The organism is Streptomyces sp. NPDC002276 (assembly GCF_053891435.1).
In genome coordinates, this window is sequence record NZ_JBSFCQ010000004.1 from 399,708 (window position 1) to 457,378 (window position 57,671).

The window sequence follows — 57,671 nt, forward strand, 5'->3', positions numbered from 1 at the left end:
CCGCGTAGGTGTCGGTCTTCGACTGCGGGTCGATGCCGTCCTCCTGGAGGTAGCCGACGACCTTCTCGCCGCCCTGCCAGCCCTCCGCGTACTGCCCGAACACCGTGTGCTCGCCCAACTCCCGTGGCAGCCGCACCGACTTGAGCACCTTGAGCTTCTCGGTGAGCAGCGCCTCCTCGTCGAAGGCGATCGGCTCCTCCATGGCGGTCAGCGCCATGAGCTGGAGGAGGTGGTTCTGGATGACGTCACGCGCCGAACCGATGCCGTCGTAGTACCCGGCACGCCCGCCGATGCCGATGTCCTCTGCCATCGTGATCTGGATGTGGTCGACGTAGGACCGGTTCCAGATCGGCTCGTACATCTGGTTGGCGAAGCGCAGCGCCAGGATGTTCTGGACGGTCTCCTTGCCGAGGTAGTGGTCGATCCGGAACACCTGGTCCGGGTCGAACACCTCGTGCACGATCTTGTTCAGCTCCCGCGCGCTCTTCAGATCGCGCCCGAACGGCTTCTCGATGACCGCCCGCCGCCACGCCCCCTCCGGAGCGTCCGCCAGCCCGTGCTTCTTCAGCTGCTTGACGACCTTCGGGAAGAACTTCGGCGGTACGGAGAGATAGAACGCGTAGTTGCCGCTCGTACCCCGGGACGTGTCCAACTCGTCTACGGCCGCCCGCAGTTGCTTGAACGCGGTGTCGTCGTCGAAGTCGCCCGGGATGAACCGCATGCCCTCGGCGAGCTGCTGCCAGACCTCCTCGCGGAACTCGGTCCGGGAGTGCTCGCGCACCGAGTCGTGCACGACCTGTGCGAAGTCCTGGTCCTCCCAGTCCCGCCGGGCGAACCCGACGAGGGAGAAGCCCGGCGGCAGCATGCCCCGGTTGGCCAGGTCGTAGACGGCCGGCATCAGCTTCTTGCGGGACAGGTCACCGGTGACACCGAAGATCACCAGACCGGACGGCCCCGCGATGCGCGGCAGCCGACGGTCACGGGCGTCCCGCAGCGGGTTGTCCCAGCCGACGGCCAGGGCATCCGCCAACTGCTCGACGGCCAGAGCCTGTTCACTCATTCCCCGTCGCCCCCCTTCCCGCTCAGCGACTTCGCGACGGCACCCAGCAGATCGGTCCAGGCCGCCTCGAACTTGGCGACGCCCTCGTCCTCCAACTGCTTGACGACGGTGTCGTACGAGATCCCCAGCCGCTCTACGGCGTCCAGGTCGGCGCGGGCCTGCGCGTAGCCGCCGGTCACCGTGTCGCCGTGGATGTCACCGTGGTCGGCGGTCGCGTTCAGCGTGGCCTCCGGCATGGTGTTGACCGTGCCGGGTGCGACCAGCTCGTCGACGTAGAGCGTGTCCTTGTAGGACGGGTCCTTCACGCCGGTCGAGGCCCACAGGGGGCGCTGCTTGTTGGCCTTGGCGCCCGCGAGAACGGTCCAACGGTCCGAGGAGAAGACGTCCTCGTACGCCTCGTAGGCGAGCCGCGCGTTGGCGAGCGCCGCCTTGCCCTTGAGGGCGAGGGCCTCGTCCGTGGCCAGCGCGGTGAGGCGCTTGTCGATCTCGGAGTCGACACGGGAGACGAAGAAGGAGGCCACGGAGTGGATGGTCGACAGATCGATACCGGCGGCCCGCGCCTTCTCCAGACCGGCCAGGTAGGCGTCCATGACCTCGCGGTAGCGCTCCAGGGAGAAGATCAGCGTGACGTTGACGCTGATGCCCTCGCCGATGACCTCGGTGATCGCCGGGAGACCGGCCTTCGTCGCCGGGATCTTGATCATCACGTTGGAGCGGTCCACCAGCCAGGACAGCTGCTTGGCCTCGGCGATCGTCGCCGCGGTGTGGTGCGCGAGGCGCGGGTCGACCTCGATGGAGACCCGGCCGTCCCGGCCGCCGGTCGCCTCGTACACGGGGCGCAGGATGTCGGCGGCGGCGCGGACGTCGGCCGTGGTCATCATCCGTACGGCCTCTTCGACCGTGACCTTGCGTACGGCGAGGTCGGCGAGCTGCTCCTCGTAACCCTCTCCCGAGCCGATGGCGGCCTGGAAGATCGACGGGTTGGTGGTGACGCCGACGACGTTCTTGGTGTCGATGAGCTCGGCGAGGTTGCCGGACTCGATCCGCTTGCGCGACAGGTCGTCCAGCCAGATGGAGACGCCCTCGTCGGAGAGGCGCTTGAGTGTTCCCGCGGTGGCGGTCACTTCGGTCACTGTGATCATCTTCTTTCTGGCGATCGGATCAACCGCGCGCGGCGGCAAGGGATTCCCGGGCCGTAGCGGCGACGTTCTCGGCCGTGAAACCGAACTCGGCGAACAGGGTCTTGGCATCGGCGGAGGCGCCGAAGTGTTCGAGGGAGACGATGCGTCCTGCGTCACCCACGAACCGGTACCACGTGAGACCGATCCCGGCCTCGACCGCAACGCGGGCCTTCACGGACGGCGGAAGGACGCTGTCGCGGTACTCGCGCGACTGCTCCTCGAACCACTCCACGGACGGCATCGACACCACCCGAGTGCCCACGCCCTCCGCCTCCAACTGCTCGCGCGCCTCGACGGCGAGGTGGACCTCGGAACCGGTCGCGATGAGCACGACGTCGGGGGTCCCGTTGGAGGAGTCCTTGAGGACGTAACCGCCGCGCGCCGCATCGGAGTTGGGCGCGTACGTCGGCACACCCTGACGGGTCAGCGCGAGGCCGTGCGGGGCGGGCTTGGTGGCGTGCCGCTTGAGGATCTCGGCCCAGGCGATCGCCGTCTCGTTGGCGTCGGCCGGGCGGACGATGTTCAGGCCCGGGATCGCGCGCAGCGAGGCCAGGTGCTCGACCGGCTGGTGCGTGGGACCGTCCTCGCCGAGACCGATCGAGTCGTGGGTCCAGACGTACGTCACCGGGAGCTGCATCAGCGCGGAGAGGCGGACGGCGTTGCGCATGTAGTCGGAGAACACCAGGAAGGTGCCGCCGTAGACACGCGTGTTGCCGTGCAGGGCGATGCCGTTCATCTCGGCCGCCATGGAGTGCTCGCGAATACCGAAGTGGATCGTACGGCCGTACGGGTCGGCCTCCGGCAGCGGGTTGCCCTTCGGGAGGAAGGACGAGGTCTTGTCGATGGTGGTGTTGTTCGAGCCGGCGAGGTCTGCGGAACCGCCCCACAGCTCGGGCAGGACCGTTCCAAGTGCCTGGAGGACCTTGCCGGAGGCGGCGCGGGTGGCGACCGAGGAGCCCTCCTCGAAGACGGGCAGGGACCGCTCCCAGCCCTCGGGGAGCTGACCGGCCACGATCCGGTCGAAGAGCTTCGCGCGCTCGGGCTGGGCGCCGCGCCACTTGTCGAGCTGCTTGTCCCACGCGGAGTGCGCCTCGGCGCCCCGGTCCAGGGCCCGGCGGCTGTGCGCGAGGACCTCGTCCGCGACCTCGAAGGACTTCTCCGGGTCGAAGCCGAGGACGCGCTTGGTGGCGGCGATCTCTTCGGCGCCGAGCGCGGAGCCGTGCGCGGCCTCGGTGTTCTGGGCGTTTGGAGCGGGCCAGGCGATGATCGTGCGCATGGCGATGATCGAGGGGTGCGCGGTCTCGGCCTGCGCTGCCCTGAGCGCCGTGTACAGCGCGTGCGGGTCGATGTCGCCGTCGGCGGCGGGCTCGATGCGCTGGGTGTGCCAGCCGTAGGCCTCGTACCGCTTCAGCACGTCCTCGGAGAAGGCGGTCGCGGTGTCGCCCTCGATGGAGATGTGGTTGTCGTCGTAGACGAAGACGAGGTTGCCGAGCCGCTGGTGACCGGCCAGGGAGGAGGCCTCGGCGGAGATGCCCTCCTCCAGGTCGCCGTCGGAGACGATCGCCCAGATCGTGTGGTCGAAGGGCGACTCGCCCTCGGGGGCCTCGGGGTCGAAGAGGCCGCGCTCGTAGCGGGCGGCCATCGCCATCCCGACGGCGTTGGCGACACCCTGTCCGAGCGGGCCCGTCGTGGTCTCCACACCCGCCGTGTGCCCGTACTCGGGGTGACCAGGCGTCTTCGAACCGTGCGTCCGGAACGCCTTCAGGTCGTCCAGCTCCAGCTCGTACCCGGCGAGATACAGCTGTGTGTACAGCGTCAGCGAGGTGTGGCCGGGGGAGAGGACGAAGCGGTCGCGACCGGTCCACTCGGGATCCGCGGGGTCGTGACGCATCACCTTCTGAAAGATCGTGTACGCGGCGGGGGCCAGGCTCATCGCCGTGCCCGGGTGCCCATTGCCGACCTTCTGCACCGCGTCAGCGGCCAGAACACGGGCGGTGTCGACGGCACGACGGTCGAGATCGGTCCACTCGAAGCTGTCGGGTGTGTGCGCGTTCATCTTCAAGAAGTCCTCGGTAAGAGCGGCAGAACTGCTCGGACGTCTTCAAATCTAAAAGTCTGACTTTTACGAGGGAAGGTGCCGGTGTGCCAGCCTGTGGTGAAAGTGGGACACCGGAACCCGTACTGAGGCGGCACGAGAAGGACATGGCGGACAGAACCATCCAAGGCGCAGCCGGTGACGGCGACGTGATCAGAACGTTTCCCTTCCCTGTCGATCTGAGCGTCTGCGGCGTCGGCATGCAGGTCGGCCCGATGGGCACCGGACGCACCTGGCACGCCGACGCACCGCTGCACCGGGTCCACCGCATCGACTTCCATGTGGTGATGCTCTTCGACGAGGGCCCGGTCCGCCACATGATCGACTTCGCCGAGTACGAGGCGAACGCCGGCGACGTCCTGTGGATCCGCCCCGGCCAGGTCCACCGCTTCTCGCGGATGGACGAGTACCGCGGCACGGTCCTGACCATGCAGCCCGGCTTCCTGCCCCGCGCCACGGTCGAGGCCACCGGCCTCTACCGCTACGACCTCCCGCCCCTCCTGCACCCCGACGATCCCCGCCTCGCCGCCCTCCGTTCCTCCCTCGGCCAGTTGCAACGCGAGTACGAGGACTCGACCACCCTCCCGCTGAGCCTCCACACCTCGGTCCTACGGCACTCCCTGACGGCCTTCCTGCTACGGCTGGCGCATCTCGCGGCCAGCTCGGCGGAGGCGGCCCGGCAGCGGGCCGACACGACGTTCATGCTCTTCCGCGAGGCCGTCGAGAAGGGCTTCGCCACCAACCACAGCGTCAGCGCCTACGCCGACGCCCTCGGCTACTCCCGCCGCACCCTCGTCCGAGCGGTCCGCGCCGCCACCGGGGAGACCCCCAAGGGCTTCATCGACAAGCGGGTCGTCCTGGAGGCGAAACGGCTGTTGGCCCACACGGACCTGCCGATCGGCCGTGTGGGGGCGGCAGTTGGCTTCCCCGACGCGGCCAACTTCTCCAAGTTCTTCCACCAGCACACGGATGTGACGCCGGCGGGGTTCCGGGCGGAGTTGCGGTGAGGGAGCACGGAAGGGCGGCGGCAGGGAAGCGGTAGGGCGGTCGGGGCGCACGGGTGGCCGCGACCGAGTGGCGCGTGAGGGACGAGCACTGACGATGGGGCCCGGCACGTCGATCCGTGCCGGGCCCCGGGGACTCGGGCCCGAAGTGGGCCCCGTTGTCGGACAGTTGACAGTTGGCAGGTCGTGAACGGTGGGCCTCAGCGCGCCCGGTGCAGGAAGTCGACGACCAGATCTGTCGTCGCCTGCGGCTGCTCCTCCGTGATCCAGTGCCCGCAGTCGGGGATGACCGCGTGCTCGACGTCGTCGGCGACACACCGCAGGACCTCGCCGATCCCGGGGCCGAAGGTGGCCTCGCCGCCGAAGGCCAGTACCGGCATCCGAAGCCTGCCCCGCGCGAGGAACTTCTCGTTGTCGACTGCGTCCTGACCGAACGTCAGGAACTGGGCGAAGCTCGCCCGCATCGCGCCGGGCTGGGCGTAGAGCGCCGCGTAGTGCTCGCGCTTCGCCTCGTCGAACCGCTCCGGGACCACGGAGAGTTCGTTCCAGAAGCGGTCGAGGTAGATGCGCTCCCGGCCGTCGACCAGGCGCTCCATGTCGTGGCCGCCGAAGCCGAAGTGCCACATCATCGGGTCCTGGGTGATCCGGTCCCAGGGGCCGATGCCGGGCAGCGGCGCGTCGATGGCCACCCATCGGCTCACCCGCTCGGGGTGGGTGGCGGCGACGGCGTAGCCGACCATGATGCCGATGTCGTGCGTCACCAGTTCGATCGAGTCCACGCCCAGAGCGTCCAGAACGCCCCACACGTCGGCCGCCTGGGTCTTCTTGTCGTAGCCGCCCTCGGGCTTCGAGGAGAGGCCCAGTCCGCGCAGGTCGGGGGCGACGACCATGCGGTCCTCGACGAGTGCGTTCGTCAGGTGGCCCCACATGTCGCCCGTGGTGCCGAAGCCGTGCAGCAGGACGACCGCCGGTCCCTGTCCGCCGACGCGTACATGGATCGTGGCGCCGTCGGTCTCGACCTCACGCGACTCCGTGCCGGCCGGGAAGGGGTGGATGCCGTCCTGACGTCCGTTGTCGTTCATGGCTGTGCTCCGGGTTCAGAGGGAGAAGGGCTCCGACGCCCGATCCGCGTCGCACCATCGAACCTAGCCGACCGGTCTACTACGTTCCATCGCGCGCCGCTGGCCGGGGCCGCGGGAGCGGAGCGCCGACCTGCGATGGAAGGCGGGGGCTCGCAGCAGGGAGGAAGCCGGTCGTGATCCCGCCCATCCCGCCCCGACCCGGAGCGCACAGGAGCAGGGGCCCCACGCGCGCACGCGTGAAGCCCCTTGTCCCCGTGGGGGGCCGCCGTCAGTGGCCGAAGTCGAACCAGTTCACGTTCACGAAGTCCGCCGACTGGCCGCTGCTGAAGGTGAGGTAGACGTCGTGGGTGCCGGTGACCGAGCTGATGTTCGCCGGGACCGTCCTCCATGACTGCCAGCCCCCGGTGTTGGCCAGCGCGAAACTGCCGATCGGGGTCGCGGTCGGACTGTCCAGGCGTACCTGCACCAGACCGCTCACCCCGCTCGCCGCACCGCTCGCGACCCGGCCGTAGAACTGGGTGGCCGCCGTGGAGCCGAAGTTGACGCCCTTGTAGAGCGCCCAGTCGCCGTTGGCTATCGAGCCGAGGTCCTGGCCGCCGCCGGTGTCCGTGGTGGTCTCGGCGACGGTGCCGGACTGGCTGTCGTAGGACTCGGCCTGGATGGCGCTGTAGGCGTCCCGGTTGCCGGCCGGCGGGGTCGTGGTACCGCTCCCACTGCCCGTGGACTGGAGGACCTGGACGTAGTCCACCGTCATCGGGTGGTTCGGGTCCGTCGCGCTGGTGGGGCCGCCGCCGTACGCCGCCGGGAAGCCGCCGCCCATCGCCACGTTCAGGATGATGAAGAAGCCGTGGTTCGTCGCGTTGGCCCAGGTCGTCGCGTCTACCTGACTGGCGTTCACCGTGTGGAAGTTGACGCCGTCGAGGTAGAAGCGGATCTGCTCGGGGCTGGTGGAACGGTCCCACTCCATGGCGTAGGTGTGGAAGCCGGCCTGACAAGTGGTGCCGGTGCAGGCGGTGTTGCCGCCGATGCCGGTCGTCTCGTTGCAGGGGCCGCCCGGGCTGGTGCCGCAATGCATGGTCGCCCAGTCGGTGTTGAGACCCTGGACGTTCTCCATGATGTCCAACTCGCCCACACTGGGCCAGTTCTGGTAGTTGCCCCGGTAGGGCGCGCCCAGCATCCAGAACGCGGGCCAGTAGCCGAGCGCCGACGAGCCCGTGACGTTCGGCATCTGGATACGGGCCTCGACCCGCAGCTTCCCGCCGGCCGGCGGCTGGAAGTCGGTGCGGTTGGTCTCGATACGGCCCGAGGTCCAGTTGCCGGAGGCGTCCCGGCGCGGGGTGATCAGGAGGTTGCCGTTGCCGTCGAGTGCCACGTTGTTGGTGGAGGACGTCATCGTCTCGACCTCGCCGGTGCCCCAGTTGGCGGCGCCGCCCGGGTACGAAGTCCCGGTGTCGTACTGCCAGTTGGTGGTGGAGACGCCGGAGCCCGCGGTGCCGTTGAAGTCGTCGAGGAAGACCTGCGTCCAGCCTGTGGGGGGCGTGGGCGCGGAGGCGTCCGCGGGCAGGGTGAAGGCCGTGGCGGTGGCGATCGCCAGGCCGAGGGTGCTGAGGGCGGCGATCAGGACGCGCCGGAGGGGACGGGGTCTGCGCTGCGTGCCGGAGGTTTCACTCATGGGTGCCTCTCGGATACGGAGGGGGGATGCGGGTGCCGCGCCTGCTGCCTGAGAGCGCTCTCACGCAGCGGGTGCGCGGTCAATGTGCTCGTCGCAACTCCGGTCGTCAAGAGGTGAAGCCGTGAAAGTCCTTTCGCTGTGCGGGAGTTCAGGTGATGAAGGCGATGAATACGGTGAAAGAGGCGGTTTCCGAGCGGCCCCCGGAACGGTCTCCCGGACGCGGCAGCCCTCGGACCGGTCCACCGGCCTCCCGGTCTACCGGCCGCCTGGACCGGTCCACCGGCCTCTCCCGGGCGCGCCGGGCCCTAGACCGCGCTGCCCGCCTTCCAGTCCGCCCAGGACAGGTTCCAGCCGTTGAGGCCGTTGTCCGCCGCGACCGTCTTGTCGCCGGAGTTCTTCACGATGACGACGTCGCCGAGCATCGAGCTGTCGTAGAACTTGTAGCCCGCCACCGACGTGTTGTTCGCGCCCTTGGCGTCGTGCAGGCCGACGCAGCCGTGGCTGGTGTTCTCGCTGCCGAACACCGAGGTGGACGCCCAGTAGTTGCCGTGCACGAAGGTGCCGGACGTGGTCAGGCGCTGGGCGTGCGGGACGTCGGAGATGTCGTACTCGTCGCCGAGCCCGACCGTCGAGGACTCCATGCGGGTCTGCTTGAAGCGCTCGCTGATCACCATGATCCCGGACCAGGTGGTGTGCTGGGCGTTGCCGCCGCTGACCGGGTAGGTGGCCAGCGTCTTGCCGTCGCGCTTGACGACCATTTCCTTGCTGGACAGGTCCACCGTGCTGATCTGCTCGCGGCCGATGTCGAAGGTGACGTCCTTGGACTGGACGCCGTAGATCCCGTCCTGGCCCTCGACGTCCTTCAGGCGCAGGCTGAGCGTGATCTTCGTGCCGGCCGCCCAGTACGTCTCGGGGCGGAAGTCCAGCCGCGTGTCGCTGAACCAGTGGCCGACGATCTCGACGGCGGGCTCGGCGGTGACGGTGATCGCCTTCTGGACATTGGACCGGTCCTTGACCGCGTGCGTGAAGTTGATCGACACGGGCATGCCGACGCCGGAGGTGGAGTTCGCCTCGGGGGTGAAGTAGCCGACGAAGGTCTCGCCGGGCGACTTGGTGGTGAAGGTCGCGGTCTTCGCGGCACCGCCCCGCGCCTGCGCGGCGACCGTGTACTTCGTGCCCGAGTACGGGTTCTTCGTGGACGTCCACTTCGTCTTGTCGTCGTTGAAGGTCCCGGCCAGCGTGGAGCCGTCGTTGCCGGTCACCTTGACCGTGGCGAACGTGCCGTCGGCCACTGTGACGGTGACCGGGGCCGAGAAGTCGGCCTTCTTCGTGCCGTCGGCGGGCGAGACCGTCACGGTCGGCGTCTTCGCGGCCTTCACCGACGCCGTCGCCGACGCACCGCCGGACGAGGCGCTCTCCGCGGCGCCCGCCGAGCCGCTGCAACCGGTCAGCACAGCCGCCGGCACCACCCCGAGCACGGTGAGGACCCCACGCCGGGACCACCTCTCCGACGACTTCTCGGACCGGTTGGATATGTGCGACACGCCCACGGCAGGCCTTCCTCCATATGCCGCGCACACCCCCTGGCCGTACGCGACGAGATCACCAGTGCCGTTGCATCCTGCGCCACTTCCATGGGTTGAGTCTTTGAATCCCAGGGCCCCAACCTGAGATTCCTGTGAAGAGAGCCTGAAAGAAGGCCTGAAACCGCAGTTGCCGGAGGCTCCACGAGTGTGAACAGAGTATGAAGCGCCGGCCGGTGCCTGAGTGTCCGGTGAGATCCCCGTCCCGCCATGACTTCCCCACCCACCCGGTCGGAAGAGTGAGGAAGGAACTGAAGGCGGAGTTCCGCATCGGCGGCTCCGCGGCAGACCACGCCGGAGGCATTCGTGACCCAAGTCCGCAAGCGGCCCACCACAGCGATCGTCGGAGCGGGCGCGGCAGGCACCCTGACCGCCGTCCAACTCTGCGAGAGCGCCACGCGCCGCCGGACCCCCCTCGACCTGGTGCTGGTCGACCCGGCCCCCGAAGCCGGCCGCGGCACCGCCTACGCGACACCCGACCCGCGCCACCGCCTCAACGTCCCCGCAGGGGGCATGAGTTGCTACCCCGACGATTCCGGCCACTTCACCCGCTGGCTGTGCCGCCACGGCGAACCCACCGTCGACGGCGCCGACTTCGCCACTCGCTACCGTTACGGCGCCTACCTCGCCGACACCCTCGCCCAGGCCGTCGTCCGTTCCCACGGCGCCGTCTCCGTACGCCGCCTGCGCACCCGCGCGGAGAGCTGTACCGGCACCGCCACAGGCCCCGTGGAACTCCACCTCGCCGACGGGGGACTGCTCACCGTCGACAGCGCGGTCCTCGCCACCGGCCCCGCCGCCCCCACGGCCGCCTGGGCCCCGCCCGCGCTGCGCACCTCGCCCCGCTTCGTCAACTCACCCTGGACACCAGGTGCGTTGGACGCCGTACGCGAGGACACCGCCGACATCCTCCTCGTCGGCACCGGCCTCACCGCCGTCGACCTCGCCCTCACCCTCGACCGCCCCGAACGCACCGTGCACGCCGTCTCCCGCACCGGACTCCTGCCGCAGCCGCACGCGTTGGGACCGGCCGGCCCGATGGAGGCACCGAACTGGCCGCACGACCTGACCCTGAACGGACTGCGCCGGACCGTCTACCGGCACGTCAGCCGCTCCGTCCGCACCCACGGCGACTGGCGGCCCGCCCTCGACAGCCTCCGCCCGCACACCGCACGCCTCTGGCACAGCCTCACCCCCGAAGAACGCGCGGAGTTCCTCACCGACGAGGGCGCGATCTGGAACACCCACCGCCACCGCATGGCCCCCACCACCGCCGAATCGGTCACCCGGGCCCGTACCACCCGACGCCTCCAGGTCCACACCGGCACGATTACCGAAGTCGCCGAGGACGGCGACCGGTTGGCGGTCACACTGTCCAACGGCCGGACACTGCACGCTGGTTGGGTCATCGACTGCACCGGCCCTGGGCAGCGGCTCGAAGACCCGCTGTGGCGAAGCCTGTTCACGACGGGCATGGCGGTGCCGGGGCCGCTCGGCATGGGAGTCGCCACCCGCGACGGACGACTCCTCGACGCCCAAGGCCGTTGCGCACGGCCCCTGTTCACCCTCGGCGCCCCACGACGCGGCGAACTGTGGGAGACCACCGCGATCCCCGAGATCCGCGTCCAGGCCGCCGCCCTCGCCCGACAACTGCTCGCGCCCCCGGCCCGCCGCACCGCCCGCCGCAGACCCGTCGACGGACTCGGACTCCCGCTCTCCACCCACGCCGAGGCCGCCACCGCGTACCGCAGCGGACTCGACCGGGTCCTCAAAGTGCGCGCAGGCGCCGAGGACGCCTTCGCCCGCGCCATCGCCCTGGACCCCGGATTCGCCCTGGGCCACGCGGCGTTGGCCCTCCTGGGCCACGAGTGCGGAGCCGCCGTCGACGTACCCCGCGCCCTCGCCGACGCCCAGCGCTGCGCCCACGAACGGGCCGACGAACGGGAGCGGTCCTTCGTGGACGTGATCACCCGCCGCGTCCAATCCACCGACGGGGGAGGCGCGTTGATACGGCACCTCGACACCCACCCCGCCGACGCGCTCGCCCTCGCCGCCGCCGTACCCACCATCGCGTTCTCCGGCGTCACCGACCTGGACGACGACTACGCGCTCCGCCTCGCCGAGCGCACGTCCCCCGCCTACGACGGACACTGGTTCCACACCTCGCTGCTCGCGTTCCTGCGCCAGGAGCAGGGTCGGCTGCACGAGGCGGGCGAACTCGCCCACCGCGCCCTGGGAGTCGAGCCTTCCTCGGGTCACGCCGTGCACGCGCTGACCCACGTCCACTACGAGTCCGGCGCCCACGAGGCGGGCCGGGACTGGCTCGACGGCTGGGTGTCAGGAAGGGGCCGGGGAGCGGTCCACCGGGCCCACTTCTCCTGGCACATCGCCCTGCACGAACTCGCGTTGGACGACCCCGCCGCCGTACGCAGGCGCTGGTTCGCCCAGTTGGCGCCCGGCCGGGTGACCGGGGTGCGCGCGCTCGTCGACTCCGGGTCGCTGCTGTGGCGGGCCCGGCTCAGCGGCAACTGGCAGGGGGAGCTGCCGACTTCGGACGTACTGGACGCCGTGACCCGCGAGGTCCTGGAGCGGCCCGCGACCGCGTTCACCGCGCTGCACGCGGCGGTGGCCCTCACCGCCGCCGGCGACCTTCCGGCGCTGCGCCGCCTCCACGACCACGCGGCGGGCGCCGACCCGGTGCAGCGCGAGGTCATCGCCCCGCTCTGCGAGGCCTTCGCCGCCCTCGTCGAACACCGCTTCCACGACGCGGCCCACGGCCTCGACGCACTCCTGCCGGTCCTGCGCAAGGTGGGCGGCAGCGCGGCCCAACGCGAGGTAGTGGAGGAGACGTTGCTGTACGCACTGGTGTCCGCGGGACGGTGCGACGCGGCAAGGCGCTTGCTGGACGCACGACTTGACCGGAAGGCGGCGCCTCGGGATCGGCGGATGCTGGCGGGGTTGCCCGGATGACAGGGGGCCTGTTCAGTCCTGGGTCGGCTGCCCGTGGGGTTCTTCCCCCTCCGCGACGGGAAGGGCGAGCGTGGCCTCCAGGCCCCCGCCACGGCTCACGCCGAGTTGGAACGTTCCACGGTGGAGGTGGGCCTGCTGGTCGACGAGGGCGAGGCCGAGGCCGGAGCCGGGGGAGCGGGTTCGGGTGCCGCGGGTGAAGCGTTCCGTCATGGCGTGCCGTTGATCGGCGGGGATGCCCGGGCCGTCGTCGCCGACGCCGATCCGGACCGTACCGGCGTCCCGGGTGAGCCGGACCTCGACGGCGCCGCCGGGACGGCCGTGCAGGGCCGCGTTGTCGAGGAGGTTGTCGACGGCCAGCCGCAGACCCACCGGCCAGCCGTCCACCTGGACGGGCATGGACGCGTCGGCCGTCAACTCGTAGGCCGTGGTGGGGTGTCGGCGGGCCGCCTGGGCGACCGCCGTGTCGAGGAGTTCGCCCACCACGACCCGGGTGCGTTCGGGCAGCGCGTGGGCGTCGCCGCGGGCGAGCGTCTGTAGACCGGTGAGCAGGGCGGTGATCCGGCGGTGTTCCGCGCTCATCGCCTCAAGTGCCCGTGCCCGCTGGGCGGTTGGGAGGTCGGGGTTGCGCTGGAGGGTCTCCAGCGTCACCCCGATGCTGGTGAGCGGGGTGCGCAGTTCGTGCCCGGCGTCGGCGGTGAAACGGCGGGTGGACTCCATGCTCGTACGCAACTGGTCCAGCATGCTGTTCAGCGCGCGGGACAGGTCGGCGACCTCCTGCGGCCGTTCGGCGGCGGGGAGTTGGGGCCCCGCCGTGTCGGCGCTGATCGCGAGGGCGCCGGTCCGCAGGCGCTCCAGCGGCTGGAGGATGATCCGGGTGAGCAGCCAGACCCCGCCGGCCGTGGCGAGCGCGGCGAAGAGGGTGACGGCAGCGACGATCGCGGTGTTGTCCGCGAGCCGCCGTTCGATGGGGTCGATGTCCTGGAGGACTTCGAGACGGTATCCGCCGGTGTCCAGCGGCCGGGTCAGCGAACGCCAGGTCTGCCCGCCCGCGTCGACGGTGCGGTAGCCGTCGCGGGTCGGCGGCGGGAGCGGTGCGGTCGGGGTCTCGCCGTGCTGGGCGACGACCTTCCCGCCGGAGATCAGCCGGACCAGACTCTGACTGCCGGCCAGCAGCCCGCCGTAGTCGTCCCCACTGCCCCCGCTGTCCCCACTGCCCCCGCCGTCTCCGCTGTCCCCGGTGTCCGGATGCCCGCTCTGGTCGAGGAGTTTCTCGGTGTCCTTGTCGCCCTTCTCGACCCGGGCGGCGAGCTGGCGGTCGACGTCGGTGCGGTCGCGGTGGTCGATGCGGGCGACGATGACCAGCCCGGCGAGCGCGACCACGACGGTCACCAGCACCGCGACCGCGGCCGTGATCCGGGAGCGCAGACTGCGCGGCAGCCACCTCACGGGCCGGTGCTCAGCACGAAGCCGATCCCGCGCACGGTCCGTAGCACCCTGGTGCCGCCGTCGGCCTCCAGTTTCTTGCGGAGGTAGCCGATGAACACGTCCACCACATTGGTGTCCACGTCCCAGGTGTAGCCCCACACCTGCTCCAGGAGCTGGGCCCGGGACAGGACCTGCCCGGGCCGGTGGGCGAGCGCGAGCAGCAGGTCGAACTCGCGCGTCGTCAGCCGCAGATCCCGGCCCGCCCGGGACGCCACCCGCCGCGCCGGTTCGATCGCGACCTCGCCGACGACCAGGGGCCGTTCGGCGGTCGACTCGTGCAGCCGGACCATCGCGTGCAGCCGCGCCGACAACTCCCCTACGGAGAACGGTTTTACGACGTAGTCGTCCGCGCCCGCCGCCAGCCCCGCCACGCGGTCGTCGACCTCGTCGCGGGCGGACAGCATGCACACCGGCAGCGTCCGGCCCTGGGCGCGCAGCACGCGCACCACCTCGACCCCGGACAGGCCCGGCATCGTCACGTCCAGGACGATCACCGAAGGCGGCCGGCCGGCGACCTGGTCGAGCGCCGTCTCACCGTCCTCGGCGAGCCGGACCGTGAAGCCCTCAAGACCGAGCCCCAGGTCCAGGGCCGCACGCACACCGGGGTCGTCGTCGACCACCAGCACCTCCGGTCTACGGCCCACCGCCGCCATGCAGCACCTCTTCCTCACCGGCACCCGCGGCAGCGGACACCGTCGCCTGCCCCAAGGATCGGCGCCGAACGACAAGGAAGTCTAAGAACCACGCGGCCCACGCCGCTTTCTTAGAGCGGCCACAAGAACCGTCGCGAGGGTGATCACAGGCCCCGCCCGAACGGTGCCCCCTCCCGACCCCGCGACGAAGGAAGCCGGCCGATGACCCTGCCCACCGTCCTGCCCCGAGGGCAGCACACGCCACCCGCCCCACTCCGCCGCGCGCGGTTCACGCTCGCCGACCCGCTCGGCGCGCTCGCGATCCTCTCCGTGGTCGCGGTCGTCGCCCTGTGGGTGATGAACCAGGGCGGCCCGCTCTCCCTCACCGCCTCCGACCGGGCGACCGGCTCCCTCGGTCTGCTCGCCGGGCTGCTGGCCTCCGACCTGATGATCCTCCAGGTCGTCGTCCTCGCCCGGATCCCCTGGTTGGAACGGTCCTGGGGCCACGATCTGCTCGCCCGCCGCCACCGTCTGCTCGGCTTCGCCTCGTTCTGGCTGATGATCACCCACGTCGTCCTGTTCGCCGTCGAACGCACGGCCCGCGAACCGTCGGCCCAACTGGCCGCGCTGCTACGGCTGTTCGTCACCGACTCCTGGATGCTCTGCGCGACCGCGGGCACCCTCGCCCTGATCATGGTCGTCGTCACCTCGATCCGCGCGGCCCGCCGCCGACTCCGCTACGAGTCCTGGCACCTCCTGCACCTCTACTCCTACGCCGGCATCGCGGCCACCTTCCCGCACACCTTCACCGACGGCGCCGACTTCCACGAGACCTGGACCCGCGTCTACTGGTGGTGCCTCTACGGCTTCGCGTTCGCCGCCACCCTCGCCTACCGTCTCGCCCTCCCCGCCTGGCGCTCCCTCCGCCACCGGCTGCGCGTGGAGTCCGTGGTCACCGAGGCCCCCGGCACGGTGTCGATCACGCTCAAGGGGCACCACTTGGACCGGTTGCGGACGGCCTCCGGCCAGTTCTTCGTCTGGCGCTTCCTCGACGGCCCCGGCTGGTCCCGCGGCAACCCCTACACGCTCTCCGCCGCCCCCACCCCCGACCGGCTCCGCATCACCATCAAGGCCGCCGGCGACGGCAGCGCCCGCGCCGCCCGCCTCACCCCCGGCACCCGCGCCCTGATCGAGGGCCCCTACGGCACCCTCACCGCCCGCCGCCGCACCTGGCCCCGCATGCTCCTCATGGCCGCCGGAATCGGCATCACCCCCATGCGCGCCCTGATCGAGGACACTCCGTACGGCCCCGGCGAGGCCACGCTCATCTATCGCTACGGCGCCGACGAGCACGCCGTGTTCGCCGACGAACTCCGCGCCCTCGCCGCCGACCGGGGCGTCGAACTGATCCTGCTCCCGGGCCCCCGCCGCGCCGACACCTCCTGGCAGCCGGCGGGTCCCGCACACCTCACCGACGACGTCCAGGCCCTCAAGGACCTCGTCCCCGACATCGAGCACCGCGACGTCTACGTCTGCGGCCCGCCCGCCTGGATCACCGCCGTCCGCCGGGCCGCCCGCGCCGCCGGAGCCCACCGCGACAGCGTCCACACCGAAGACTTCGCCTGGTAACAGCCCCCCGACCCACCCTCAGGAGCACACATGCGACGCATCACCCTCTGGTTCACCGCCACCCTCGCCGTGGCCGTCCTTCTCCTCGCCTTCCAGCTCAACGCCTCCGGCGCGACCGGCAAGTCCGGCGACGGCGGCGACCACATGCCACCCGCGGCCAACGCAACCGCCAACACCACAGCCCCTGTTTCTGCCTCTGCCTCTGCCTCCGCATCGGCGAAACCGGGGGACGACACCCCCGGCGACGGCGACCATGCGGGAAAGCCCGGCGAGAACAAGTAGTCCCCGCCGGACCCGAATTCACGGCTCACCACTTCACGGCTCGCCAACTCCCGTTCCACGGGCGCCTCTTCACGCGGCCGAACCGGTCGTGCGCCCGGCGCAGCACCTTCGGTGCCCACCAGTCCCGTCGGTCGAGCAGCGCCATCGCCGCCGGAACCAGCAGCATCCGTACGACAGTTGTGTCGATCAGCACCGCGAGGGTGAGGCCGAGACCGATCTGGAGGATCGGGGAGAAGCCGCCCGTCATGAAGGCGCCGAAGGCGACAGCGAGGAGCAGGGCGGCGCAGGTGACCACCCGGCCCGAGCGGCGCAGACCGGTCACCACGGCCTCCTGGTCGTCGCCTGTCAGGCGCCGGGCCTCGCGCATCCGGGCCAGGATGAGCAGCTCGTAGTCCATGGCGAGCCCGAAGGCGATCGCGACGATCAGCGGCGGCGCCGTCAGGCTCAACGCGCCCAGCCCCCGCGCACCGAGGGCGCCGGCGAGATGGCCGTACTGGAAGACCCACACCACCGCGCCGAGCGCGGCCCCCAGGCTGAGGAGGGTGGTCGCGATCGTGCGCAGCGGGATCAGCACCGAGCCCGTGAAGGCGAACAGGAGGAGGAAGATCCCGGCGAGGACGGTCTCGGCGGCCCGCGGGGCGCGGTCGGTGAGCGTCGCGCGGAAGTCGACCAACCGGGCGGCGGTACCGGTGACTTGGACCGGTCCAGTTCCCCGCATGTCCCGGACCTTCCGGACGAGGTCGGTGGCCGCCCTGCCGTCGGCGCTGCCGGGCGGTTGTAGGGACAGGACCGTGCCGCCGTCGGGCAGGGCGCGGGACGTGGCGGTCGGGGAGAGGGCGCGGATACGGTCGGCGGTCGCGGCGTCGGTGCCCGGTCGCAGGACGACGGTGACGGGGGAGACTCCGGTTCCGGCCGGGAAGTGCGCGTCGACCGTGTCGTACAACCGCCGTGCCTCGGTGCTGCGCGGGAGCTGATGGGCGTCGCCGATGCTGATCCGCAGGCCGGTGACCGGCAGGGCGAGGACGAGCAGTGCCGGGACGAGCAGTGCCGGGACGAGCAGGGCCAGGACGAGCAGGGCCAGGACGAGTAGGACGAGGACGGCGACGGCGAGGACGGCGATGCGGCGGCGCGTCGCGAAGCGGGCCCGCCGGGCGAAGACCCGCCCCTCCTCGGTCCCGGGCCTGGCCCGCGCCGGCGCGATCCCGGCGGCGAACCGGGCCAGCAGCGCCGGGAGCAGCGTGATCGCGGCCAGCATGTCGACGACAACCACGACGACCACGACGACCACGACGACCACGACGACCACGACGACCACGACGACCATGGCCGCCACCGCGAGGCCCATGCTGCGCAGGAACGTGCTCGGGAAGACCAGCAGACCGGTCAGGCTGAGGGCGACGGTCAGCCCGGAGAGCAGCACGGTACGGACCGCTCGGGCCACCGTGCGGTGCACCGCCTCCACCACGTCCGCCGTGTCCGGGCGTTCTTCGCGGAAGCGGACCAGCATCAACAGGGCGTAGTCCACGGCGAGTCCGAGCCCCAGCATCGTGGTCACCTGGATCGCGTACACCGAGATGTCGGTGACCTGGCTGAAGCCGAACAGCGCCAGGAACGCCCCCGCGATCCCGCTGACCGCGATCACCAGCGGCAGCGCGGCGGCCCGCAGACCGCCGAACACGACCAGCAGCAGGGCGAGTACGACCGGCAGCGAGACCAACTCGGCGCGCTGAATGTCCTGTTGGCCCGCTCACGGATCTGCTTCCCCAGCAACAGACCGCCGCTGACATGGACTTCGGGCGCGTCGATCTCCCGGATCCGGTCGGCCGCCGCGTCCACCGCCTGCTCCTCGGCGTCGTCGTCCAGCCCGCCCCTGAGCGTGACGGGGATCAAAAGCGCCCGCCCGTCCCGCGAGGTGAGGCCGGGCGTGGTGTACGGGTCCGGTACGGCGGCGACTCCGGCGAGCGCACGGACGTCGGTCACGGCTCGCTCGACCTGGTCGCGCAGGGCGGGGTCGGAGACCGCGACGCCCGCCACGACACCGGTGACGGTCTCACCGGTCGGATCGACCCGGTCGGGATACCGCGCGGCCAACTCGGACTCGGTGCCCGGGACTTCGGGCACATTGTCGGACAGCCGCCCGAACACGCCCGTCCCCAGCCCGAACCCGAGCAGCAGGAAGAGCACCCAGACGGTGATCACGGTCAGTGGACGGCGGGTCGCCGCCCGGGCGAGTGGGACGAGCACGGTCCCTCCCGGCGGGGCATCGGATGACATGCGTCCCAGACTGGTGGGGGAGGGGGTGGCGTCGGATCGCCGGAGCGAGGGGTTTCGGCGGCTCGGTCGCACGGGTGAGACGGAGGTCCCTCTCACTCCCGCGGGGGAGGAATCCCCTGTCCCGGTAGGGGTGCTGGGGGCCGGCGTCAGTGGCTGCCCCGCCCCGTTCGCAGCAGGGCGGCGCCGAGCGGGGTCAGCGTGTGCAGGACCGTGTTGGCGTGGCGGTGGCTGGTGATCAGGCCCGCGTCGCGCAGGACGGCCGTGTGATGGCTGGCCGTCGTGGGTGTCACACCGGCCCGGCGGGCGGCCTCGGTGGTCGTGGAGCCGGTCGCGCTGGCTCTCAGGATCGCGGCGCGGGTGGGGCCGAGCAGCACGTTCAGGGGCGGGGAGTCGGTGTGCGATGCCGTCTGTGGCCGGTGGTGGACGGGGTGGAGCAGCACGGGCGGGAGCCCGGGGTCGGCCAGGGCGACGGGAGTGTGCCAGCAGAAGTGGGAGGGGATCAGGAGCAGCCCCTGCCCGTCGAGATGGACGTCGCGGTGGTCCGGATACGGATCGATCTCCAGGACCGGTGGCCGCCAGCGGATCGTGGGGCCCAGTCCGTTGAGCATGCCTTCGGTCCCGGCGTGGAACAGGGCGTGGGCGTGCCGGGCCCGCTCGGCGTGCAGCCGTTCCTGGATGGCCTCCTCGTGCGGGGCGATCACCGCACGGTGGTAGGCGCGCAGGGCGTCCACGAGTTGTTCGCGCAGGTCCCGCTCGGTGAGCCGGTGCGCCCAGGCGGGGGCACCGACGGCCCGGGTGAGCATGCCGACCTCGCTCACCACCCGCTCCCGCCCGGTCGCCAAAAGGGCGTCGAGCCCGGCCTCCAGCCCGTGGGCGCCCTCCGGCGGCGTCAGGAAATCGGGGAAGTAACTGGCGCGCGGGAAGAGCGGCAACAGGAAGGACTTCACCGTCCGTTCGAGCCCGGCCCGCCGCAACGAGTCGGACGCGGCGCGGAACCAGGGCGCGTAGGCCCAGCGGCCTTCACGGGTCTGGAGCCGGTGCAGACTGACCGCGATCTCCCAGAGCGCGTGCGGCTCGGTCGCCACTCTGACCTTGGTGAGGTCCTCCTGCGTGAAATGAAAGCGGAGCATCCGTTTCCCCGTCCGCTCCCGTTGCCGACCTGCGAAGTGTCAGCGCACTCGCATGAGAATGACAAGGACATACCCGGCCCAGGAACATGAATTCCCGCCAGTGGCAGGCCAGTTGGCACCCTCCACGAGAAAGGCCACGGGATGTCCTCGTACGCGAAGGAGCACGACCGGAAGCCCGGCCGCACACCCCGGCGGGGCCGCAGAACCCTCTTCGCCGCGGCGATCGCCTTCGCCCTGGCGGCCCTGGGCCTGATCGCACCGAGTTCGGCGAGTGCGTCGGCGCAGGCGGCGTGGGACTGTCCGAGCGGTGATCTGTGCATCTGGACCGGCACCGCCGGCACGGGCAGCCGGTGCACGTGGACGAACGCCGACACGGACTGGTACACCGCTCCCGTCGTGTGTTCCTGGGCCGACGACCAGGTCGTCGGGTCGGCCAAGAACAACGGTACGTCGAACTCGTACGACTGGGTCGTTCTCTACAGCGGTGCGAACTACGGCGGTACCACCTGCTACTTCATCGCTCAGCACGGCGGTACGTGGTCGAGCCTCAACTACAAGCTCCGTTCGCACCGCTGGTCGTCCATCTGCTGACCGGCGGACGACGGGTCGGCGGGCCCCGGAGCGCCGGGACCCGACCCGACCTGACCCGTGCCGCTAGCGGCGGGTTCGTCAGGGCGCCCCGGGTGTCACCAGCCCTGTCTCGTACGCGCAGATCACCGCCCGCACCCGGTCCCTCAGCCCCAACTCGCCCAGCACATTGCTGACATGGGTCTTCACCGTGTGCTCACTGACGAACAGGGTCGTCGCGATCTCGGCGTTGGACAGACCCCGGGCGAGCGGCCGCAGCGTCTCCTCCTCGCGCGCGGTGAGGATCTCCAGGCGCCGCGGCGCGACATCGGCGACGGCCTCCTCGCGGCGCCGCCGCACGATGTCCGCCCAGTGCTGCACACGCATGGGCGGCTCCTCGGGGCAGGGGCCGTTCCAGTATCGCGACGTCACACCGGCAGGGCCTCGCCGGTACGAGGGATATCCGCGCCGGGCCCGGCGGATCCCGATCCCGATCCCGATCCCGTCACGGCTCCGGCCGCCACCCCAGCGCCCGCGAGATCCCGCGCGCCGCGAGCCGTACCGCCGGGATCAACGCCGGTACCTGGGCGTCCACTTGGGGCACGACGACCGACACGGCCGCCACCACCGCACCGTCCGGCCCGCGCACCGGAGCGGCCACCGACAGCGCGTCGTCCGTGACCTGACGGTCACTCACCGCAACGCCGGCGCGCCGCACTTCGGCCAGCACCCGCCGCAGCCGTACCGGATCGGTGATCGTATACGGCGTGAAGGACGCCAACTCGCCTGCGCAGTAGGCCTCTTGGGCGTTCGGGTCGTCGTGGGCCAGTAGGGCGAGGCCGACGCCGGTGGCGTGCAGCGGCCAGCGGGCGCCCACCCGGATGTGCACCCCGACCGCCGAACGGCCCGAGATCCACTCGGTGTAGACGACCTCAGTGCCGTCCCGCACCGCCAACTGCACGTTCTCGTGCGTCGATTCGTACAGGTCCTCCAGGTAGGGCAGGGCCACTTGGCGCAGGGCCAGGCCGCGGGGCGCGAGCGCCGCGATCTCCCACAGCCGCAGTCCCACGTGGTAGACGCCGGACGCGTCCCGCTCCAGCGCGCCCCACTCGGTGAGGGCGCCCGCGAGCCGGTGCGCGGTGGTCAGGGTGAGTCCGGCCCGGCGGCCGATGTCGGACAGCGACAGGGCCGTGTGCTCGTGGTCGAAGGCGGCGAGCACGGCGAGCAGCCGGTCGGGGGCGGAACGGGTCGTTCCTGCCTGGCGCGCGGAGCGGGCGGGCGTCTCCGACCGGATCGTGCTCATCGCCGTACCTCCTTGTCCGGCGTCAGGCGAGTCCGTCCTCGGCGACCTGCTGCAACAGCGTGTGCAGGGTCTCCCGCTGGGCCGTGTCCAGCGGGCCGAGGAGTTCGTTCGTGACGCGCAGGCCCGCCTCGTCGGTGTCGCGCAGGAAACCGCGGCCGTTCTCCGTCAGGACCACGATGCGGCTCCGCCGGTCGTCGGGGGAAGGGCGCCGCTCGGCGAATCCCAGCTTCTCCAGGTCGTCGACCAGGCCGACGATCGCGCTCGGGTCGTAGCCCAGCCGCGTGCTCAGCTCGCGCTGGAGGGCGCCCTCGGACGTGGCCAGGAAGCGGAGCAGCGCGTAGTGGCGCAGGCGCAGGCCCGACTCCTGGAGGAACGTGTTGAAGAGCTGGCCGGAGCGCAGGCCCAGCCGGTACAGGAGGTAACCGGTGTCCGCGTGCAGCCCGCGCATCCACGGCTCGTGCGCGTCGATCGGGGGGTTCGCGGCGTGCTGCTGGCGGGCGATGGCGGGCTCCCTGGGTAGAGGCCCCGGGGTGGGGCGTGCGGTGGTTCGAGGTCAGTGTGACGCACCTGGTCCGTCGGCAACAACTATTGACGTCAACAATTATTGCTCTTAGCTTCGATCTCGCAGCCGCAGTACTTCTTGGACCACGTGTCCTCCTGTGAAGGGACTCGCTCGTGCCCAGCATCGATCTGACCGGCAAGGTCGCCGTCGTCACCGGCAGTGGCCGGGGCCTCGGCCTCGCCTACGCGCAGGCCCTGGCCGCCCACGGCGCGTCCGTGGTCGTCAACGACATCGACGAGGCGGTGGCCGACCAGGCCGTGAAGTCGATCACCGAGGCGGGCGGCACCGCCGTCGCCGAGGTCGTCCCGGTCGGCACGACCGAGGCCGCCGAACGCCTGGTCAACCGTGCCGTCGAGGAGTTCGGACGACTCGACGTCCTGGTCACCAACGCGGGCATCCTGCGCGACAAGGTGCTGTGGAAGATGACCGACGAGGACTTCGACGCGGTGATCACCACCCACCTCAAGGGCACCTTCACCTGCGCCCGCGCCGCCGCCGTACGAATGCGCGAACAGGGCGAGGGCGGCAGCCTCATCCTGGTCGGCTCGCCCGCCGGACAGCGCGGCAACTTCGGCCAGACCAACTACTCCGCCGCCAAGGCCGGCATCGCCGCCTTCGCCCGCACTTGGTCCATGGAACTCGGCCGCGCCGGCATCACCGTCAACGCGATTGTGCCGGTCGCCGCGACCGCGATGACCGAGACGATCCCCGCGTTCGCCCCGTACATCGAGGCCATGAAGCACGGTGCTCCGCTGCCCGACTTCCTCCGCAAGGGCGAGGGCTTCGGCACCCCCGAGGACTGCGCCGCCCTCGTCCCCTTCCTCGCCTCCGAGGCCGCACGCTCGATCACCGGCCAGGCCATCGGCATCGGCGGCGACAAAGTGGCACTCTGGTCCCACCCGCAGGAGATCAGCACGGCCTACGCCGACGGCGGCTGGACCCCCGACACCCTCGCCGTCGCCTTCCCCACCTCGGTCGGCGCCGAACTCCAGTCGGTCGGCATCCCCGCACCGAAACTGCCGGAGGCGTGATGGACCTGACCGACCTCGTCGCGATCGACGTCCACACCCACGCGGAGGTGTCCTCCAAGGGCCACTCCTCCCTGGACGACGACCTCCACGACGCGTCCTCCGCCTACTTCAAGGTCGAGGGCAAGCGGAAGCCGACCCTGGAGGAGACCGCCGCGTACTACCGCGAACGGAAGATGGCCGCCGTGATCTTCACGGTCGACGCCGAGTCCGCGACCGGCACCGAGCCCGTCCCGAACGAGGAGGTCGCCGAGGCCGCCGCCGCCAACGCCGACGTCCTCATCCCCTTCGCGTCCATCGACCCGTTCCGGGGCCGAGCGGGCGTGAAGCAGGCCCGGCGGCTGGTCGAGGAGTACGGCGTCAAGGGCTTCAAGTTCCACCCCAACATCCAGGGCTTCTTCCCCAACGACCGCGCCGTGGCCTACGACCTGTACGAGGTCATCGAGGAGACGGGCGCCATCGCCCTCTTCCACACCGGCCAGACCGGCATCGGCGCGGGGGTACCGGGAGGCGGCGGCATCCGCCTCAAGTACTCCAACCCCCTCCACGTGGACGACGTCGCCGCGGACTTCCCCCACCTCAAGATCATCCTGGCGCACCCGTCCTTCCCCTGGCAGGACGAGGCCCTCGCCGTCGCCACCCACAAGCCGGGCGTCCACATCGACCTCTCCGGCTGGTCACCGAAGTACTTCCCGCCGCAGCTCGTGCAGTACGCGAACACCCTGCTCAAGGACAAGGTCCTCTTCGGCTCCGACTACCCCGTCCTCACCCCGGACCGCTGGCTCGCCGACTTCGAGAAACTGCCCATCAAGGACGAGGTCAGACCGAAGATCCTCAAGGACAACGCCGCCCGCCTGCTCGGGCTGACGTAAGGGGCACCGGATGCGCAACGAGGGACTGGGCTCCTGGCCCGCACGCCGGGCCCGCAAGACCCCGCACCGCACGGCGTTGGTCTACAGCGGATTGTCTGCGGTCGACGGTGGCTCGACTGCGGTCGACGGAGGATTGTCTCCGGTCGACGGTGAATCGTCTGCGGTCGATGGTGGATTGTCTACGGTCGGCGATGGATCGCCTGCGGTCGGAAGTGGATCGACTGCGGGAGTCGGCGATGGGCCGCCCGTGGGGCACGGTGGTTTGCCGACCGGCACTGGTAGTTCGTCGACGGTCGGCGATGGACGATCGACCAGCTCCCGTAGCTCGTCGACGACCGCCGGTGGACGGTCGACCGCCCACGGTGGTCCGTCGACAGTCGCCCATGAATCGTCGACAGACGACGGTAGTTCGTCGACAGCCGACAGTAGATCGTCGGCACGCGACAGCGGATCGTCGGCGGTCGGCGACGGCTCGGCCATGGACTACGGCACACTGCACACACGAACCACCCGCCTCGCCCACGCCCTGCGCACCCGGGGCGTCCGCCGCGGCGACCGTATCGCCTACCTCGGCCCCAACCACCCCTCCTACCTGGAGACCCTGTTCGCCGCCGGCACGCTCGGCGCGGTCTTCGTCCCGCTCAACACCCGGCTCACCGCCCCCGAGATCGCCTACCAACTCGCCGACTCCAGCGCCAAGATCCTCGTCCACGGCCCGACGCACACCGCCATCGTCGCCGGACTGCCCGGCAGCACCGACGTACGCGTCTACATCGAAGTCGGCCCCGAATACGAGGAGTTGCTCGCGGCGGCGTCCGCCGAGCCGATCGACGAGCCCGTCACCGCCGACGACACCTGCATCATCATGTACACCTCGGGCACCACCGGCCGCCCCAAGGGCGCCATGCTCACACACGGCAACCTGACCTGGAACGCGCTCAACGTCCTCGTCGACACCGACCTGATCGCCGACGAACGCGCCCTGGTCTCCGCCCCGTTGTTCCACACGGCCGGCCTCAACATGCTCACCCTGCCGGTGCTGCTCAAGGGCGGCACCTGCGTCCTGGTCGAGTCCTTCGACCCGGACGCCACCTTCGACCTGGTCGAACGGCACCGGATCACCTTCATGTTCGGGGTGCCGACGATGTTCGACCGGATCGCCCGGCATCCCCGCTGGGCCGACGCCGACCTGTCCTCGCTGCGCATCCTCACCTGCGGCGGCTCCCCGGTCCCGTCCCCGCTCATCGCCGCCTACCAGGAGCGGGGCCTGACCTTCCTCCAGGGCTACGGCATGACGGAGGCCGCGCCCGGAACCCTGTTCCTGGACGCCGAACACGCGGTGAGCAAGGCGGGTTCGGCGGGCGTACCGCACTTCTTCAGCGACGTACGGGTCGTCCGGCCCGACTTCACCCCCACCGACGTCGGCGAGACCGGCGAGGTCGTGGTCCGCGGACCGCACGTCATGCCCGGCTACTGGGGGTTGCCCGAGGAGACGGCCGCGGTCTTCGCCGACGGCTGGTTCCGCAGCGGGGACGCGGCCCGGACCGACGACGACGGCTACGTGTACATCGTCGACCGTATGAAGGACATGATCATCTCCGGTGGGGAGAACATCTACCCCGCCGAGATCGAGGACCTGCTCCTGGCCCACCCCGATGTCGTCGAGTGCGCGGTCATCGGCGTCGCGGACGACAAGTGGGGCGAGGTGCCGCGGGCGGTCGTCGTACCGAGGGAAGGCGCCTCGCTGGACCCCGACGAGGTACTGGCCTCGCTGGCCGGCCGCCTGGCCAAGTACAAGATCCCCAAGTCGGTGGTGGTCGCGGACGAACTCCCGCGCACCGCCTCGGGGAAGCTCCTCAAGTCCCGGGTGCGCAAGCACTTCGGCGACCAGTAGACAGCCCACGTGCAACCCTCAGCTCCCCCAAGGAACAGGCTACTTATGAGCATCACCGTCAACGGCCTCGACGAACTCAAGAAGCTCGCGGGCAGCGACCTGGGCACCAGCGAGTGGATCGAGGTCACCCAGGAACGCATCGACACCTTCGCCGACGCGACCGGCGACCACCAGTGGATCCACGTCGACCCGGAGAAAGCCGCGGCGGGTCCCTTCGGCGCACCCATCGCGCACGGCTATCTGACCCTCTCTCTCTTCATCCCGCTCTTCACCGAACTGCTCGACGTCGAGGGCGTGTCCACGAAGGTCAACTACGGCCTGAACAAGGTGCGTTTCCCCGCACCGGTCAAGGTGGGGTCGCGGATCCGGCTCGCCGCGAGGCTCGCCTCGGTGGAGGACGTACCGGGAGGGGTGCAGATCGCCGTCGACGGGACGATCGAGATCGAGGGCGGGCCGAAGCCGGCGGCGGTGGTGCAGAGTCTGTCCCGTTTCTACGCATGAAGCGGCACGGCTCTACCCATGACATGACGCGGCACGGCTCCACGCATGACGCGGCACGGCGGAGATTGGCCGGTACCGGGTGGCGGGGCGACTTTGCCGGGACGCTGCGCGCATACGAACGCTATGGTGAGGGAAGAAACTACCCGACTGGCCCAACACACCCACAGCGATAGGCCCGCTGACCTGCGGTAAAGAATCCGCCGTCGGCGTTGGCTAACGTGGTGGGCCAGTCCGCGATAGCGTGTTCCCTGAGACTTTCGCCTGTGCGGTGAAGAGGTGGCTTGTTCTGCCGCCTCGCCGCCCTCCTGATCAGGGAATGCCGTGATCATTTCAGCAAGAACCATTTCGCAGCCGACTGTTGTCGCCAACCGTGCTGCGGCCATGACGCAACTTGACGCTCCGCACGACCCGAGGAGTGTCCGAGGGGTACGTCGTGCGCTCTCGTCCACGCACAGTCGAGAGGGCGCCCGGGTCACATTCCAGTCTTCTATTTGATGACAGCGATTCCTTCAGAATGACCAGTCCGCTGGTTCCACTTCGGCAAATCGTTCTCAAGGTCCACAGCAGGTGCGACCTTGCGTGCGATCACTGCTATGTGTACGAGCATGCCGATCAAAGTTGGACCTCCCGCCCCAAAGTGATCTCGGAGGAGGTCATTTCGTGGACTGCTCTGCGTCTGGCGGAACACGCGAAAACCCATGCATTGCCCTCCGTGCAGGTCATCCTGCACGGAGGGGAGCCCCTCCTGGCGGGCCCGGCCCGGCTGCGGCGCATCTGCGAGGAACTGCACACCGCGCTGAGCGGAATCGCCGAACTCGATCTACGTATCCACACGAACGGCGTTCAACTCGGCGAGCGCTATCTCGATCTCTTCGCCGAATTCGACGTCCGGGTGGGCATCTCCCTGGACGGCGACCAGGCCGCCAACGACCTGCACCGTCGATTCGCCAACGGCCGCACCAGCTACGACAAGGTGCTGGCAGCCGTCGCACTGCTGCGACAGGAGCGCTACCGCCACCTCTACGCGGGCCTCCTGTGCACCATCGACGTACGCAACAGTCCGGTCGCCGCCTACGACGCGCTGGCCGCACTGGACCCCCCGCGCATCGACTTCCTTCTGCCGCACGCCACTTGGGACGACCCGCCCCCGCGCCCCGACGCGGTCCCCACGCCGTACGCCGACTGGCTGATGGCGGTCTACGACCGCTGGGACGCCCAAGGCCGCCCCATGCCTGTGCGGTTGTTCGACTCGGTGATCAGCACACTCGGCGGCGGACTGAGCCTGACCGAGTCCATGGGGCTGGCGCCCGCCGACGTCGTGGTGATCGAGACCGACGGAACGTTCGAGCAGGCGGACTCGCTCAAGACCGCGTACGACGGCGCCCCGGCCACCGGTGAGGATGTCTTCGACAACACCCTCGACGACGTGGCCGGTCATCCCGGAATCGCCGCCCGGCAGCAGGGGTTGGCGGGACTGAGCGAACAATGCCGGTCCTGCCCCGTGGTGCGCTCCTGCGGAGGCGGCCTGTTCGCCCACCGGTACCGGGGCGACGCCAGCGGATTCGACAACCCGTCGGTCTTCTGCGCCGATCTCGAAGCACTGATCCGCTCGATCGACCACCGCACGGGCGCCGGAGCCGACCGGCCGATCGAGGGGTTCGACGCCCTCGCCGACGGCAGCGACGACGGCACGGCGGTGCGGGAGCTGGTCCGGGCGCGACAGGCGGTGACCCGGCAACTGCTCACCATGGTCGACCGTGAACTGCCGCACGGGGACGACGAGTTGTGGGAGCCCGCCTGGGACCTGGCGCTACGGCTCGGCCGTCGGGACGGTGCGCTGTTGGAGCCCTTCCTGTCCCATCCCTACACCCGGACATGGCTCGTGCGCTGCCTCGACGGCGAAGCCCCGTCCGGCCATCTGGCCTCACTGGTCGCCGCCGCCGCGCTGCCGGCCGGCGCTGTCGACCGGGTCACGGTGCCCGTCCGCGAAGGCTTCGCCCATCTCGCCGGGGCGGGACGGCTGCGCACCCAACAGGCTGCGGAGACAGTGGAGTTGACCGGTGACCGGATCGGCGCCGGCGCACCCGGGTGGGAGCACCTGCGACGGCTGCGGGCCGACGGCCTCGACGTGGCACTGGACGACATCGACCCCTACCGCGACTGCTACGACCGGCCCGTCCGGGAGCGGTTGACGGACGAGGAGATCGAGGAGTGGCGGCATCTGCTCCCGCAGGCCTGGGAGTTGATCCGCAAGACGCTGCCGGGGGTGGCCTCCGGAATGGCGGCCGGTGTGCGGGTGGTGACACCGCTCGTCGGCGCCGCGGACCCGGACAGTGTCTCCTCCGGAGCGGGATTCGCGGGCCTCGGAGTCGAGTTGAGCGGAGATCCGGTGCGGCTCGCCGTAGATCTGGTGCGCGCCTTCCGCCTCGGTCTCCTGGACGCCGTCCTCGACGTGTGCGACCTGTACGACGAGGCGGACCCGCGCACCGGGGCCCTGCTCGCCGACACGTACGCCCGCGTGGCGACCGAGGCGCTGCGGCCGACCGCCGAATCGGCCCGGCGGACCGATGCCCTGCTGGAGGAACTCTCGGCGGCCGGTTCACTCACCGCGCTCGGACGACGGTTCGTCGACGGTATGCGGCGGGACCGGTGAAAGGGCCCCGGCCGTTACCCGACGGCCTCGCAGCACTCGGTGTCAGACCCGGGGCGACCCTGCTGGTGCACGCCTCCTCGCGCCGGGTCGGCCCGGCCGCCGACGCGCTGCCCGGCGCCCTCCTCGACGCTCTCGGACCGGACGGAACGCTGGTCGTCCCCACGTTCACCGCCGGCAACTCCGACTCCTCGCCCGCGTACCGACAGCGCGTCCACGGGATGACGGACCGTCAGCGGGCGGACCACGAAAGGGAGATGCCGCCGTTCGACCCGGCGCGGACGGCCTCGCAGGGCATGGGACGGCTGGCGGAGACGGTGCGTCGCAGACGGGACGCGGTGCGCAGCGCGCATCCCCAGACGTCGTTCGCCGCCGTGGGAGCCCGGGCGGCGGAACTGATGGCCGATCACGACGAGGAGTGCCACCTGGGGGAGGCCTCGCCCCTGGCCCGGCTGTTCTCGGCCGGTGCCCAGGTGCTGCTGGTCGGCGTCGGCTACGAGGTGTGCAGCGCCTTCCATCTCGCGGAGTACCGGACCACCACGGACCCGCCCAGCCGGGAATACCGCTGCGTGGTGCTGCGCGACGGGCGGCGCGTGTGGACCTCGTACAAGGACGTCGACCTGGACGACAGCGACTTCGGCGCGCTGGGCGCGGCGTACGAGGCGCACGACGCGGCACTCGCTGCCCCCGCCCTGCGGCACGGTCAACTCGGCGACGCCGACGCCCGGTTGCTGCCGCTGCGAGCGGCGGTGGAGTTCGCCGTCGGCTGGCTGTCCGGAAATCGTCCTCGCCCGCATGAGGCGAACCAGTCACAAAACGCTGCCGGATTCCTACACTGAGTCTCCACGCATGGGGGATCGGGGGATCGTGTGCAGCGGATGGAACCATTAGGGGCGGAGAGTGCCGCCCCGTACTTCTTCCTGAGCTACGCCCACTCGCCCCGAGACGACTTCGACGAGCCCGACCCGGACATGTGGGTCCACCGGTTCTTCCGTGATCTGCGCGGCCACATACGGGAGATGGCCGACACGGACGGCGGTCCCGCGGGGTTCATGGACCGTTCCATGCGGGCCGGGGAGATCTGGACGGAAGAGCTCGAAGGTTCGCTCGCCGGGTGCAGAGTGTTCGTACCGTTGTACTCGCCCCGCTACTTCCGCAGTTCCTGGTGCGGTCGGGAATGGACCGCTTTCGGCCGCCGCGCCGCGCACCGTCGCACCGGGGAGCGCACCACCACGCCCAGCGCGGTCGTACCGGCCCTGTGGACGCCCGTCCCCACCCACCGACTGCCCGACAGCGTCAAGGACTTGCAGTACACACATCCCGAACTGGGCGACCGCTACCGCGAGTACGGGCTGTACGGACTCATCAAGGTCAGTTCGTTCCGCGGCGCCTACCAGAAGGCGGTGATGGAACTCGCCCAGCGCATCGTCAAGGTCGGCGAGGACGTCATCGTGGAGCGTGGCGGTGACACACCCCTGAGACAGCTGCCGAACGCCTTCGAGCCGCTGGACACCCGGCGGACCCTGCGGATCACCGTCGCCGCGCATTCGGTGGACCGAGTCCCGGACGGGCGCGCGCACACCTACTACGGCCGCTCGCCGCTGCACTGGAACCCCTACCACCCGGAGTCCGCGAAACCGCTCGCGAGCGTCGCCGCCGAGATAGCCGAGCGCCTGGACTACCGGCCCGACGTCAGGGCCTTCGACCCCGGCACGACCGCCGAGGCGGGACCGCCCGACGGACCGGAGGTGATGCTGCTCGACCGCTGGACGCTGCGCGATCCCGAACACCGGGCGGGACTGGCCGAGTTCGACAGGAGCCACCGGCCGGCGACCGCGCTCGTCGTGCCGTGGAACCGCGACGATCCCGACAGCGAGGCGGCGGAGGACGAACTGTCGGCGGCGGCGGAGGCGGTCCTGCCGCAGAAGATGAACCAGGGGCGCCAGGCGTGCAGACCCGCCGTCCGGGGCATTCCCGACCACGAGTCCTGTGGCGTGCTGCTGCCGCACGTCGTGCAGTGGGCCGCGGTCCAGTACCTCAAACAGAACCCGGGCCCTTCATTGCCCGGCCCCACCGTCCCGCGCTTCCGGCTGAGCATCTCGGGAGACCAGGACGGTCGACGGCGGGGGCCCCGCCCGTATGCCGAGGAGGACGACGATGAGCAGCCCTGAGGAACATGACGGCCGCGAGGGCCGGATCGTGACGTTCTACTCGTACAAGGGCGGCACCGGCCGGACGATGACGCTCGCCAACGCCGCCTGGATCCTGGCCGCCAACGGCAAACGGGTCCTGGCCGTCGACTGGGACCTGGAGGCGCCCGGCCTGCACCGCTTCTTCCACCCCTTCCTCGACCCGGCGACCATCGGCGCCACCACCGGTGTCATCGAACTCCTCTCCGACTACGCCTGGGCGGCCGCCGCCGACGCCGCCGAGAGCGAGTCCCGCCCGCCGGACTGGTACGTCGACTACGCCCGCATCCAGCGCCACGCCGTCTCCCTGGAATGGACCTTCCCCGGCCAGGGCACCCTGGACCTGGTCACCGCGGGACGGCAGAACCGCGACTACTCGGCGATCGTGAGCACCTTCGACTGGGACAACTTCTACGACCACCTCGGCGGCGGAGTGTTCTTCGACGCGTTACGCGACGACATGCGGCGCAACTACGACTACGTCCTCATCGACAGCCGCACCGGCCTGTCCGACATCGCGGACATCTGCACCGCCCATCTCCCGGACATCCTCGTCGACTGCTTCACGCTCAGCGACCAGAGCATCGACGGCGCCTCCGCGGTCGCTCACCACATCGACCGCCGTTTCGCCCGACGCGCCATCCGCATCCTGCCGGTCCCCATGCGCATCGACGAGGGCGAGAAGGAGAAGGCCGAGGCCGGACGCTCCCTGGCCCGGGCCAAGTTCGACGGGTTCCCCTCGGGCATGACCGAGACCGAACGCACCAGCTACTGGGGGTCGGTGGAGATCCCGTACCGCGTCTACTACGCCTACGAGGAGACCCTCGCCACGTTCGGCGACGAGATCGGCAACCCCACCTCGCTGCTCTCGGCCTTCGAGCGGCTCACCGGTGTCATCAGCGGCCAGACCGTCACCGCGCTGCCGCGCATCGACGAACAGGTCCGCCAGCGCTACAAGAGCGCCTTCACCCGCAGCCGCTCGGTACTCCCCGCCGACCTCCACCTCAGCTATGTCGCGGAGGACCGGATGTGGGCGGACTGGATCGGCTCGCTGCTGGCCCGCGCCGGGTTCCGCGTGGTCCTGAAGTACGTCGGCTCCGAGGGCGACGGCGCGGAGAAGCCGGCCGACCGGACCGTCGTCGTACTGTCGCAGGCCTATCAGCGTTCCGCGCGCGCCCGGCAGGTGTGGGAGACCGCGACCGGGGGCGACCCGTCGAGGCGTCGTGAGGTGACGGCGGTGCGGGTCGGCGACATCCGGCTGACACCGTCGTTCAGCGAGTGGGAGTCCGTCGACCTGGTGCGGCTGGACGAGCCGCGGGCCGCCTCCGTGCTGCTGCGCGCCCTCGGCAAGCCCTCGCTGCCCGTCGAGCAGTCCGCCGACGGAATCGCCCCGGAGGCGCGTTTCCCGGGAACCGCCCCGAAGTTCTGGAACGTGTCGCCGCGCAACGCCTCCTTCACCGGACGCAGCGCCCTGCTGGAGCGGCTGCGGGACGGCCTCGTCACCAGCACCGCCGGAGGCTCCCCGGCGCCCTACGCCCTGTACGGGCTGGGCGGTGTCGGCAAGACCCAGATCGCGCTGGAGTACGTCCACCGTTTCGCCGCCGACTACGACCTGGTGTGGTGGATCCCCTCGGAGCAGAGCGAGTTCGTGATCTCGTCGTTGCAGGACCTCGCCGGACGGCTGAACCTCAGGGTCGGCGAGGACGCGGCACAGGCCGCGCAGGAGGCACGCGAGTACCTGCGCCAGTCGACCTCCGCGCTGCACTGGCTGCTGGTGTTCGACAACGCCGACGAGCCGGAGGAGGTCAGGCGCTACTTCCCCGGCGGCAACGGCCACATCCTGGTGACCTCCCGCAACCAGACCTGGCTCCAGTTCGGCGAGGCCCTGGAGGTCGACCCCTTCCTGCGCGAGGAGAGCGTCGAGCACCTGCTGCGCCGGGCCGCCGACCTCAGTGTCGCGGAGGCCGACCGGGTCGCGGAGGCCGTCGGCGACCTGCCGCTGGCCCTGGACCAGGCGGGCGCCTGGCTGGCCGAGACCGGCACCCCGGTGGACACCTACCTGCTGGAGTTGGAACAGCAGGCCGAACAGGTGCTGTCCTTCAGCCACCCCGCCAACTACCCCCAACCGGTGGCCGCCACCTGGAACGTCTCCATCGAGCGCCTCAAGGAGCGCTCACCCGCCGCCGTACGCCTGCTGCAACTGTGCGCCTTCTTCGCCGCGGAACCGATATCCCTGAATCTGCTCTACGGCAACGAGATGATCAAGGTCCTCTCCCAGGAGGACCCCACGTTGCAGGAGAAGATGGTCCTGGGCCGGGTGATCCGGGAGATCGGCCGGTTCGCGCTCGCCAAGGTGGACCGGGCCACCAAGTCGATCCAGGTGCACCGGCTGGTGCAGGCGGTGATCCGCTCCCAGCTCTCGCGGGAGGAGCAGGAGAGCGCCCAGCACGTGGTGCACCGCATCCTGGCGGACGCCAGGCCCGCGGGCGAGGAGCCCATCGACGAGCCGGAGAACAACGCCGTCTTCGCCGCGATCTGGCCCCACCTGGAGGCCTCCGAGGCCAGTACCTGCGACGAGCCCGCGACCCGGCAGCTCCTCATCGACCGACTGCGCTATCTGTGGAAGCGCGGCGATCTCAACACCGCCCTCGCCTTCGGTACGGAACTGCGGTCGTCCTGGGAACACCAACTCGCCGCGCGGCGCGAGGAGATCGCCGAGCTGGAGAAGCGGATCGCCGCCGACAAGGAGCGCACCGGCAGCGCGGACCCCGCCGATCTGGAGCGGCGGGAGGCGGAGGAGAACTATGTGCGGGACCTCGACATCCAGATCCTGCATCTGTGCTTCCACATCGCGAACCCGCTGCGCTCGCTGGGGAAGTACGTGGAGGCGGAAAAACTGGGGTCGGACACGCTGGCCCGCCAGCGCCGCATACTCGCCCCGGACCATCCGCACATCTTCATGACGGCGAGCGGTCTCGCCACCGACCTCGGCAGCGTCGGCCGGTTCAACGAGGCCCTTGAGCTGGCCACCGAGGCGTACAACGGCTTCAAGGAGTACTTCGACGAGGACCACCAGCGGACCCTCAACGCCAACAACAACCGCGCCGTCTGCCTGCGCCAGCTGGGCCGCTACACCGAGGCCCGCGACATCGACCAGGAGATCTACGACCGACGGCGCAACGACCTGGGGGCGGAGCACGAGCAGACCCTCCACAGCGCCGTCAACCTGGGGCGCGACCTGCGCGAGGTGGGGGACTACAACGGCTCGCTCACCCTGCTGCGGAGCAGCTACGAGACCTACCGGCGGCGGTTCGGCGACACCTACCCCGACACCCTGCGCGCCGCCAAGAGCCTCGCCGTCTCGCTGCGCAAGGCCGGTCAGGTCGCGGAGGCCAGCCACATCACCCTCCAGACCCGGGAGCACTACCGGGCCCGCGAGATCCCCACGTCCACCCCCGACGTGCTGGACTGCACCCTCAACTACGCCACCGACCTGTACGCCACCAACGCGCGGGACGAGGCCGTGGCACTGGCCCTGGAGATCGTGCCGCAGTACCGGATAGCGCCGGGTCTGCGCCATCCCGCGACCCTCGCCGCGGTCAACAACCTCGGTATCTTCCTGCGCGGTTCGGGCGAGGTGGGCAGCGCCCGGGAACTGCTGGAGGAGAACCTCGCCGTCCTGCGCGAGGTGCTCGGCGAGCAGCATCCCTACAGCCTGTCCGGTGCCGTGAACCTCGCCAATGTGCTGGCCGAGCACGGGGAACTGCTCAAGACCGAGCAACTGGAGCGGACGGCCATAGCCGGTTTCCAGCGCAGCCTCGGCGCTAGCCACCCGGACACCGTCGTCTCACGCGCCAACCTGTCCGTCACGCTGCGGGCCCTGAAGCGGCTGCCGGAGGCCGACCAGTTGCAGGGAGGCGCCGTGGAGGAACTGTCCCGGCGGCTCGGTGAGGAGCATCCGCACACCGTGAGCGTCCGCGACGGCAAGCGCGTCCACCGGGACCTGGAGCCGCTGCCCGTGTGAGCGGTACGCGGTGACGGCCGGTCAGCGGCGCTCGGCCGTCAGCGCGGGCCGTCCGCCCAGCAGCCAGGTGACGATGTCCGGCAGCACGCGCAGCGACGCGAAGTGCGCGGCGGTGGGCTGGAGGATGGCGATCACACTGGGAATGTGCTCGGCGAGCCAGCGCGAGTGGCTGGCGGGGGAGAACACGTCCTGCTCGCCGTGCCAGAGCAGCACCGGTACGGAGATGTCGTCCGGGGAGAACCCCCAGGGGCTGCAGAACGACAGGGCGTCGTCCACCCAGCCGTCGGCCGACACCCGCAGCGCCTCACGGTAGTTGCGCACCAGCATCGCGCGGATGCCCGCGTCGGCGATCACCCGCAGGTCGGACTCGGTCAGTTCCCGGCGCAGCTGGGCCAGCAGTTGTACGGGGTCGGCGCGGATGGCGATGGAGCGTCTGCGCAGGCTGGCCGCGAGCCGGTCGGGGCCGGCCAGGGCCTTGGTGTACTCGTTGACGTTCGAGGCGGCCATTCCGGCGAACCAGTCCAGCCCGACGGCGTCACGCGGAGCCAGCCCGACGAGTACCGCGACCCGGGTGACCCGGTCCGGCAGGAGCGCGGCGCAGGCCAGTGCGTGCGGGCCGCCGCCGGAGCGGCCCACCACGGCGAAACGCTCCAGCCCCAACGCGTCGGCGATGGCGGCCACATCGGCGGCGACATGCGCGACCGGGCGGCCGGGAAGGCGGTCCGAGGGGCCGTAGCCGGGGCGGTCGTAGGTGATCAGCATGGCCCGTTGGTGGTAGAGCATCATCGGGCGGGGCGCCGGTCCGAGTCTGCTGCCGGGCGTGCCGTGCAGGAGGAACACCGGTGAACCGCCCGGGTCGCCGGTGATCTCGACGGCTAATCGTCGACCGTCCCCCGTCCGCACCTCTTTCCGCATGCGCGGCCTCCCCTCATGACCCGGTCGCGGTGGTGTGCCCGATGGTTGTGCAGCGGTCCATCCCCATGGTGGACCACATCATCCCGGTGTGCGGGTGTTTCTGACACCCGCTCGCCCGGGAACGGCACAGCCGGCGGCGGGCCGAGGCCCACCGCCGGCTGTCCACGATCGCCGGTCTACTGCTGTTTGTACGAGTACACGCTGGTCGACACCACGCACACGCCCGGCTGGACCACCTCGGCCCGCAACGTCCCGCTGTTCACGTCGTAGTCGACGCCCTCGGCCTCGAACGTGCCCGTGCAGATGCTGCGTTGGGGCAGCGCGAACAGACTCGTGACCGTGCCGGTGATCGGCTGCCCGTCCAACTTGTGCGGCAGGTCGACCTGGAGGAGCGGGCGGATCTCGGGGAACTTGGTCCCCGACGCGTCGTCCGAGACGCACACCAGGCGGGTGTCCGTCACGAAGTCGCAGCCCTGGATGTCGTTGACCGTCCTGTCCAGGGTGATCTGCCCGGCCTGCGGCAGCGTTCCGCCCGTCGCCGGAGTGGACGGGTTGAGCAGGGGAGTGGGGAAGACCTGGAGTCTGGACTGGTCGCCCCACTCGCCCGACACCATCCACTGCGTGTCCGGCGAGATCGCGTCGAACGAGTTGTTGATCTTCTCGCCCGAGTCGAGCGGATGGACGTACGTGTAGCGCGTACCGGACGGCGTGGTGACCGCGAACATCTTGGACGTGCCCGTGTCGGCGGCCTGGTAGGCGTCGAAGACGTAGCCGTTCGCGATGTCCGGGTCACCGATGTGGTTCCAGCCCTGGATGCGCAGATCCAGCGGGATGGACGCCAACCCGCGGTACAGCAGCGAGCCGTCCGCACGCGACGCGACGCCCTCACCGCCGCCGAGGCTGTCGGTGTAGGCCGTGCCGGTCTCGGCCCAGGTGGTCGCGGCGGCGGCCGAGGAGATGCTCACGCCGAGCGTGAAAGCACCCAATAAGGCGGCGAGGACGGTGAGTTGACGCTTCATCAGTTACCTGCCAGGTCGACGAAGATGGGGTTGGAATAGAACCATGTGTCGGCCCACGGGTCACCGTTTCCGGGCGCGTGGGGGATCGGTCCGTGCGGGTCGACGGAGGCGCCGAGGTAGCCCGCGCCGTGCCGCTCGCCGTCGCTGCCGCGCAGCCGCAGATAGAAGGACTCGTCCCCGGCGGTCACCGGGATCCGCAGGGTGTACGTCCCCTTGCGGCCGCTCACGTCGGCCGTACGGACCACCTTCGTGTCCGGCGCCCGCCACGCGTCCCGGTCGGCGACGGCACCGCGCACCGCGCCCCGGATCACGTCCACGTGTGCCAACTCCGGCAGGATTCCCTGGGCGTTGGGCCGCGAGGCGGTCGTGACGGTGACGCTCAGCGTGAGCCTCTCGCCCTTGCGGACCCGCAGCCGGCCGCCCAGCGTGACGCCCCGGCCGGAGTCGCAGTCCCGCTTCAGGCGGACGTCGAGCCCGTCCAGCAGATGCCCGTGGTCGACCCAGACCCGGCCCGCGCGCATCCCCGCCATCACCGCGCCGTAGCCGTAACGGGTCACGCCCACATGTGTGCGGCTGAACTCGCCGGGCCAGAAGTCGCTGCCGGGCTGCGGGGTGCCGGTCTGCACCGGGTCGGGCAGCTTCCCGGTGTTGTCGAAGTTCTGCCCCTCCGGCCAGGCGCCGTTGGCCCAAGTGTCGTAGACCGTACGGTGGTTGTCGGAGTTCGTGGTGATCGAGAACAGCCGGCCCTCGGCCAGCATCGAGTCCCACAGCCCGCCGACGGTCGCCGTCGCCCAGTCGAAACCGCCGTACGTGACGTACGCGTCCGCCGGATAACCCGCCCAGGACTGCGCCGACGGCTTGTTCTCGTACTCGCCGCGGATCGACGTGGCACCGCGCCAGCCGGGCAGGGCCGCACCCTGCGCGCCCGGTGCGCCCTCCATGCCGATCATGATCTCGGGGGCAGCGTCCCGCCAGGCCCGCATCTCGTGCGGGGAGTCGATGCCGAGGCGCAGCGGGTGGTTGGCGAGGACGAGGACGTCGTCCACGTAGCCCGAACGCCGTTGCTCCGCCAGCCACTTGATGGCCTTGACGGCGTGGGCCTCGTTGCGGGCGGTGTCCGTGGCACCGGCCGCGCCCTCGGTGTAGCCCAGCAGCTTGCCGTCGTAGGCCAGCTCGAACTGCGTGAGCAGGTCGACCTCGTGGCGGCCGGGCGCGGCGAAGATCGTGCAGTGCTCGGCGGCCGGGATGTACCACTCCAGGCCCTGGAAGATCAGCTGGCGCGGGTTCTCCGCACGGGCCTTGAGGATCTCCGCGTGCTCCAACTCGGCGCCGTAGTTGGCGTGTCCGAAGTTGGAGTGCTCGTTGAACACCATCCAGTCGAGGCCGTACCGCGCGGCGGCCTTCGCCTGCTGGGAGAACGTGTACTTCGCGTCGTGGCTGTACACCGAGTGCACGTGGTGGTCGCCGACGAGGTAGGCGAGGCGCGGGTCGTTGCCGCCGTAGCCCCGCCCGGCCGCCGCCGCGGGGGTGGCGAGCGGTCCCGCGCCGAGACTGAACGCGGCGCCGAACAGGCCCGCGCGGCGCAGGAGTTGGCGTCGGGAGACACCCTGCGCGTCGAGGGCGGAGGGGGAGACGGACGGATCGGCCCAGACGGGCAGCTGCTGCTCGGTCATGATCTTCGGGAGTCCTCTGGAGGGCTGTCAGCGGGTCATGAAGGAGGAGACGGGCAGCGCCCGCGAGACGATCCGGACGTCGCCGAGGCGGCCGTGCAGGATCTGGTCGATCTTGTCCGCGTACTCGTAGCCGCCGAGCAGCCACGGCTGTCCGGAGGAGCCGATGCCGATCGCGGGAGCGTGCGGGTTGCGGGCCACCGGGCAGCCCTGGACGTACATCGTGGTGTGCCGTCCGTCGTTGACGACGGCGAGGTGCCACCAGATCTCGGGGTCGGTCTCGTCACCCCAGTTGGTGGCCAACTGCTGCTGGTTCAGCGGGTGTACGGCCCACTGCGGGCCCGGCCCGTCGGACAGGGACAGGGTCGCGAGCGGCTCGTCGGGGTCGTCCGTGACCGTGCCGACCGAGCCGTTGCGGCCCGTACGGCTGACCAGTCCGGCCCAGGCGTTGTGCGAGGCGTTCCAGTCGGCGGGCAGCCAGTAGAACGCCTCGATGGTGTAACCGCTCTTGAACGTCGCCGAGTTGAGCGGCGCACCGTCCACGGTCCGCAGGTACGCGCCCTTCAGCGGCGACTTGTAGCCCGTGAACTCCAGGCTGCCGTGGCCCGGTTGGTCGGGGTGGTGGTCGGCGGACCAGCCGAGGGTGCCGCCGTTCACGGAGACCACGGTGAGGTCGTTGCCGCGGCCGGACAGGTCACGGACGGTGCCGGAGCCGGAGACCGGAGACTCGAAGCGCCAGTAGGCGGCCGTGCCAGGGATCACCATCTTCGACGCGGGGCGCGCGGCGCGGACCGGCACCGGGTCGAAGCCCGCGAAGCGGTCCGCGAAGTCGATGTCGACGGAGAACCGGTCGGCGTCGCCGCTGAGTTGGATCTCCTGCCGCTCCAGTTCGTTGAGGCCCTTCGCGGCCCGGCCCAGGATCCACGGCGACACCGTCTCGACGTCGATGACGTCGCGGTCCAGGTCGAAGTGGTAGAGGCGGATCATCGCCGCGCCGCCGAAGTAGCGGTTCTGATAGTTCGTCAGGTGCAGGTGGACGTCATTGCCCGCCGCGTTCTTGCGCGTCGCCCGGCGCGCGGGCCAGTAGTGGCCGTTGAGGGTGAGGAAGATCTGGTCGTGGTCCGCGATGAGCTGGTCCCACAGCTGCTGCCCGTAGTCCGACAACGTGTCGTCGTCCACGACCAGTTCGTGTGTCGTAAGGATCACCGGCGTCTTCGGATGCTGGGCGATGACGTCCTTGGCCCAGGCGTAGCCCTTGGCCGACAGCCGCCAGTCCAGTGCCAGCACGAGCCACTCCCGCCCGGCCGCCCGGAACACGTGGTACGTGTTGTAGCCGTCCGAAGAGGCCCCGCCGAACGTGGACTTGCTCTTGAACCGCTGCGGGCCGAACGCGTCCAGATAGGGCGACGCCCCGCGCTGGTCGTCCGTCGACGACTTGATGTCGTGGTTGCCCGCCAGCACGCTGTAGCCGACACCGCGCCGGTCCAGCAGCTCGAACGCCTCCCCGATCGCGGCGAATTCGGGCACGGCCCCGTTCTGCGTCAGGTCACCCAGGTGCGACAGGAAGACGATGTTGTCGTCCTTGCCGTGCTCCAGGAGATAGCGCAGCGAGGCCTCGATCGGCGCCTTGTCGATGCTCGGCCCGTCGAACAGGTACTGGGTGTCCGGCATCACGGCCAGCGTGAAGCGCCGACTGCCGGTGTCGGGCCGCCAACCCGCCTTCGTGGAAGCCGAGTTCGGGGCCGCCTCGGCGACACCCGGCAGCGCGACACCGGCCGTGGCGGCGGCACCGAGCAGCGCGGTGGCCCGCAGGAAGTTGCGTCGCCCGGCACCGGCCTGGGCGCTCTCGCACTGTTCGTCCTCGTGGTCATGCGAAGTACACACGTGTGCTCCGTGGATAAGTGCTCGTGAAAGCTCGGGAGTTCAAAGCCGGGAAGCCCTGAACCGGTGGGTTCAGAGAACGCGCAGGGTCCAGCTCCAGCGATGGACGCCCGGTGCGACGAGGTACCGCGGTGTGGTGTCGGGGCCGCACGAGGCCGTGCCCAACCCCCGGTGCACCGCGTCGAGTTGCACCACGCAGGACGTGCGCGGCACCAGCTCGTCGTGATGCCGTACGGCGGTCAGGTCCTCGGCGCGGTGGCGGGTCACCGAGACCTGGCGGGGCTCGTCGAGGTCGACCGTGAGACCGGTGGCGTCCGGCGCCGACAGCGTGAACCGCCGTACCTCGGACCGGCCACCGCTCTCCTGCGGGCGCAGATACGGGGTGAACAACTCGTCGACGGGGACCGCGTGGTGGCCCACGGGCGCGCCCGTGCAGCGGTCGGGGTACGACTCCCAGGGACCCCGGCCGAACCACTCCAGCAGATCGAGACCCGGCACCGTCTCGAACAACGTGCCCACCCGGGCCACGTCGTCGAACTCCTCGGGCAGCTCGGCCGATTCCTCGACCCGGACCCCGCCCGCGACCGGCGTGAACACCTGACAGTGCCGGACCACCCCCGTGGCCCCCGCGTACTCGGCGACCGACGTCACCCGCTCGCCGTCCCGCCGTACCGAGACGACCTTGCGGACCAGCGAGTCCAGCCCCCAGGCCCGCCAGCGCACCGCCATTCCGCCCAACTCGTCGTTGTCGGTGGGCGCCCGCCACAGGGACAGGGTCGGCGCGACCGTCAGCAGCGGGTGGATCAGCAGACCCTCGCCGTCGACCTCGATCCGACCGCCGCCCGCGGAATAACCGGCCGCCGGCTCCGCCGCCCGCAGCAACACCTGGGGCGCGCACACCTCCGTGCCGCGCGGCGCCCAGATCTGGTCCTCGGCCGTGGTCACCCGCAGCGTCAGCCAGGCCTCGCCGCCGTCCTCCGGCAGCGCGAACGGCAGCGGCACGGCCACCGTCTCGCCCGGGCACAGCGCGGGCAGTTCGGCCGGAGCGGTCAGCGTACGACCGTCCGCGAGCGCCAACTCCCAGGTCCCGGCGAGCCATTCGAGGCCCCGGAAGTGCTGGTGGTTGCCGAGGACGATGCCCTCGTGCCGGAAGCACTCGATACGCACCGGCGCCGCGATCTCCCGGTGCTCGAACATCACCGGCTTGGGCGTGCGGTCGGGAAACACCACGCCGTCCGCGATGAACGCGCCGTCGTGGATCGCCTCGCCGAAGTCACCGCCGTACGCCCAGCGTTGACCGGGCGCGGCGACACCGTTGTCATACAGTCCGGCGCCCGCGCGGCCGGTGGGTCTTCCGTCGCTCACACGCTGAAGGATTCCGTGGTCCCAGAACTCCCAGATGAAGCCGCCCTGAAGACCGGGGGTTGACTCGATGGCAGCCCAGTGGTCCGCGAGCGTGCCGTTGCTGTTGCCCATCGCGTGCGAGTACTCGCACTGGATCAACGGCTTGGTCTGCTCACCGGACAGCGCGTGCGCGACACAGTCCTCCAGCGACGCGTACATCGGACACGCGATGTCGGAGGCGAGACCCGGATCGGCCCAGCCGCGCTTGGCCGCGCCCTCGTACTGGATCGGTCGGGTCGGGTCGTGACGGCGGACCCAGCCGGCCGCCGCGTCGTGGTTGGCGCCGTAGTCGGACTCGTTGCCCAGCGACCACACGATGATCGACGGATGGTTCTTGTCCCGCAGCACCATCCGCGAGACCCGGTCCACGAACGCGTTCAGATAGCGCGGGTCGTCCGCGATCTCGTGCGCGTGGTCGTGCGACTCGATGTCCGCCTCGTCGACCACATACAGTCCCAGCTCGTCGGCGAGGTCGTACAGCGCCGGATCGTTCGGATAGTGCGAGGTGCGCACCGCGTTGAACCCGAACCGCTTCAGCAGCACCAAATCCGCCCGCATGTCGTCGTACGACACCGTGCGGCCGGTCAGCGGATGGAAGTCGTGCCGGTTGACGCCCCGGATGAACACCCGCTCGCCGTTGACGAGCAGGTCCCGCCCGACGATCTCCACGTCACGGAACCCGATGCGCCGGTACGAGGTGTCGGCGACCGTTCCGTCGGCCCGGTGCAGCCGGACGGTGAGGCCGTACAGCTCGGGCGTCTCGGCGTTCCAGGTGCGCACCTCGGGGACGGTGGCCCTGATCCGGGCCTCGCCGAGGAAGTCGGAGACGCGGTCGTCCTCGGTGTTGAACCGGTCGAACTCCGCGTCCTGGGCGAGGAGTCGGCCGTCGAGATCACCGCTGATCCACCACCCGGCGGGCAGCGCGCCGCCCGCGTCCCGCACCTGGCAGTCGACCTGAAGCTCACCGTCGTAGTTCGCCCGCACGGTCAGGTCCGCGAGATACAGCGGGTCGGTCGCGTACAGCAGCACCGACCGGGTGATACCCCCGTGCCACCACTGGTCCTGGTCCTCGATGTGCGTGGCGTCCGACCACTTGACCACGGTCAGCCGTACGGTGGCCCGCTCGCCGGGACGTACGACGGACGAGAGGTCGAAGTCGGCGGCGAGGTGGGAGTCCTTGGAGATACCGACGGGCCGCCCGTCCACATGCACGAGCAGCACGCTCTCGGCGGCCCCGACCTGGAGCACGATCCGCCGGCCGGCCCACTCGGCGGGGACGTCGATCTCCCGCTCGTAGACACCCGTCGGATTGTCGACGGGCGACAGTGGAGGGAATTCCGCATACGGCATACGGACGTTCGTGTACTGCGGAAGGTCCTCGGCGCCGGCGGACTGCATCGTCCATACACCTGGCACGTATGCCATGGACCATACGTCCTCGGCCACCGGCGCGTCCGGCGTCGGCAGCAGCTGGAAGCGCCAGTCCCCGTCGAGGGAGACCGCATCCTGTCGACGGTCGACGGCGGACATGGGCAACCGCCCCCAGGAGGTCACCTCGGGTGACTCCCAGGGGCGGAGCGCGAAGAGCGGGTCGGTCATCAGCGGATGGCTCCCTTGCCGAGGTCGCCGATGATCTGCTTGGCGCCGACCGCGAACACGATCAGCAGGGGGACGAGGGCGAGGAGCGCGCCGGTCATGACCATTCCGTAGTCGGTGGTGCCGTGGGTGCCGTTGAGCTGGGACAGCGCCACCTGGAGGGTGACGTTGTTGGGGTTGGTGAGGGCGATCAGCGGCCAGGCGTAGTCGTTCCACTGGCCCATGAAGGTGAAGATGCCGAGGAAGGCGAGGCCCGGCCGGACCACCGGGAGGGCCACGTGCCAGTACTGGCGCAGGAAGCTCGCGCCGTCGATGCGGGAGGCGTCGAGGAGTTCGTCGTGGATCGCGCTCTTCATGTACTGGCGCATCCAGAAGATGCCGAACGCGTTCGCCGCCGCCGGGACGATCAACGCGGTCATCGAGCCGATCCAGCCCAGCTTCGCCATGATCACGAACTGCGGGATCGCCGCGAGCTGCGCGGGCACCATGAAGATGACCATCAGCAGCGCGAACAGCACGTTCTTGCCGGGGAAGTGGAACTTGGCGAAGACGAACGCGGCCAGCGAGTCGAAGAACAGGACCAGGAAGGTCACCGACCCCGCGACGAGTACCGAGTTGAACATCGAGCCGAAGAAGTCGATGTTGTCGAAGAGGCTGCGGACGTTCTCCAGGAAGTGCGAGCCCGGCAGCAGCTTCGGCGGGTAGGAGAAGATCTCCGACGAGGTGTGCGTCGACATGATCACGGCCCAGTAGAACGGGAAGGCCGAGAGCAACACGCCCAGGATCAGCGAGACATGGAGGGCGATGCCGCGGCTCCGGTCGCCCCGGATGCCCTTCGGTCGCCGTGTGCCTTGGAGGAATGCCATGGTGACCGAACTCCCTAGTCTTCGCCCCGGCGCTGCACCAGGCGCCAGTTGACGATGGAGAAGAGGATGACGACGAGGAAGATGCCCCAGGCCACGGCGGCGCCGTAACCGAAGTCGTTGTTGTCGAAGGTCTGTTGGAAGAAGTACAGGACCATCGTCTGGCCGGAGTGGCCCGGACCGCCCGCGAACGTCGAGTCGTTGGAGGTGTTCTGGAGCAGCACCTGCGGTTCGGAGAAGCTCTGGAGGCCGGTGACCGTCGAGATGACGAGCACGAACAGCAGCACCGGGCGCAGCATCGGCAGCGTGATCCGGAAGAAGGTTTGGACCGGTCCAGCACCGTCCATCCGGGCCGCCTCGTACAGTTCGCTCGGGATGGTCTGGAGACCGGCGAGGAAGATGATCGCGTTGTAGCCGGTCCACTGCCAGGTCATCAGCGTCGCGATGGCGATCTTGATGCCCCACGGGGTGTTCAGCCAGGCGATCTGGTCGATGCCCACCGCCTGCAACAGGGCGTTCACCAGGCCGAAGTTGGTGGAGAACACCGAGCCGAAGACGATCGCGATCGCCACCACCGAGGTGACGTTCGGGAGGAAGTAGGCGAAGCGGTACACGTTCTTGAAGCGGACCGCGGAGTTGAGCATCACGGCCGTGATCATCGCGAGGAAGATCATGGGGAAGGTGGCCAGCGCCCAGATGATCAGCGTGTTGCCGATCGAGTTCCAGAAGTCGCTGTCGGCCAGCAGGTACTTGTACTGCGAGAGCCCCGCCCACTCCATCGAGCCGAGGCCGTCCCAGCGGTGGAAGGACAGGTAGAGCGAGAAGCCGACGGGGATCAGCCCGAAGCAGAGGAACAGCAGATAGAACGGGGAGATCGCGGCATACAGATGCCAGTACTTGCGGAAGCCGCTCTTCGGTCGCGCGGCGGCGGGCGAACTGCCCACGGACACGGGGGGCTTGTCGAGTGCGGTGGCCATCAGTAGCTCACCCCCAGGTGGTCCGCGATGCGCCGGCACTTGCTCATGGCGTCACTCCAGGCCTTCTTGGGGTCCTTGCCGAGGACACCGACGTTCTTGATCTCGTCCTTGAGGGGCTGCCCGAGCGCGATGTCGAACGGGCTGTTGTAGGCGACCGTGATCTTCTGCGCGGCGGGCCCGAAGATGTCCATCGTGTCCTGCCCGCCGAAGAACGGGTCCGGCGCGCGCAGCGTCTTGAGGCCGTACGAGGCGGGGGTGGACGGGAACAGGCCCGCGTCCACGAACCCCTGGGCCTGGTTGGCCGCGTTCATCATCCAGGTGATGATCCGGAAGGCCTCTTCGGGCTCGCGGCACGCCTTGGTGATCGACAGGAACGAACCGCCGTTGTTGGCTGGCCGCACCGGCATGTCGGCGACCCGCCACCTGCCCTTGGTCTTCGGCACACCGGTCTTGATGTCACTGGTGGCCCAGGAGGCGCCCAACTGGCTGGGCAGCTTGCCGTCCTCCACCGCCGAGAGCTGGTCCGGCGTACCGCTGACGAGGTTGGAGACGATCTTGCGCTGCTTGGCCTCCACGGCGAGCGCCCAGGCCCGGCGCACATGCTCCTGGTCGCCGATGAAGTGGCGGTCCTTGTCGACGTACCGCTTGCCGCCCTGGTTCACCGCGTTCTCGAAGATGCTGTTGACGTCGGTGACCAGCGAGCTGCCCGGGATCCGCTTCCGGAGCTGCTCGCCCGCCGCGAAGAACTTCTCCCAGGTGTTCAACTCCGTTGACACGTCGGCCGGTTCGTACGGCAGCCCCGCCTTGCGGAACACGGCGTACTGGTAGAAGTGCGCCACCGGACCGCAGTCGATGGGGAAGCCGACCATCGTGCCGTCGTCGGCGATGCCCTGCTCCCACTTCCACGTCAGGTACTGGCTCTTGTACTTGTCCGCGCCGAGTGTCCTGAGGTCCACGAACTGGTCGGAGTTGGGCAGATAGGACGCCATGTCCTCGCCCTTGAGGCCGGCGATGTCGGGGATGTGGGCCCGGCCGGCCATCGTGGTGATCAGCTTCGACCGGTAGTAGCCGCCGATCTTGATCGCCTGGAGGTCGACCGTACTGTCGTAACGCGCCTTGGCGTTCTTGACGACCGTGTCGCCGAGGCCGCCGTCCCAGTACCACAGGACCATGTTCCGGCCGGTGGAACCGGTCGGAACGGCGCAGCCGGACGCCAGGCCGCCGAGCGCCGTGGCGGCCGTACCGGCCAGGCCCGCACGGAGCAGGCCTCTTCGTGAGAGCCGCACAGCTCCCACCGCCTTTCGGATCTGTTCGATCTGTTCGGGTCGTGCATACGAGGGGCTGAGTGGGGGGCTTACAGGGGGACTTGCGAGGTGGTGGGGGGTTACTGCCGTGCGGGGGGAGTGACGGGCGCGTAGGCGACGGGCGGGCCGGGGTCCGCCGGGATCCTGTCGACGAGGAAGCCGTATGCACGCCGCAGTTCGGGATCGCGGACTGTATGCAGCCAACGGTCGACGCCGTACCAGCCCGGCGCCGCCAGCGCGCCGCTGGGATGCTGGACGGAGAGCCCGGCCGCGAGCACCGCGAACCGCAGCCGTTCCTCCAGCGGCCAGCCGCCGAGCGAGGCCGCGACGAAGCTCGCGCCGAACACGTCACCGGCGCCCGTCGCGTCCAGGACGTCCACGGCCAGGGCCGGGACCTCCGCGTACTCGCCGGTCGTCTGGTCGACGGCGATCGCCCCGTCGCCGCCCCGCGTGATCACCGCGACCGGCACCAGTTCGGTGAGGGTGCCGAGCGCCGCGACCGCGCTGTCGGTGCGGGTGTATGCCATCGCCTCGGCCTCGTTCGGGAGGAAGGCGTGGCACAGGGCGAGCTGGTCCAGGAGGTCCGTGGACCACTGCTGGGTGGGGTCCCAGCCGACGTCGGCGTAGATCTGCGTCCCGTTCGCCGAGGCCTTGGCGAGCCAGGCGCGCGGTTCGGCCTCGATGTGCACCAGCGCCGTCCGCGCCTCGGGCGGGTCGCCCATCAGCACGTCCTGCGAGTACGGCGGTTCCTGGCCGTGGGTGACCAGCGCCCGGTCGTTCCCGTGGGCGAGCGAGACGGTGACGGGGGTGTGCCAGCCGTTCGCGGTGCGGGACAGGGAGAGGTCGACGCCCTCCTGGCCGGCGAGGATCTCATGGCAGTACGCGCCGTAGAAGTCGTCGCCGAACACGGTGGCCAGGGAGGTCTTCAGACCGAAGCGGGACGCGGCGACCGCGAGGTTCGCGATGCCGCCGGGGCCGCAGCCCATGCCGGCCGTCCAGATCTCCTCGCCCGGCGTCGGCGGCTGCCCCAGACCCGTGAGAACGAGGTCGTAGAAGAGCAGCCCGGTCAGCAGCACATCGGGCCGGTCGTCGTCCACGCGCACATCCTCTCGTCGGCACGTCAGCTGGAGTTCGTCAAAACTCTTCATTTCGGTGACCGGAATCGTGCGCTGCTCGACGAGATTGGTCAATACCCAAGCAGAACTGAGCATAGAAATGATTGAAGATGACGAGTAGTGTTCGCGGCGTGCTGGCAGAACGACGACATCAACTCATCCTGCGGGCCCTGCGCTCCGGGGGCCCCGCGGCCGTGACCGATCTCTCCGAGCAGCTGGGTGTGAGCCCCGCCACCATCAGGCGTGATCTGCTCAAACTGGAGGAGGACGGACTGCTCACCCGCGTCCACGGCGGCGCCGTGGCCGACGAGGGCGACCAGCCCTTCGCCGAGGTCGCCGAGGTGCGGGTGGCCGAGAAGGACGCGATAGCCGCGCACGCCGCCGCCATGGTGGCCGACGGCGAGTCCGTCCTCCTCGACATCGGCACCACCGCCTACCGGCTCGCCCGGCAGTTGCACGGCCGCCGGCTCACCGTGATCACCAGCAACCTGGTCGTCTACGAGGAGCTGGCCGACGACGAGGGCATCGAACTGGTGCTGCTCGGCGGCATGGTCCGGCGCGAGTACCGCTCCCTGGTGGGCTTCCTCACCGAGGACAACCTGCGCCAACTGCACGCCGACTGGCTCTTCCTCGGTACCAGCGGCGTGCGGCCCGGCGGACAGGTGATGGACACGACCGTCGTCGAGGTGCCGGTCAAACGGGCCATGATCAAGGCCGGCGAGAAGGTCGTCCTGCTCGCCGACGCGCAGAAGTTCCCGGGTACGGGCATGGCGAAGGTGTGCGGTCCCGAGGACCTGGACGCGGTCGTGACGAACGCCCCGGTCGACCCGGTGACCCGCTCCTCCCTGGAGGAAGCGGGCGTCGAGGTCGTTGTGGCAGGAAAGGTGAAAGCGTGAAGCTGACGATTCTGGGCGGCGGCGGATTCCGTGTGCCGCTCGTGTACGGGGCGCTGCTGACGGACCGCGGCGAGGGCCGGGTCACCGAGGTGGTGCTGCACGACCTCGACGACAGTCGACTGTATGCGGTCGCCCGTGTACTGGCCGAACAGGCCGCCACAGTCCCCGACGCCCCCACGGTCACCGCCACCACCGACCTCGACGAGGCCCTGCGCGGCGCCGACTTCGTCTTCTCCGCGATCCGCGTCGGCGGCCTGGAAGGCCGCGCCGACGACGAGCGGGTGGCGCTCGCCGAGGGCGTCCTCGGTCAGGAGACGGTCGGCGCCGGCGGTATTGCCTATGGTCTACGAACCGTCCCGGTCGCCGTCGACATCGCGCAGCGCGTGGCTCGCCTCGCCCCCGACGCCTGGGTCATCAACTTCACCAACCCCGCCGGCCTGGTCACCGAGGCCATGTCCCGCCATCTCGGCGACCGCGTCATCGGCATCTGCGACTCCCCGGTCGGCCTCGGCCGCCGTATCGCCAAGGTGCTCGGCGCCAACCCGCGCGAGGCCTTCATCGACTACGTCGGCCTCAACCACCTCGGCTGGGTGCGCGGCCTGCGCGTCGCGGGACGCGACGAACTCCCGCGCCTGCTCGCCGATCCCGACCTGCTCGGCTCCTTCGAGGAGGGCAAGCTCTTCGGCACCGACTGGCTCCAGTCGCTCGGCGCCATCCCGAACGAGTACCTGCACTACTACTACTTCAACCGCGAGACCGTCCGCGCCTACACCGAGGTCGAGCGGACCCGCGGCGCGTTCCTGCGCGACCAACAGGCCCAGTTCTACGACGAGATGAAGCGCCCCGACGCCTCCGCGCTGACCGCCTGGGACCGTACCCGCGCCGAGCGCGAGGCGACGTACATGGCGGAGAACCGCGAGACCGCCGGCGCCGGCGAACGCGACGAGGACGACCTCTCCGGCGGCTACGAGAAGGTCGCCCTCGCCCTGATGCGGGCCATCGCCCGCGACGAACGCACCACCCTGATCCTCAACGTCCGCAACCAGGGCGCGCTGTCGGTCCTCGACGCGGACGCCGTCATCGAGGTGCCGTGCCTGGTCGACGCCAACGGCGCCCACCCCGTCGCGGTCGCCCCGCTGCCCGACCACGCCACCGGCCTGGTCTGCGCGGTCAAGGGTGTCGAACGCGAGGTCCTCTCGGCGGCCGAGAACGGCTCCCGTACGACGGCGGTGAAGGCGTTCGCGCTGCACCCGCTGGTCGACTCCGTGAACGTCGCACGCCGCCTGGTCGAGGGCTACACCGAGGTCCACCCGGGTCTGGCGTACCTTAAGTAGGCATCGCCCGGTAAGCGCTTTCCCCGAGATCTCGGCAGCGAGTTCTCACCAGCTCCCCAAGCTCTCAGCAGCTCAGCTCCCTGGTTCCCTGGAGACCTCCCATGCACGACGAACGCAGCCGGATCGAGGAGCGCGTCCAGCGCGCCCACGAACAGCGGATCAAGCCCGCGATCTACGCGGCCACCGCGCCCTTCACGGTCGAGGCCTGGCAGGCCCCCGGCGAGCCGGTCCCCTTCGAGGAGGCCGCGGCGGCGCCGTACGCGCCGTTCGCGATGGACACCCCGTGGGGTCCGCCCTGGGGCACCACCTGGTTCCGGATGCGCGGACAGGTGCCCGCGGAGTGGGCCGGGAAGCGCGTCGAGGCCGTCATCGACCTCGGCTTCACGGGCGACTGGCCGGGCAACCAGGCCGAGGCGCTGGTCCACCTCGTGGACGGGACACCGCTGAAGGCGGTCAACCCGCTCAACCAGTACGTGGCGATCGCCAACCCGGCGGAGGGCGGCGAGGTGATCGACTACCTGGTCGAGGCGGCCTCCAACCCCGACATCCTCGCCAACAACTTCGCGGAGCCGACCCCGCTCGGCGATGTACTGACGGCAGGCGACCGTCCACTGTATACATTCCGCCGTGCCGACCTCGCCGTCCTCGACGAGGAGGTCTTCCACCTCGACCTCGACGTCCAGGTGCTGCGCGAACTGATGCTGGAACTCGGTGAGCACGACCCGCGCCGGCACGAGATCATGCACGCCTTGGACCGGTCCCTGGACCTCCTCGACCTCGACGACGTCGCCGGTACGGCCGCCGACGTCCGGGCCGCGCTCAAGCCGGTGCTGTCCAAGCCCGCCAACGCCAGCGCGCACATCGTCTCCGGCGTCGGGCACGCGCACATCGACTCCGCGTGGCTGTGGCCGATCCGCGAGACCAAGCGCAAGACGTCCCGCACCTTCTCGAACGTGACCTCCCTCGCGGACGAGTACGAGGACTTCATCTTCGCCTGCTCGCAGGCCCAGCAGTACGAGTGGGTCCGCGACAACTACCCGCAGGTGTGGGCCCGCATCCAGGAGTCCGTCAAGCGCGGCCAGTGGGCGCCGGTCGGCGGCATGTGGGTCGAGTCCGACGGCAACCTGCCCGGCGGCGAGGCCATCGCCCGCCAACTGATCCACGGCAAGCGGTTCTTCATCGAGCACTTCGGCGTCGAGACCAAGGGCGTCTGGCTGCCGGACTCCTTCGGCTACAACGCGGCCTACCCGCAGCTCGCCAAGCTCGCCGGCAACGAGTGGTTCCTCACCCAGAAGATCTCCTGGAACCAGACCAACAAGTTCCCCCACCACACCTTCTGGTGGGAGGGCATCGACGGCACCCGCATCTTCACCCACTTCCCGCCGGTCGACACCTACAACGCCCGCTTCAGCGGCGAGGAGATGTCCCGCGCGGTCCGCAACTACCAGGAGAAGGGCAACGCGACCCGCTCGCTGGCCCCCTTCGGCTGGGGCGACGGAGGTGGCGGTCCCACCCGCGAGATCATGGAACGGGCGCGCAGGCTGGCCGACTTGGAGGGTTCGCCGAAGGTCGTCGTCGAGCACCCGGACGAGTTCTTCGCCAAGGCCCGCGCCGAGTACCCCGACGCCCCGGTCTGGGTCGGCGAACTGTACCTCGAACTCCACCGCGCCACCTACACCTCCCAGGCCCGCACCAAGCAGGGCAACCGGCGCAGCGAACACCGCCTGCGCGAGGCCGAGTTGTGGGCGACCACGGCCGCGCTGCACGTACCGGGCTACGCCTACCCGTACGAGAAGCTCGACCGGCTGTGGAAGACGGTCCTGCTGCACCAGTTCCACGACATCCTGCCGGGCTCCTCGATCGCCTGGGTGCACCGCGAGGCCGAGGCCGAATACGCCCGCGTGGCAACGGAGTTGGAGGAGCTGACGGCGGCGGCCGTGGCCGCGCTGGGCGGCGGCGGCACCACCGTCTTCAACACCAGCCCCTACGACCGCGCCGAGGTCATCCGCACGGCGACCGGTGTGCCGATGTACGCGACGGTCCCCGCGAACGGCAGCGCCCCGCTGGCCGCCGAGTATGTCCCGCAGGCGGTCACCGTCACCGACCGCGTCCTCGACAACGGCATCGTCCGTGTCGAACTCGCCGACGACGGCACCCTCGCCTCCGTGCGCGACCTGCGCCACGGCGGCCGCGAAGTCCTCGCCGACCAGGGCAACCTGCTCCGCCTGCACGCCGACCTCCCGAACTACTGGGACGCCTGGGACGTCGACAAGCACTACAAGAACCGCTTCACCGACCTCCTGACCGCCGACTCCATCACGGTCGTGGAGCAGGACCCGCTGCTCGGCGCGATCCGTGTGGAACGGTCCTTCGGCAAGGGCTCGAAGATCGTGCAGACGATCACCGTCCGCGCGGGCAGCGCCCGGATCGACTTCGAGACCGACATCGACTGGCACGAGGCCGAGAAGTTCCTCAAGGCCGGCTTCCCGGTCGACATCCGCGCGGCGCACTCCTCCGCCGAGATCCAGTTCGGCCACATCCAGCGGCCCACGCACACCAACACCAGCTGGGAGGCGGCCCGTTTCGAGGTCTCCGGCCACCGCTGGGTGCACCTCGCCGAGCCCGGCTACGGCGTCGCCGTCATCAACGACTCGACGTACGGCCACGACGTCTCCCGCACCGTCCGCGAGGACGGCGGTACGACGACCACGGTCCGCCTGAGCCTGGTGCGCGCCCCGCGCATCCCGGACCCGGGCGCCGACCAGGGCAGGCACCGCTTCGTCTACTCGCTGCTGCCCGGCGCGAGCATCGAGGACGCGGTCGCGGAGGGCTACGCCCTCAACCTCCCACTGCGGGTGGCCGATTCGGGCGGCGCCCCGGAACCGGTCGTCTCCGTCGACGGCGACGGCATCACCGTCGAGGCGGTCAAGCTCGCCGACGACGAGTCCGGCGATGTCGTGGTCCGCCTCTACGAGTCGAGCGGCGGTCGCGCCGAGGGCACGCTGAGCACCGGCTTCCCCCTCGCGGGCGCCCGGATCACCGACCTGCTGGAGCGACCGCTGGAGGAGGAGGTCTCCTTCGACGGCGGCTCGGTCGCCGTCGCCCTGCGGCCCTTCCAGATCCTGACGCTCCGTCTGAAGCGGGCGGACGCGGGCCGGTAGAACCCCGGAGGGCGGGCCCGGTCGTCGCACACCGGGCCCGCCCTCCGGCACATCCCCCCAACTGACCTTGTACGCGACGGGAGTTCAGCCGTGCCCATGCAACCGTGGTTCACCGACGCCAAGTTGGGGATCTTCGTCCACTGGGGAATCTACGCCGTCGACGGCGTCCAGGAGTCCTGGTCGTTCTACGACGACATCGTGCCGCACGAGCAGTACATGTCCCAGCTCGACCGCTTCACCGGCGCGCGGTACGACCCGCGGGCCTGGGCCGACCTGTTCGCCCGGGCGGGTGCCAAGTACGCCGTCCTCACCAGCCGCCACCACGACGGAGTGGCCCTGTGGGACACCGAGTTCGGCGATCTCGACCTCGGCAGGGACTACCTCACCGGCTACGCCGACGCGCTCCGCGAGCAGGGCCTCAAGGTCGGCCTCTACTACTCGCACTCCGACTGGAACCACCCCGACTACGCCACCACCCGCAAGCCGGGCCGCCCGCCGGAGCAGGAGGACAACCGGTACTCCGAGTGCTCGGCCGAGGACGAGGACCTGGCGGCCTGGGAACGGTTCATCGCCTACCGGGACGGCCAGATACGGGAGTTGGCCTCCCGGTACCGGCCCGACCTGATGTGGTTCGACGGCGAGTGGGACCGCAGCGAGGAGCAGTGGCGCATCAAGGAACTCGCCGCGCTGATCCGCTCGTACTCACCGCATGTCGTCTTCAACGCCCGCATGCTCAGCGAGGGCGACTACGCGACACCGGAACAGGGCGCCCCCATCGAACCCCCGGACGGGCCCTGGGAGTTGTGCCTCACGATCAACGACTCGTGGGGTTACCAGCACCACGACGACAACCACAAGTCGCTGAGCCAGTTGGTCCGTTACTTCACGGAGACGATCGGCGGGGGCGGCAACCTCCTCCTCGACGTCGGCCCGATGGAGGACGGCACCATCCCGCAGCCGCAGGTCGAGCGCCTCGAAGGCCTGGGGGAGTGGATCCACAAGCACTCCGACGCCGTGTACGGCACGGTCCGCGGCCTCCCGGCCGGGCACCACTACGGGCCGAGCACCCTCTCCGCCGACGGCCGCACCCTCTATCTCACCCTGTTCGACGTCCCACGCGCCGAGATCGGCGTCCGAGGACTGGTCACCCCGGTCCGCGGGGTCACCGTGCTCGGCACCGGCACCGAACTCGCGCACCGCGTGATCGGCGGGCTGCACGAGGCGGTCGGCGTGCTGTGGATCGACCCGCCCGCCGGGGCCGACCTCGACCCGCACGCGACCGTGCTCGCCGTGGAACTCGACGGGGATCTGGAGCTGTACCGCGGCTCGGGCCGCTTCTGAGACCCGTGCGCGTCTCGGGGTGTGGACCAGTTCCCAAAGGGACTGCGGCGGCGGGGGAGGCTGATGGCGCAGGCGGTCAGCCCGCCGCGCCGTCACCTCGACGCGATGCCCGCGCCCCGGCCGGCCGCCGACGGCTACACCACGCCGCGCGCCCCGCGACTGGTGGACTCGCCGGTGTTCGTGCTGTCGTCCGCGCGCTCCGGGTCCACGCTGCTGCGGGTGCTGATGAACAGTCACAGCCCGATCCGCGCCCCGCACGAGATGCATCTGCGTACCCTGCACGTCCATCTGTCCCGTGAGTTCAGCGACGACGCCATGCGGGAACTCGCGCTCGACAAGGCGGAGTTGGAGCACGTCCTGCGGGACCGGGTGCTCCACCTCGAACTTCAGCGCAGCGGCAAGGACGTCATCGTCGACAAGACCCCGCCCAACACCCTCATCTGGCCGCGCCTGCACCGATGTTGGCCGCACGCCCGGTACATCCTGCTGCTGCGTCACCCGGGCGCGATCGTCGCCTCGCTCACCGCCCGCCGCGACGCCCCCGACCACGAGGCGATCCGCGCCGAAGTCCTGCGCTACGCCGAGAAGTTGGAGGAGCCCGGCAGCATCTCGACGCCCATGTGATGACGTACGAGGACCGCACCGCCGAACCGGAGAAGTCGACCCGCGGCCTGTGCGAGTACCTCGGTGTGCCCTGGGAGAGCGGCATGCTCGACTACGTCAGCAAGGACCACGGCGTCCACCGGCCGCGGCTCGGCGACTGGAGCGGCACCCTGAAGTCGGGCCGGGTCCAGCCCGCTCGCACCGCCGATCCGGCAACCGAACTGCCGTACAGGCTCAGGGAGTTGGCGGGGCGTGGGGGTACCCGGAGGGGGCACCCCCACGCTGACGCTCAGCCGGTGAAGCCGGCCGTGATGGACGTGAACTGCCAGGTGCTCTGGTTGATGCCGGAGCAGTTGCTGACCACTCCGCCACCGGCGCACGGCCGGTCGCGGTTCACGGCCCAGTAGGCGAGCCGCGCGATGTGGTGCGAGTTCGACCAGTCGCGGATCTGGGTCCAGATGGCGGGAGTTGTGTTCTCCTGCTGGTCGCTGAGACCGTTCATGCCGGAGATCCCGATGTGCGAGTAGGCCGTCGCGTCGTCCCACCCGAAGGTGGACTTCAGCTTGGTCTTCAGGCCCTCGGCCGCCGCGACCGTGTTGCCGTACATGTCGGAGCCGCCGCCGAAGTCGAACGGCATGATGGTGAAGACGTCGATGCCGGCGTTGAGCGACTGCGCCTGCTCGATCAGCCGGTTGCCGTAGTACGTCGGGCCGGTGGTCGAGGTGCCGAAGGTGACGATCGTCCTCAGGCCGGGGTTGTTGGCCTTGACGGTCTTCAGCGCGGTGAGGATCTTCGCCTGGACGGCCTCGTTCTCGAACTCGTCCGTGTTCTCGATGTCCATGTCGATGGCCTTGAGACCGTAGGCGCTGATCACCTTCTGAAGCGCCCCGGCGAGCGCGCTCGCGGAGGAGCAGTTGGCGCCGAGCTTGCTGCCCTGCCAGCCGCCGAACGACGGCACGATGTCACCGCCGGCCGCGCGGATCTGGTTGATCGCCGTCTGGTCGACGCCACCGGTCAGCGCCCGGCTGCCGTCCCAGGCGGGGTTGCAGCCGCCGGAGTCCAGCACGAACGCCATCGTGAACCACTTGACGCCCGTCGCGGCCATCACCGTCGCCGGGTTCGGCGGGTCGCCCCACCCTTCGTACAGATAGGGCGCGGCCTGCTTGAACCCGGTGCCGCCGCCGGTGCCCGCGTCCGTGGTGACGCTCACGGAGTTGGACGCCGCGGAGGAGTTCCCGGCCGCGTCCCGCGCCTTCACGGTGAACGTGTAGGCGGTGCTGGACGAGAGCCCGCTGACCGTGGCACTCGTACCGGAGACGCTGAGGACCTGGTTCGCGCCGCTGTAGATGTCGTACGCCGTGACACCCACGTTGTCGCTCGCGGTGCCCCACGACAGGGACACGCTGGAGGACGTCTTGCCCGTGGAGGTCAGTCCGGTTGGCGCGGTCGGGGCCTGGGTGTCGCCACCGCCGCCACCGCCGGGCCCGTCGAGGCTGATGTCGTCCGCGTAGTAGGTGCCCTGCGCGTACCAGCCGTGGACGTAGATGGTGGCGCTGGTCTGTGAGGCGCCGGTGGTGAACGAGGTCGTCAACTGGGCGTACGCCGACGGGGACGAAGTCCACGTGGAGGAACCGCCGTTGACACCGAGGTAGACGTAACTGCCGCGCACCCAGCCGCTGAGCGAGTACGCCGTGTTCGGTTGCACGGCGACCGTCTGGGAGCACTGTGCGGTGTCGCTCGAACTCACCGCGCCCGCAAGGGCCTTGGAGCCGCCGTGCACCGGGGAGGAGACCACCGAGCCGAGGTTTCCGGTGCAGGACCAGGGGGACAGGGAACCCGACTCGAAGCCGGGGTTGGTCAGGACGTTGGCCGCCTGCGCGGTACCGGGCAGCGCGATGGCCCCGGCCATGGCCAGGGCTGCGG

The 57,671-nt window shown here is 70.2% G+C and carries 39 protein-coding genes and 3 pseudogenes (2 of these 42 cut by a window edge); 19 read left to right on the top strand and 23 right to left on the bottom strand.

Going from position 1 to position 57,671, the window contains the following annotated elements; all coding sequences use genetic code 11:
* The 3 genes in view from zwf to tkt are tightly spaced (at most 19 nt apart) and all read right to left on the bottom strand, a layout consistent with a single transcriptional unit that may run on beyond the window.
* Positions 1-1,060: the 5' portion of a glucose-6-phosphate dehydrogenase gene (gene zwf, locus ACWIHT_RS13770; RefSeq protein ID WP_456167696.1), read on the bottom strand. Its footprint begins 512 nt before the window's first position; the window shows 1,060 of its 1,572 coding nt (coding positions 1-1,060); it begins with the start codon at positions 1,058-1,060; its stop codon lies off the left edge, out of view.
* A complete protein-coding gene (tal, locus tag ACWIHT_RS13775; RefSeq protein WP_456167698.1) occupies positions 1,057-2,202 on the bottom strand; it encodes a transaldolase in 1,146 nt (381 codons plus the stop codon). Before tal ends, zwf begins: the two co-directional genes overlap by 4 nt.
* Before the next feature lie 19 nt (positions 2,203-2,221).
* A complete protein-coding gene (tkt, locus tag ACWIHT_RS13780; protein ID WP_456167700.1) occupies positions 2,222-4,297 on the bottom strand; it encodes a transketolase in 2,076 nt (691 codons plus the stop codon).
* A 146-nt stretch (positions 4,298-4,443) separates the two neighbouring features.
* Between tkt and ACWIHT_RS13785 the strand changes: the two genes are divergently transcribed.
* A complete protein-coding gene (locus ACWIHT_RS13785; RefSeq protein WP_456167702.1) occupies positions 4,444-5,343 on the top strand; it encodes a helix-turn-helix domain-containing protein in 900 nt (299 codons plus the stop codon).
* Positions 5,344-5,540: 197 nt separating this feature from the next.
* On the opposite strand, the gene ACWIHT_RS13790 is transcribed toward ACWIHT_RS13785, so the two are convergent.
* The 3 genes from ACWIHT_RS13790 to ACWIHT_RS13800 all read right to left on the bottom strand — a co-directional run bounded on the left by ACWIHT_RS13790 (position 5,541) and on the right by ACWIHT_RS13800 (position 9,644).
* On the bottom strand, positions 5,541-6,422 hold the full coding sequence (locus ACWIHT_RS13790) for an alpha/beta fold hydrolase (protein WP_456167704.1): 882 nt from the start codon (positions 6,420-6,422) through the stop codon (positions 5,541-5,543).
* A gap of 268 nt (positions 6,423-6,690) precedes the next feature.
* On the bottom strand, positions 6,691-8,094 hold the full coding sequence (locus tag ACWIHT_RS13795; protein ID WP_456167706.1) for a glycoside hydrolase family 16 protein: 1,404 nt from the start codon (positions 8,092-8,094) through the stop codon (positions 6,691-6,693).
* A gap of 305 nt (positions 8,095-8,399) precedes the next feature.
* Positions 8,400-9,644 carry a L,D-transpeptidase gene (locus ACWIHT_RS13800; RefSeq protein WP_456167708.1) on the bottom strand — a complete coding sequence of 415 codons (1,245 nt, stop codon included), beginning with the start codon at positions 9,642-9,644 and terminating at the stop codon, positions 8,400-8,402.
* Between the two features lie 339 nt (positions 9,645-9,983).
* Between ACWIHT_RS13800 and ACWIHT_RS13805 the strand changes: the two genes are divergently transcribed.
* Positions 9,984-12,647, top strand: a complete 2,664-nt coding sequence (locus tag ACWIHT_RS13805; protein ID WP_456167710.1) for an FAD/NAD(P)-binding protein — start codon at positions 9,984-9,986, stop codon at positions 12,645-12,647.
* A gap of 12 nt (positions 12,648-12,659) precedes the next feature.
* Here the strand turns inward: ACWIHT_RS13805 and ACWIHT_RS13810 are convergent, their stop codons facing one another.
* The gene (locus tag ACWIHT_RS13810; RefSeq protein WP_456167712.1) at positions 12,660-14,093 is read right to left on the bottom strand and encodes a HAMP domain-containing sensor histidine kinase; all 1,434 of its coding nucleotides are present in this window, start codon (positions 14,091-14,093) and stop codon (positions 12,660-12,662) included.
* A complete protein-coding gene (locus tag ACWIHT_RS13815) occupies positions 14,090-14,785 on the bottom strand; it encodes a response regulator transcription factor (RefSeq protein ID WP_456167714.1) in 696 nt (231 codons plus the stop codon). The genes ACWIHT_RS13810 and ACWIHT_RS13815 overlap by 4 nt, the downstream gene beginning before the upstream one ends.
* A 201-nt stretch (positions 14,786-14,986) precedes the next feature.
* On the opposite strand from ACWIHT_RS13815, the gene ACWIHT_RS13820 reads away from it, so the two are divergent.
* Together ACWIHT_RS13820 and ACWIHT_RS13825 are read left to right on the top strand one after the other, a co-directional pair.
* Positions 14,987-16,393: a ferredoxin reductase family protein gene (locus tag ACWIHT_RS13820; RefSeq protein ID WP_456167716.1), complete on the top strand. Its 1,407-nt coding sequence runs from the start codon at positions 14,987-14,989 to the stop codon at positions 16,391-16,393.
* Positions 16,394-16,423: 30 nt separating this feature from the next.
* Complete coding sequence (locus tag ACWIHT_RS13825; protein ID WP_456168021.1) at positions 16,424-16,675, top strand: hypothetical protein; 252 nt, start codon at positions 16,424-16,426, stop codon at positions 16,673-16,675.
* Between the two features lie 59 nt (positions 16,676-16,734).
* On the opposite strand, the pseudogene ACWIHT_RS13830 reads toward ACWIHT_RS13825, so the two are convergent.
* Together ACWIHT_RS13830 and ACWIHT_RS13835 are read right to left on the bottom strand one after the other, a co-directional pair.
* Positions 16,735-18,919: pseudogene (locus ACWIHT_RS13830) on the bottom strand (MMPL family transporter); the annotation flags it as partial.
* Positions 18,920-19,095: 176 nt separating this feature from the next.
* Positions 19,096-20,079 (bottom strand): ArsR/SmtB family transcription factor, encoded by a 984-nt coding sequence (locus ACWIHT_RS13835; RefSeq protein ID WP_456167718.1) that lies wholly within the window; start codon positions 20,077-20,079, stop codon positions 19,096-19,098.
* Between the two features lie 141 nt (positions 20,080-20,220).
* Between ACWIHT_RS13835 and ACWIHT_RS13840 the strand changes: the two genes are divergently transcribed.
* Positions 20,221-20,670, top strand: coding sequence for a peptidase inhibitor family I36 protein (locus ACWIHT_RS13840; protein ID WP_456167720.1), 450 nt, complete (start codon positions 20,221-20,223; stop codon positions 20,668-20,670).
* A gap of 78 nt (positions 20,671-20,748) precedes the next feature.
* On the opposite strand, the pseudogene ACWIHT_RS13845 reads toward ACWIHT_RS13840, so the two are convergent.
* The 3 genes and pseudogenes from ACWIHT_RS13845 to ACWIHT_RS13855 form a co-directional block, all read right to left on the bottom strand.
* Positions 20,749-21,015, bottom strand: a pseudogene (locus ACWIHT_RS13845) (response regulator transcription factor); the annotation flags it as partial.
* Positions 21,016-21,151: 136 nt separating this feature from the next.
* Positions 21,152-21,949 (bottom strand): IclR family transcriptional regulator, encoded by a 798-nt coding sequence (locus ACWIHT_RS13850; RefSeq protein WP_456167722.1) that lies wholly within the window; start codon positions 21,947-21,949, stop codon positions 21,152-21,154.
* 22 nt (positions 21,950-21,971) lie between these two features.
* Positions 21,972-22,397, bottom strand: a complete 426-nt coding sequence (locus ACWIHT_RS13855; protein WP_456167724.1) for a MarR family winged helix-turn-helix transcriptional regulator — start codon at positions 22,395-22,397, stop codon at positions 21,972-21,974.
* A gap of 227 nt (positions 22,398-22,624) precedes the next feature.
* Here ACWIHT_RS13855 and ACWIHT_RS13860 point away from each other — a divergent pair, with 227 nt between their 5' ends.
* The 8 genes and pseudogenes from ACWIHT_RS13860 to fxsT all read left to right on the top strand — a co-directional run bounded on the left by ACWIHT_RS13860 (position 22,625) and on the right by fxsT (position 35,669).
* Entirely contained in the window at positions 22,625-23,542 is a 918-nt protein-coding gene (locus ACWIHT_RS13860; protein WP_456167726.1) for an SDR family NAD(P)-dependent oxidoreductase, read from the top strand.
* Complete coding sequence (locus ACWIHT_RS13865) at positions 23,542-24,411, top strand: amidohydrolase family protein (protein ID WP_456167728.1); 870 nt, start codon at positions 23,542-23,544, stop codon at positions 24,409-24,411. The genes ACWIHT_RS13860 and ACWIHT_RS13865 overlap by 1 nt, the downstream gene beginning before the upstream one ends.
* Positions 24,412-24,808: 397 nt before the next feature.
* A pseudogene (locus tag ACWIHT_RS13870) lies at positions 24,809-26,305 on the top strand (acyl-CoA synthetase); the annotation flags it as partial.
* A 45-nt stretch (positions 26,306-26,350) separates the two neighbouring features.
* Positions 26,351-26,806, top strand: coding sequence for a MaoC family dehydratase (locus ACWIHT_RS13875; RefSeq protein ID WP_399120447.1), 456 nt, complete (start codon positions 26,351-26,353; stop codon positions 26,804-26,806).
* Between the two features lie 514 nt (positions 26,807-27,320).
* Positions 27,321-29,459 carry an FxsB family cyclophane-forming radical SAM/SPASM peptide maturase gene (locus ACWIHT_RS13880; RefSeq protein ID WP_456167731.1) on the top strand — a complete coding sequence of 713 codons (2,139 nt, stop codon included), beginning with the start codon at positions 27,321-27,323 and terminating at the stop codon, positions 29,457-29,459.
* Positions 29,460-29,524: 65 nt separating this feature from the next.
* Positions 29,525-30,295: an aminoglycoside N(3)-acetyltransferase gene (locus ACWIHT_RS13885; RefSeq protein WP_456167733.1), complete on the top strand. Its 771-nt coding sequence runs from the start codon at positions 29,525-29,527 to the stop codon at positions 30,293-30,295.
* A 39-nt stretch (positions 30,296-30,334) separates the two neighbouring features.
* Positions 30,335-31,627, top strand: a complete 1,293-nt coding sequence (locus tag ACWIHT_RS13890; RefSeq protein WP_456167735.1) for a TIR-like protein FxsC — start codon at positions 30,335-30,337, stop codon at positions 31,625-31,627.
* Complete coding sequence (gene fxsT / locus ACWIHT_RS13895; RefSeq protein WP_456167737.1) at positions 31,614-35,669, top strand: FxSxx-COOH system tetratricopeptide repeat protein; 4,056 nt, start codon at positions 31,614-31,616, stop codon at positions 35,667-35,669. Before ACWIHT_RS13890 ends, fxsT begins: the two co-directional genes overlap by 14 nt.
* A gap of 21 nt (positions 35,670-35,690) precedes the next feature.
* On the opposite strand, the gene ACWIHT_RS13900 is transcribed toward fxsT, so the two are convergent.
* The 9 genes from ACWIHT_RS13900 to ACWIHT_RS13940 all read right to left on the bottom strand — a co-directional run bounded on the left by ACWIHT_RS13900 (position 35,691) and on the right by ACWIHT_RS13940 (position 48,395).
* Complete coding sequence (locus ACWIHT_RS13900; RefSeq protein WP_456167739.1) at positions 35,691-36,584, bottom strand: alpha/beta fold hydrolase; 894 nt, start codon at positions 36,582-36,584, stop codon at positions 35,691-35,693.
* Positions 36,585-36,760: 176 nt separating this feature from the next.
* On the bottom strand, positions 36,761-37,603 hold the full coding sequence (locus ACWIHT_RS13905; protein WP_456167741.1) for a hypothetical protein: 843 nt from the start codon (positions 37,601-37,603) through the stop codon (positions 36,761-36,763).
* Entirely contained in the window at positions 37,603-39,276 is a 1,674-nt protein-coding gene (locus ACWIHT_RS13910) for a histidinol-phosphatase (protein ID WP_456167743.1), read from the bottom strand. The genes ACWIHT_RS13905 and ACWIHT_RS13910 overlap by 1 nt, the downstream gene beginning before the upstream one ends.
* 27 nt (positions 39,277-39,303) lie before the next feature.
* Positions 39,304-41,157 (bottom strand): LamG-like jellyroll fold domain-containing protein, encoded by a 1,854-nt coding sequence (locus ACWIHT_RS13915; protein WP_456167745.1) that lies wholly within the window; start codon positions 41,155-41,157, stop codon positions 39,304-39,306.
* 69 nt (positions 41,158-41,226) lie between these two features.
* Positions 41,227-44,157 (bottom strand): glycoside hydrolase family 2 TIM barrel-domain containing protein, encoded by a 2,931-nt coding sequence (locus ACWIHT_RS13920; protein ID WP_456167747.1) that lies wholly within the window; start codon positions 44,155-44,157, stop codon positions 41,227-41,229.
* Positions 44,157-45,020, bottom strand: a complete 864-nt coding sequence (locus ACWIHT_RS13925) for a carbohydrate ABC transporter permease (protein ID WP_019069866.1) — start codon at positions 45,018-45,020, stop codon at positions 44,157-44,159. Before ACWIHT_RS13925 ends, ACWIHT_RS13920 begins: the two co-directional genes overlap by 1 nt.
* Before the next feature lie 14 nt (positions 45,021-45,034).
* A complete protein-coding gene (locus tag ACWIHT_RS13930) occupies positions 45,035-45,994 on the bottom strand; it encodes a carbohydrate ABC transporter permease (protein ID WP_456167749.1) in 960 nt (319 codons plus the stop codon).
* Entirely contained in the window at positions 45,994-47,280 is a 1,287-nt protein-coding gene (locus ACWIHT_RS13935) for an ABC transporter substrate-binding protein (RefSeq protein ID WP_456167751.1), read from the bottom strand. The genes ACWIHT_RS13930 and ACWIHT_RS13935 overlap by 1 nt, the downstream gene beginning before the upstream one ends.
* Positions 47,281-47,378: 98 nt before the next feature.
* Positions 47,379-48,395 (bottom strand): carbohydrate kinase family protein, encoded by a 1,017-nt coding sequence (locus ACWIHT_RS13940; protein ID WP_456167753.1) that lies wholly within the window; start codon positions 48,393-48,395, stop codon positions 47,379-47,381.
* 149 nt (positions 48,396-48,544) lie between these two features.
* On the opposite strand from ACWIHT_RS13940, the gene ACWIHT_RS13945 reads away from it, so the two are divergent.
* From ACWIHT_RS13945 to ACWIHT_RS13970, 6 genes are all read left to right on the top strand, one after another.
* On the top strand, positions 48,545-49,309 hold the full coding sequence (locus ACWIHT_RS13945; protein ID WP_456167755.1) for a DeoR/GlpR family DNA-binding transcription regulator: 765 nt from the start codon (positions 48,545-48,547) through the stop codon (positions 49,307-49,309).
* A complete protein-coding gene (locus ACWIHT_RS13950) occupies positions 49,306-50,643 on the top strand; it encodes a 6-phospho-beta-glucosidase (protein WP_456167757.1) in 1,338 nt (445 codons plus the stop codon). The genes ACWIHT_RS13945 and ACWIHT_RS13950 overlap by 4 nt, the downstream gene beginning before the upstream one ends.
* Positions 50,644-50,744: 101 nt before the next feature.
* Positions 50,745-53,804, top strand: coding sequence for an alpha-mannosidase (locus tag ACWIHT_RS13955; RefSeq protein ID WP_456167759.1), 3,060 nt, complete (start codon positions 50,745-50,747; stop codon positions 53,802-53,804).
* 90 nt (positions 53,805-53,894) lie between these two features.
* Positions 53,895-55,145, top strand: coding sequence for an alpha-L-fucosidase (locus ACWIHT_RS13960; RefSeq protein WP_456167761.1), 1,251 nt, complete (start codon positions 53,895-53,897; stop codon positions 55,143-55,145).
* 63 nt (positions 55,146-55,208) lie between these two features.
* Complete coding sequence (locus ACWIHT_RS13965; RefSeq protein ID WP_456167763.1) at positions 55,209-55,769, top strand: sulfotransferase family protein; 561 nt, start codon at positions 55,209-55,211, stop codon at positions 55,767-55,769.
* Entirely contained in the window at positions 55,769-56,155 is a 387-nt protein-coding gene (locus tag ACWIHT_RS13970) for a hypothetical protein (RefSeq protein WP_456167765.1), read from the top strand. The genes ACWIHT_RS13965 and ACWIHT_RS13970 overlap by 1 nt, the downstream gene beginning before the upstream one ends.
* Here the strand turns inward: ACWIHT_RS13970 and ACWIHT_RS13975 are convergent.
* On the bottom strand, positions 56,038-57,671 hold the 3' portion of the coding sequence (locus tag ACWIHT_RS13975; RefSeq protein ID WP_456167767.1) for a carbohydrate binding domain-containing protein. Its footprint extends 52 nt past the window's final position; the window shows 1,634 of its 1,686 coding nt (coding positions 53-1,686); its start codon lies beyond the right edge, outside the window; it ends in the stop codon at positions 56,038-56,040. The genes ACWIHT_RS13970 and ACWIHT_RS13975 overlap by 118 nt on opposite strands.

Excerpts from the sequence above, each read along its gene's own strand:
- ACWIHT_RS13820 (WP_456167716.1), top strand. The coding sequence starts at position 14,987 with ATGACCCTGCCCACCGTCCTGCCCCGAGGGCAGCACACGCCACCCGCC.
- ACWIHT_RS13890 (WP_456167735.1), top strand. The coding sequence starts at position 30,335 with ATGGAACCATTAGGGGCGGAGAGTGCCGCCCCGTACTTCTTCCTGAGC.
- ACWIHT_RS13795 (WP_456167706.1), bottom strand. The coding sequence starts at position 8,094 with ATGAGTGAAACCTCCGGCACGCAGCGCAGACCCCGTCCCCTCCGGCGC.
- ACWIHT_RS13855 (WP_456167724.1), bottom strand. The coding sequence starts at position 22,397 with ATGCGCGGGCTGCACGCGGACACCGGTTACCTCCTGTACCGGCTGGGC.
- ACWIHT_RS13840 (WP_456167720.1), top strand. The coding sequence starts at position 20,221 with ATGTCCTCGTACGCGAAGGAGCACGACCGGAAGCCCGGCCGCACACCC.
- ACWIHT_RS13920 (WP_456167747.1), bottom strand. The coding sequence starts at position 44,157 with ATGACCGACCCGCTCTTCGCGCTCCGCCCCTGGGAGTCACCCGAGGTG.
- ACWIHT_RS13875 (WP_399120447.1), top strand. The coding sequence starts at position 26,351 with ATGAGCATCACCGTCAACGGCCTCGACGAACTCAAGAAGCTCGCGGGC.
- ACWIHT_RS13900 (WP_456167739.1), bottom strand. The coding sequence starts at position 36,584 with ATGCGGAAAGAGGTGCGGACGGGGGACGGTCGACGATTAGCCGTCGAG.
- ACWIHT_RS13815 (WP_456167714.1), bottom strand. The coding sequence starts at position 14,785 with ATGGCGGCGGTGGGCCGTAGACCGGAGGTGCTGGTGGTCGACGACGAC.
- ACWIHT_RS13930 (WP_456167749.1), bottom strand. The coding sequence starts at position 45,994 with ATGGCCACCGCACTCGACAAGCCCCCCGTGTCCGTGGGCAGTTCGCCC.
- fxsT (WP_456167737.1), top strand. The coding sequence starts at position 31,614 with ATGAGCAGCCCTGAGGAACATGACGGCCGCGAGGGCCGGATCGTGACG.
- ACWIHT_RS13925 (WP_019069866.1), bottom strand. The coding sequence starts at position 45,020 with ATGGCATTCCTCCAAGGCACACGGCGACCGAAGGGCATCCGGGGCGAC.
- ACWIHT_RS13785 (WP_456167702.1), top strand. The coding sequence starts at position 4,444 with ATGGCGGACAGAACCATCCAAGGCGCAGCCGGTGACGGCGACGTGATC.
- ACWIHT_RS13825 (WP_456168021.1), top strand. The coding sequence starts at position 16,424 with ATGCGACGCATCACCCTCTGGTTCACCGCCACCCTCGCCGTGGCCGTC.
- ACWIHT_RS13865 (WP_456167728.1), top strand. The coding sequence starts at position 23,542 with ATGGACCTGACCGACCTCGTCGCGATCGACGTCCACACCCACGCGGAG.
- ACWIHT_RS13880 (WP_456167731.1), top strand. The coding sequence starts at position 27,321 with ATGACCAGTCCGCTGGTTCCACTTCGGCAAATCGTTCTCAAGGTCCAC.
- tal (WP_456167698.1), bottom strand. The coding sequence starts at position 2,202 with ATGATCACAGTGACCGAAGTGACCGCCACCGCGGGAACACTCAAGCGC.
- ACWIHT_RS13790 (WP_456167704.1), bottom strand. The coding sequence starts at position 6,422 with ATGAACGACAACGGACGTCAGGACGGCATCCACCCCTTCCCGGCCGGC.
- ACWIHT_RS13905 (WP_456167741.1), bottom strand. The coding sequence starts at position 37,603 with ATGAAGCGTCAACTCACCGTCCTCGCCGCCTTATTGGGTGCTTTCACG.
- ACWIHT_RS13970 (WP_456167765.1), top strand. The coding sequence starts at position 55,769 with ATGACGTACGAGGACCGCACCGCCGAACCGGAGAAGTCGACCCGCGGC.
- tkt (WP_456167700.1), bottom strand. The coding sequence starts at position 4,297 with ATGAACGCGCACACACCCGACAGCTTCGAGTGGACCGATCTCGACCGT.
- ACWIHT_RS13955 (WP_456167759.1), top strand. The coding sequence starts at position 50,745 with ATGCACGACGAACGCAGCCGGATCGAGGAGCGCGTCCAGCGCGCCCAC.
- ACWIHT_RS13835 (WP_456167718.1), bottom strand. The coding sequence starts at position 20,079 with ATGCTCCGCTTTCATTTCACGCAGGAGGACCTCACCAAGGTCAGAGTG.
- ACWIHT_RS13850 (WP_456167722.1), bottom strand. The coding sequence starts at position 21,949 with ATGAGCACGATCCGGTCGGAGACGCCCGCCCGCTCCGCGCGCCAGGCA.
- ACWIHT_RS13910 (WP_456167743.1), bottom strand. The coding sequence starts at position 39,276 with ATGACCGAGCAGCAGCTGCCCGTCTGGGCCGATCCGTCCGTCTCCCCC.
- ACWIHT_RS13965 (WP_456167763.1), top strand. The coding sequence starts at position 55,209 with ATGGCGCAGGCGGTCAGCCCGCCGCGCCGTCACCTCGACGCGATGCCC.